Consider the following 41,324-nt stretch of genomic DNA (forward strand, 5'->3'; position numbering starts at 1 on the left):
TCGTCTGGCCGCAGCTCCTCGCCCTGGCCGGCATCGGCTCGGCCCTCTTCTGGGCGTCACTCGCGCGGTTCCGCAGGTCGCTCCGTTAGAATTCCTCCTCGGCGCCGCTCCGCCCTCATTGCCGCCCGACGGAATCGACGCGGGCAGATCCTGCCCCAGGTGCGCCACCCGCACGGCCGAACTCGACCCATTCGGCCAGCTCGGGCGGGAACTTCTCCCGGACCTTGGCATCGTAGAGCGCCAGCTCCTCGGCGCCCAGCACGTCGCGCCAGCGGCCGTTGGTGCCCTTGTTGAAGAAGCGAAGGGCGCCACCGTCCGCGAACATCGTCCGGGTCTGGGGCATCAGCGTCTCGCCTGCGGCCTGCATCTGCGCGAAGCTCGCACCGTCCACCAGCGACGGCCAGACGGCCGGGTCGACGGCGACGTCCAGGAAGGCAGCGACCCGCCGCATCTCGCCGTCGAGGTCGGCGAGGAGGTCGTTGAAGTGGACCAGCAGCACATTCTCGCGGCCGCGCTCCGCCCAGTGGATCGCCACCATGTCGAAGAAGGACAGCTGGTTGAATCCGTCCGACTGGCCGGGAACGGCCGGGATCGTCAGCCACGACCGGAAGCACGCCCGAACATCTTCCGGGGTGCGGGGATAGGCACGGCCGATCATGGGATCTTCCAGGCCGATCCGATCGAGCTCGGCCAGCATCGCCGGCGAGAAGCCGACGGAGTGATTGTGCCATGACAACAGCACATCCCGACCGTCGCGCACGACGACGACGTAGCGCACCTCGTCGTGGAGCGGCAGGCCGTCGGCTGGCAGGTGGGACTTGAGGAAGCGGCGGTGCGTCTGCTCCGCGATCGCGCGGTGCATCGCCTCCACCGGGCCGCGGAAGCGGGCGTCGATCCAGGGTGAGATCGTCGGGATCGCGCGCGGTGTCGTGTCCTGGAAGATCAACGAGCCGACGATTCGCTGCATCCAGGTCGTGCCGCATTTGGGCGGCGTGACGATCACGACGTCACCGGGTCGGGGCCGATAGCCCTCCCACCGGCGGCTGTCGATCACCCAGGTGCGGTACTCGCGCTGCGCAGGGCGAACGAGCATCGATCCTCCATCGGGTTTCGTGCCGGCCCGCGCCCCCCTGGGCGGGGGCCGTCCACCGGCAATCAGGGCTGGGGCGGTCTGGCCCCGTAGGCTCGCGCGATCGCCGCCCACTTCGCCCGCTGCTCGTCGATGGTCGCCGCGAACTCTGCGGGCGAACCGCCGCGCGCCAAGAGGCCGAGGCTTTCCAACCGCCGGCGCACGTTCCCCTCCTGCAGGCTGGCCCGGACATCCGTCGCGATCTGCTCGCGCAGCGATGCTGCCATCTCCCTGGGGCCGAACAGGCCGAGCACCCCGGCGAAGGTCAGCACCGGAAAGCCGGCCTCGGCCACCGTGGGAACATCCGGCGCCGCCGCCGCCCGCGTCTCATTGGTCACCGCCATCAGGCGCACCTTGCCCGAGCGTGCGTGATCCACGACAAGGGCGAGCGGCATGACGGCAACCTGGATGCGCCCGCTCGTCAGATCGGGGATCGCCGCCACCATGCTGCGATACCCGACGTGGGTCAACTCGATGCCGACACCCCTCTGGAACGCGACGAACGCCAGATAGGGGGATCCCGGCGCCGCGGCGAAGTTCAACGCCTGCGGCCGCGCGCGGGCCAGGCCCACAAGGTCGGCCAGCGACCGGGCCGGCGAGGCCGGCTCGGTGACGATCGCCAGGAAATCGTCGACGACATGCGAGATCGGGACGAGATCCGATCCGGGGTCATAGGGCACCTTGTCGTGCAGCAGGGGCGTGACGGTGATCGCGCTGTGCGTGGTGAACAGCAGCGCGTGGCCGTCCTTCGCCTCCAGGAAGCTGCCGATCGCGAGGAAGCCGTCGGCGCCCGGCCGGTTCTCGACGACGATCGGCTGCTTCCACCGCTTCTCCAGTTGCTCCGCCAGCAACCGTGCGGTCGCATCCATCCCGCTTCCGGGAGCCCCGGGCGTGACGACCCGAACGGCGCGCGTCGGCCAAGCGGCCGCCGGCGCGGCACCGGCCGCGCTCAGCGTCGAGATCACGAGGCTAGCGCAGGCGATGCGCAGTAGGGCCCTGGCCACGCGACTGGTCATGCTTCCCTCACTCCTTGGTAGCGGTCGCGCTGGATCGCTTGCGCGGACGGCGGCGACCGATGCCGGGCCGCGCATAGGAGGCGTTGGTCTCGACGACGCGGAGCAGAAGCTCGATCAGCTTGGCCCGCTCGTCGCCGGACAGGGCCGAGAGGATGCGATCCTGGGCGGCGAGCATCAGCGGCCGCACGCGCCGTCGCAGATCCTCTCCGGTCGGGGTGATCTGGAGAATGCGCGCCCGCCGGTCCGCGGGATCGACGCGGCGGTCGAGCAGTCCCTTGGCCTCCAGCCCCTCGATCACCTGGCGGACGCTGGTGGTATCGATCCCGATATGCTCGGCGAGGCGCTTCTGGTCGAGATCACGCCGCTCGTCGAGCGAAGCCAGCGCGGCGTACTCGAGCGGAAGCAGGCCGGCGCTGGCCGTCACTTCGGACAGCACGCCGACGAACACCTGATAAAACCGCCGGGCCAAGTGCCCCGGCACCCGGTGCGGTGCTGCCACCGTGCCGTTCTCGGGCGGGGAACCCGACGGTGAGGAGGACGACGTCAAACTGGCACCGCCGCATTTTAATGAGAATTCTTTTGATGAGAATACTTTCTTCTTGGCGACGGTCAAGCGCGTCGAACACCGGCTCTCATCCCAGCAGGGGGCGGCGATGGTGGCGCGGATCGCCGCCGCGGCGTCGCGCGCCAGCGCGTCGCCCGCATCCGGCCGGGCGAGGAAGTCTGCCCACGAATAGAGGTCGGCGATGGCCGCAAGGCGGCGCCAGTCGGGAGGCAGCAGGCCGCCCGCTCCCGCGTATCCCTCCGCCAGGCCGGCGACGAAGGCCGGGCACAGCCCCGCCGGCGGCCGCAGCAGATTGCCGAAATCGAAGGCGGGCGAGCCGGCGAACGCGAACTCCCAGTCGAGGAGCGCGGTGACGCGGCCGTCGGCGACCAGGATGTTCGACCCGTTGAAGTCGCCATGGACCAGCCCCGCCCTCCCCACCCCTGCGGCGAGACGGTCGCCCTCGGCAGCGGCGAAAGCGAGGGCGGCCCGGGTGTCGGCCGCCCCCAGCCGCGCCCCGCCCGGTCCCTCGAGCAGGCAGCGGCGCAGGAACCCGACGAGCCCTTCGGCGCCGCCCGGCAGCGACGAGCCGATGCCGAGATCGGCACCGAAGAACCCTGAGCGATCGAAGGCGATGGCGTGGACGCTCGCCAGCACGGTGCCGACGGCCCGGCCGAGTGCGGCCCGGGCCGGAGCGTCGAGGCGTGGCAGCAGCTGCTCCAGCCGCTCGCCCGGCATCCATTCCAGGACCGCAAAGGTCTCCCCGGTCGCCGGGTCCAGCCGCGGCCCATCGAGGAAGCGGGGAACCGGCGCGCGGCCGCCCATGAGGGCATGCAGGCGCGCCTCCTTCCCGGCCTGCGCCGGGTCCCGACGATAGATTCGCAGCAGGATCGGCTGGTCGGCGTCCGCCCGTTCGATGCGCAGGTTCGTGTTGGCGAGCCCGCCCGACACGGGCTCCGCCCGCACGATCGGAGCCCCGACCATGCGCCGGATGGCCGCCGGATCCGGCGCGGCCGCGGCATCGTTTCGTCCCCAACCGTCGCGCATCTGCGATCCCATGGCGATTGTCGACAAACCCCCGGCTCGCGTTGACCGGCCCGGAGGCGGGGCTTAGGCTGCCGGTCCCGCCGTCCCCCGCCTTCCCGAGCCCTGCCCCGCATGACCCGCAAGAAACCCGAAGAACTGCGCAGCCATCGCTGGTTCGGGGTCGACGACCTCCGCTCGTTCGGCCACCGCTCCCGCGCCGCCCAGATGGGCTTCGGCCGCGAAGACTATCGCGGCAAGCCGGTCATCGCGATCATCAACACCTGGAGCGAGATCAACCCCTGCCACTTCCATTTCCGCGAGCGCGCGGAGGCGGTGAAGCGGGGGGTACTGCAGGCCGGCGGCTTCCCGGTCGAGATGCCGGCGATCAGCCTGTCGGAGCCGTTCCAGAAGCCGACGACGATGATGTACCGCAACCTCCTCGCCATGGAGACGGAGGAGCTGCTGCGCTCCTATCCCTGCGACGGGGCGGTGCTGCTCGGCGGCTGCGACAAGACCACGCCCGCCCTGCTGATGGGCGCCACCAGCATGAACATCCCGACCGTGTTCGTGCCCGCGGGCCCGATGCTGAAGGGCAACTGGCGCAACACGCCGCTCGGCAGCGGCAGCGACACCTGGAAATACTGGGCCGAGTTGCGCGCCGGCCGGATCGACGAGAAGGCGTGGCAGGAGATCGAGGAGGGCATCGCCCGTTCGCCCGGCCACTGCATGACGATGGGCACCGCCTCGACCTTGACCAGCGTCGCCGAGGTCCTGGGCTTCACCCTGCCGGGGGCCGCCTCGATCCCGGCGACCGACAGCATGCACCCGCGGATGGCGGCCGAGAGCGGCCGGCGCATCGTCGAGATGGTGTGGGAGGACCTCAAGCCGTCCGACTTCCTGACCGCCGGCAGCTTCGACAATGCGGTGACGACGGCGATGGCGGTCGGCGGCTCGACCAACGTCATCATCCACGTCATCGCCATGGCCGGCCGCGCCGGCGTGCCGCTCGACCTCGCCCGCTTCGACGCCATCTCGCGGACGACGCCGATGATCGCCAACCTGCGGCCGTCGGGCGCCTACCTGATGGAGGACTTCTACCTCGCGGGCGGGCTCCGGGCGCTCCTCAAGCAGTTGGGCGACCGGCTCGACCTCGGCTGCCGCACCATCAACGGCCGGACGCTGGGCGAGAACATCGCCGACGCCGAGATCTTCGATGCCGATGTCATCCGGACGCCGGAAACGGCGCTCTCGCGGGAGGGAGGGCTGGCCGTCCTGTCGGGCACCCTGGCGCCCGACGGCGCGGTCATCAAACCGACCGCGGCCGACCCGAAGCTCATGATGCATCGCGGCCCCGCCATGGTCTTCGACGACTACAACGACATGGCGGCGCGCATCGACGATCCCGACCTGCCGGTGACCGCCGATTCGGTGCTGGTGCTGCGCAACTCCGGCCCGCTCGGCGGGCCCGGCATGCCGGAATGGGGCATGCTGCCGATCCCGCGCAAGCTGCTGCAGCAGGGGGTGCGCGACATGGTCCGCATCTCCGACGCGCGCATGAGCGGCACCAGCTACGGCACCTGCATCCTCCATGTCGCGCCGGAATCCTTCGTCGGCGGGCCGCTCGCCCTGGTGCGCACCGGCGACATGATTGCGCTCGACGTCCCGAACCGCCGCATCGACCTCGAGGTCGATGCCGAGGAACTCGAACGCCGCCGCGCCGAATGGAAGCAGCCACCGCAGAAATTCGGCCGCGGCTACGGCGTCCTCCTGTCCCGGCACATCACCCAGGCCGACAAGGGCTGCGACTTCGACTTCCTCGCCGGCACGGCGCCGACGCCGGAACCGGAAATCCACTGAACCACAAGAACCTTCCAGGAATCGCCATGAAGCCCGACATCGTGCTGATCGCCCAATATCCGCCGCAGATCATGGCGGTGCTGGAAGAGAACTTCACCTGCCACAAGATGTACGAGGCACCGGACCGTGCGGCCTTCCTCGCCGCGGTCGCCGGCAAGGCGCGCGGCCTCGCCTCGACCGGCGTGCATGGGGCGCCGCGCGACCTCATCCTCGCCCTGCCCAAGCTCGAGATCATCTCGGGCTTCGGCGTCGGCTACGACGCGGTCGACCTGCCGACGGTGAAGGAGAAGGGCATCGTCCTCACCAACACGCCGAACGTCCTGACGGACTGCGTCGCCGATCTCGGCATGACGCTGATGCTGGACGCCGCGCGGCGGGTGCCCCAGGCCGAGCGCTTCCTGCGCGACGGGCAGTGGCTGAAAGGCAACTATCCGGCGGGCGTCAAGGTCACCGGCAAGCGCGCCGGCATCTGCGGCCTCGGCCGCATCGGCACCGCGCTCGCCAAGCGGCTCGCCGGCTTCGACATGGAGATCATGTACTACGACATCGAGCCGAAGACGAACCTGCCCTACCGGCTGATGCCGTCACTGCTCGACCTCGCCCGCAACTCCGACTTCTTCTTCGTCGCCTGCTACGGCGGGCCGACGACGCGCAAGCTCATCGACGAGGAGGTGCTGCGCGCCATCGGCGCCAAGGGCATCCTCGTCAACATCGCCCGCGGCAGCATCGTCGACGAGGCGGCGCTGGTGCGGGTGCTGGAGGACAAGGCGCTGGGCGCGGCCGGCCTCGACGTCTTCGAGGACGAGCCCAACGTGCCGGCGAAGCTGCTGACCTTCGACAATGTCGTGGTGACGCCGCACATCGCCAGCAACACCCACGAGACGCGCGCCGCCATGGGCAAGCTCATGTGCGACAACCTGATCGCCTACTTCTCCGGCAAGCCGGTCCTCACGCGGGTCGAGGTCTGATGGCCGCGCCCACGACCCGCGTCCCGGCCGAGCGGCTGCGCCGCCAGATCGGGCTCGTCCTCGACGCCTGGGGCATGCCGGACGACCAGGCCCGCGCCGTCGTCGACGTCATGGTCGAGACCGACCTGCGCGGCGTCGATTCCCACGGCATCTCGATGCTGCCGCTCTACGACCGGCTGCGGCGCGAGGGCAAGGTCGTCGCCAGCCCCGACGTCAAGGTGGTGCGCGAGGCGCCGGTGACGGCGCTGGTCGATGCGGGTCACGGCCTCGGCCACTATCCGGCCGTCAAGGCGATGTCGATCGCGATCGAGAAGGCGAAGGCGAGCGGCATGGCCGCGGTCGGCGTCTACAACTCGAACCATTACGGGCCCGCCGGGTACTATGCGCTGATGGCGGCCGCCGCCGGCCTCATCGGCATGTCCTTCACCAACGTCTGGAACTCGGCCGTCGTGCCGACGCGCAGCCGGGTGCCGATGTTCGGCACCAACCCGATCGCCTTCGCCGCCCCCGCCGGCCGCAACCCGCCCTTCTGCCTCGACATGGCGACCAGCACCGTCGCCATCGGCAAGATCCGGGTCCACCACCTCAACGACAAGCCGATCCCGGCCGGCTGGGCGATGGATGCGGACGGCGCGCCGCTGACCGACCCGGGCGCGGCCTTCGAGGCCCGCCTGCTGACGCCCGTCGGCGGCCTGCCCGAGATGTCGAGCCACAAGGGCTACGGCCTCGGCGCCATGGTCGAAATCCTCTGCGCCATGCTGACCGGCGCCTGGTATGCGCCGATCAAGGCGGCGAAGGCGCCGGACGACCCGATGTTCAACATCGGCCATTTCTTCATGGCGATCGACCCGACCGCCTTCCGCGACCCGGGCGATTTCGAGCGCGACCTCGACGGCATGGTCGACGCGCTGCGGACAGCCGACCCGGTCGACGCGGAGAAGCCGGTCCTGGTGCATGGCGATCCCGAGCGGGCGAACCATGCCGACCGCTCGAAGCACGGCGTGCCGATGCCCCCCGCCCTCGTCGCCGAGCTCGCCGAGGTGGCGCGCCTCAACAACGTTCCCTTCGTCCTCGACGGCGCTGCCTGAGAGACATCGTTAGGCCCAGGAGGAAAGTCCCCGATGAAACAGAACAACGTGCTCAAGATCTGGAAGGAAGGCGGCTGCGTCGTCAACGGCTGGCTCGCCATCCCGAGCGGCTTCTCGGCCGAGGTGATGGCCCAGGGCGTGGCCGGCCTCGCCTGGGATTCGATCACCGTCGACATGCAGCACGGCGTCCAGGACTATTCGAGCGCGGTCCCCTGCATCACCGCGATCAACACGACCTCGGTCACCCCGTTCGTGCGCGTCCCCTGGCTCGACGAGGGGATCATCATGAAGTCCCTCGACGCCGGCGCGCTCGGCGTCATCTGCCCGATGATCAACACCGCCGACCAGGCCAAGCGCCTCGTCGAAGCCTGCCGCTATCCCCCGCTCGGCCAGCGCTCGTTCGGGCCGATCCGCGCCGGCTTCTACGGCAACGACTACCAGCCGGAGGCGAACGCCTCGATCGCCGTCATGGCGATGATCGAGACGCAGACCGCGCTCGACAATCTCGACGCCATCCTCTCGACCCCCGGCCTCGACGGCGTCTATGTCGGCCCGGCCGACCTGTCGCTGTCGCTCACCGGCAAGGTCGGCTTCGACCATGCCGAGGGCACCGTCCAGTACGAGGCGATCATGGGCATCCTGGCGGCGTGCAAGAAGCACGGCGTCCATGCCGGCATCCACACCGGCTCCGGCGACTATGCCGCGAAGATGGCCCAGAAGGGCTTCCAGTTCACCACCATCGGCTCCGACAGCCGCCTGCTCCAGGTCGGCATGCAGGTCGAACTGACCAAGGTGCGCAGCGCCACCGGCGGGCTGAAGGCCGGGCCGTACTGAACCGGGGATCGTCGCCCCCGACATGTCGAGCCCCCGGGAGGACCGCTTCCCGGGGGCTCTTCGTTGCGACCAGGGCCGATTTCCCTCAGGACTGGCCGGCCATCGCCGCCTTGGCCGCTGCCAGGTCCATCCAGAACACCTCCCAGATGTGGCCGTCCGGGTCCTCGAAGCTGCGGCCGTACATGAAGCCGTGGTCCTGCTGCGGGCCGGGATCGGCCCTGCCGCCCGCGGCGGCGGCCTTGGCGACCATGCCGTCGACCTCGGCCCTGGTGTCGGCGGAGAGGGCGAGCAGCACCTCGGTGGCGGCGCGGGCATCGGCGATCGGCCGGGGCGTGAAGGTGCGGAACTTGGCGTGCGTCAGCAGCATGACGTGGATGGTGTCCGACAGCACCATGCAGGACGCCGTCTGGTCCGAGAATTGCGGGTTCTTCGTCGCGCCGATCGCCTGATAGAAGGCGTCGGAGCGGGCGAGGTCGGCGACGGGAAGGTTGACGAAGATCATCCTGGGCATGGGGCCTCCATCGAGTACGGCCGCAGCCATAGCATGATCCGCCCTAAACACTAAACCATCCTATTTAGTTATGTTCGCGCTGCCGTCTCCCGGTCGGAGACCAGCGGCAGGCGCACCGTGAGGCGCGCTCCGGCGAGCGGGCTCGAGCCGACCGTGATCGTGCCCCCGAGACTGCCGACGATCTGGGCGGCGATGGTGAGGCCGAGCCCGGCGCCGCCGAGGTCACGATTGCGCGACGGATCGAGGCGGCGGAAGGGCTCGAACACCAGGGCCCGGGCCGCATCGGGAATGCCGGGACCGGCATCGTCGACCCGCAGTTCCGCACGGCTGTCCGCGATCGTGAGGGCGAGATCGGCCCGTCCGCCATACTTGACGGCATTGTCGACGAGGTTGGCCACGACCCGGCGCAGGGCCGGCGCGCTGCCGGGCACCCATGCCGTGGCGGCCCCGGCATCGAGCCTCACCGGCTGGCCGAGCGCCTCGCGCTCCTCGACCTCGCGCCGCACCACCCGCGCCAGGTCGCAGGCCCCGCCCTCCTCGGCGAAGGTCGCGCGGGCGAAGGCCAGCGAATCCTCGAGCAGCGCCTCCATGTCCTCGACGTCGCGCAGCATCGCCGTCCGGGCGGCGCTCTCGGGAACCGCGTCGGCGCGCAGGCGCAGTCGCGTCAACGAGGTGCGCAGGTCGTGGGAGACGGCGCCGAGGACGAGGGCGCGGCCACGCATCAGGCCGACGATGCGGTCCTGCATGGCGTTGACGGCGCGGATCAGGATGCGGACGTCGGGCGCCCCCCGCTCCGGCAATGGGGGCGAGGCCTCCGGCTGGTGCCCGAACCGCTCCAGCCGCTCCGCCAACGCGGCCAGCGGCCGGGTCTCGCGGACGACGGCGAAGAGCGCCAGGGCGGCGACGGCGAGGCCGATCAGGCCGGCGAACACCCCGACCGGAATGCCGAGCAGCCGCACGGTCAGGTCGCCGCGCACCTCGACCCGGAGCGTCGCCCCGTCGGCGAGCGCGACCGCGATCCGGACCTCGCCGCCGATCAGCCGCCGGAGCCGCGGCAGGTGCGCCGCCTCGGCCACCCAGGCGGCGAGCGGCCGCCCCCCGGCGGGTCCGAGCTGGCGGCGAATCGCCTCCTCGAGCCGCGGCAGGCTCGCCCCGTCCGGCTCCGCAGCGGCCGGGCCCGCCACGATTCCGGCGCCGACGCCGGGCGCGCGGAAGGCTTGGAGCGCGAGGTCCCGCCCGGCCCCGTCGAGCCCGTCCAGGAGCCGTGCCAGGGCGGACACCTGGCCGGCGAGCGGCATCCCGGGCGCGAGGTCGGTCCGCGGGCTGCGCTGCAGGGTATAGACGCCGAGGGCCAGGAACTGCACGGCCAGCAGGGCCGCGATCACGATCAGCGCCAGGCGCCAGGCGAAGCGCAGCCGCCGCACCTAGCCCTCGCCGATCTCGGCCGCCAGCAGGTAGCCGCCGTTGCGCACGGTCTCGACCAGCTCGGCGCCGCCCGGAACCGCCTGGTCGAGCTTGCGCCGCAGCCGGCTGACCGTGACGTCGATGGTGCGGTCGAACGGGTCGGCGGTGCGGCCGCGCGTCCAGTCGAGGAGCTGGTCGCGCGTGAGCACGCGCCGCGGCCGCTCCACCAGGCAGGCCAGCAGGTCGAACTCGGCCGAGGTCAGCGCCACCCGCTCGCCGCCGGCGACCGCGAGCCGCCGCGAGTCGAGGTCGATCTCCAGCCCGGCGAAGAGGAAGCGCCGCCGCCGCGGATCGGTCGGCAGCCCGGCGGCGCGCCGCAGCAGGGCACGGACGCGGGCCAGCAGCTCCCGCGGGTCGAAGGGCTTGACGAGGTAGTCGTCGGCGCCGAGCTCCAGCCCGACGACGCGGTCGACCGGATCGCCCTTGGCCGTCACCATCAGGATCGGCACGTTGCCCTGGGCGCGCAGCCGGCGACAGATCGACAGCCCGTCCTCGCCGGGCAGCATCAGGTCGAGCACCACGAGGTCGGGCGGCGACTGGGCGACGAACCGGTTCGCCTGGCGGCCGTCGCCCGCCGCCAGGACGCGATAGTCCTCGCGCTCCAGCAGGTCGCCGACGAGCTGCCGGATCTCCCGGTCGTCCTCGATCAGCAGGATCGTTGCCGCGGCCATGGCGGCAAGGTGCATTGGCCGGCCGACCCGGGCAACCACCGCCGTCCGGCCGTTACAAAACGTTACATGGCGGGCCCGATCCGCAAACCGCCGGCAAAGCGGTCAGGGCAGGTTCGGCGGCGAGGGGATGCCGTCCCGGCGTCCCGACTTCCGGAAGGGAGCCAACCATGCAGCGAATCCTGCTCGCCTCGGCCGCCGCCTGCATCGTCATGCTGGGCGTCGCCCACGACGCCGCCGCCTGGCAGCGCAGCAAGAGCGTCACCACCTGGCGCGGCACCTACTCGGCCCAGGGCTCGGGCAGCTGCGCCTACGGCGCCTGCCAGCGGTCCTACACCGCCACCGGCCCCTATGGCCGGTCGGTGAGCCGCCACGGCAGCATCAGTCGCGATGCCGACAGCGTCGACTATTCCCGCACCACGACCGGGCCGTACGGGCGCAGCGTGACCCGCAGCGGCTCGATCAGCCGCTACTGACGGGCGGACGGACCATGATGCGGATCGTTCCCGCCGTGCTGGCCGCCGCCCTTGCGCTCGCCGCGACCGCCCCGGTCCACGCGCAGCAGAAGATGCGGGAGGCGCGGACCGCCTGCGGCGCCGACGCCAAGCGCCTGTGCGACGGCGTCCGGCCGGGCGGTGGCCGCCTCCTCGCCTGCCTCGAGGCGAACGCGCCGGCGGTTTCGCCTCCGTGCAAGGCCTTCCTGCAGTCGCGGGCGGGGGGCAAGTGACCGGCGTCGAGCCGGGTCTCGCCGGCTTCGGCGAGACCCGCTCGGCCCTGCCGCTGGCAGCGGCGGGCCTGGCGCTCCTCGAATATCTCGTGTGCCGGGCGATCCGGCACGATGCCTACGACCTGGGGGAGACCGCCGCCTCCTTCGCCATCCAGATCGTCCAGCGTCTGCTGCAGATCGCGACCGCCGGTTTGGTCGTGGTGCCGCTCGCCTGGGCGTACGACCTGCGGATCTTCACCATAACGATGGACGGGGCGCTGCCCTGGGCGGCGCTGCTGCTCGGCGTCGAGGCGGCCTACTACCTGCATCATCGCGTGATGCACCGGGTCCGGCTCCTGTGGGCGGTACACAGCGTCCACCACTCCCCCACCCGGCTCAACCTCAGCGCCGCCATCCGGATCGGCTGGTTCGGCCCGGTGACCGGAGGGATCCTCTTCTACCTGCCCCTCGTGGTCCTCGGCTTCCCGCCGCTGGCGGTCCTGGGAATGCTCGGCCTCAATCTCTTCTACCAGCTCTTCCTGCACACCGCCTGGACCCCCGATCTCGGCCCGCTGGAGTGGGTGCTGAACACGCCGCGGCACCACCATGTCCACCATGCCGTCAACCGGTCGTGCCTCGACCGCAACTTCGGAGGAATGCTGATCCTCTTCGACCGGCTCTTCGGCACCTTCGCACCGACGCCGGCCGAGCCGCTGCGCTTCGGCACCGGCGACGACGGCCGGCCCAGCCGCAACCCGCTCGCCGTCAATTTCCGGGAATGGGGCCGGCTCGCCGGCGAACTCCGGCGATGCCGCGGCATCGGACAGGGGTTCACCGTCCTCTTCGGCCGCCCCTGACAGGCAAAGGGCCCCGGCCTTGCGGCCGGGGCCCTCGCCTCCGCCCCCGGGCGGACGGCGGTCAGTTCTTCGACTTGTCGACCAGCTTGTTGGCGGCGATCCAGGGCATCATGGCGCGCAGCTTGGCGCCCACTTCCTCGACGCCGTGCTCGGCGTTCATCCGGCGCATCGCCTTGAAGCCCGGTTGGCCGGCCTGGCACTCCAGCACCCACTCGCGGGCGAACTGGCCGGTCTGGATCTCCTTCAGGATGGTCTTCATCCGCTCCTTCACCTCGGGCCCGATGACGCGCGGACCGCGGGTGTAGTCGCCGTACTCGGCGGTGTTGGAGATCGAGTAGCGCATGTTGGCGATGCCGCCCTCGTACATGAGGTCGACGATCAGCTTCACCTCGTGCAGGCACTCGAAATAGGCCATCTCGGGCGCATAGCCGGCCTCGACCAGCGTCTCGTAGCCGGCCGTGATGAGGGCGGTCAGACCGCCGCAGAGCACGGTCTGCTCGCCGAACAGGTCGGTCTCGCACTCTTCCTTGAAGGTCGTCTCGATGATGCCGGCGCGGCCGCCGCCGATCGCCGAGGCATAGGACAGCGCGATCTCGAGCGCGTTGCCCGACGGGTTCTGGTGCACCGCCACGAGGCAGGGCACGCCGCCGCCCTTCTGGTACTCCGAGCGCACGGTGTGGCCGGGGCCCTTCGGCGCGATCATGAAGACGTCGATGTCGGGCCGCGGCTCGATCAGGTTGAAGTGGATGTTGAGGCCGTGGGCGAAGGCGATCGCCGCGCCCTCGCGCATGTTGGCGGCGAGGTCGTCACGCCACAGGGCCGCCTGCAGCTCGTCCGGCGTCAGCACCATGACGACGTCGGCCCACTTGGCGGCGTCGGCCGGGGTCATGACCTTGAAGCCGGCCGCCTCGGCCTTCTTCGCCGTCGCCGAGCCCTTGCGCAGCGCCACCACGACGTCCTTCACGCCGCTGTCGCGCAGGTTCATCGCATGGGCGTGGCCCTGGCTGCCGTAGCCGACGATGACGACCTTCTTGCCCTTGACGAGATTGACGTCGGAATCGCGATCGTAATAGACGCGCATGGTTCTGGTCCTCCGGGGTGGGGATACGGGAGACGGGGTCGCCCCGTCAGAGATTGCAGCCCAGTTGCCGGAGACGCTCCCGGGCGGCGGGGTGAAGCGTCTCGTTGATCGTCGTCCGTACGAAATCCTCGTCGGCCGGCGTCAGATAGCGGCTCGCGGCGCCGACCTTGCCCTCGCGCATGCGCCGGCCCTGCGGGTCGTCGGGGTCGGCCGGATTGCCGGGAAACCCCTGGTCCTCCTCCAGCGCCGCCATGCGGTCGAAGGCCGAGGCGGCGATGGCGCGCTCCATGCGTTCCGGGTCGCGGTCGATCCGGAACGTGTCGAGGACCACGCCCAGCGTAGCCATCGGCTCCTGCTTCAACTGCTCGTAGCTGACCCAGGTGGCGATGCCCGGCGGCCGCTCGGCGAGGAGTGCATTGTAGTAGACGATCCATCGCCGGACCCCGCGTTTGCTGCGCAGGTAGGCCGGGAGCTCGATATCGGTCTGGTGCCGCTGCCGGGTTTCCATGAAGTACGACGACACGAGCGTATCGACCGGCGAGCGGACGATCGCGACGGTCGGATTGACCGCCGGGTCGAATGGCCGCCACAGCAGGTGTTCGCACAGCACCCGCGGCACCTCGGGCCGGTCGGCGAAGGCATAGAGATGCCGGCCGCGCAACGCGTCGTCGTCGTTGTTCGGCAGGATCCGGAACATCGAATGGAGGTCCACCGCCCCCTGCAATCCGTAGAGATCGTCGAGATATACGGACAGCATGAACCGCAGCCACGTCCGGCCGGACTTCGGAAAGCTGGAGATGATGCCGGCGCCGGGCGGCGGCGGCAGCAGCGACTTGCCGGCCATGCTTCAGATCGCCTTCGGCCCGCGCGAGATCGCCACCACCCCGGTCCGGGAGACGTCGACGAGGCCGAGCGGCCGCATGAGGTCGACGAAGGCATCGAGCTTCTCGGTCGAGCCCGTCATCTCGAAGACGAAGGATTCCGTCGTGCTGTCGATGACGCGGGCGCGGAAGATGTCGGCGAGCCGCAGCGATTCGATGCGCTTCTCGCCGGTGCCCGCGACCTTGATGAGCGCCAGTTCGCGCTCCACCGACTTGCCCGAGAGGGTGAGGTCGCGCACGGCGTGGACCGGCACCAGCCGGTCGAGCTGGGCCTTGATCTGCTCGATGATCATCGGCGTGCCCGAGGTCACGACGGTGATGCGGGAGAGGTGCTGTGCCGGGTCGACCTCGGCCACCGTCAGGCTCTCGATGTTGTAGCCTCGGCCGGAGAACAGGCCGATCACGCGGGCGAGGACGCCGGGCTCGTTGTCGACGAGCACGGCGATGGTGTGGCGGCGGATGTCGCTCAAGGGACGGAACTCCGGAAGACGGGAGGAAGGAACGGGCGCTGGGGGCGAGCCGCCCCCTATACGAGCACCATCCCCTCGTCCGAGACCGTCGTCTGGCGGCGATCCTCCGGCCCCATCAGCATCTCGTTGTGCGCCGCCCCCGAGGGGATCATCGGGAAGCAGTTCTCCTTCTGGTCGACGCACATGTCGAGGATGAAGGGCCGCGGCGTCTCGATCATCTCGCGGATCGCCGCATCGACGTCGCCGACCTCGGTGACCCGGCGGCCGACGGCGCCGAACGCGTCCGCGAGCTTCACGAAGTCGGGCAGCGAGTCGGAATAGCTCTCCGAGTAGCGGGCGCCGTGCAGCAGTTCCTGCCACTGCCGCACCATCCCCATCCACTGGTTGTTGAGGATGAGGATCTTCACCGGCAGCCGGTACTGGGCCAGCGTCGACATCTCCTGGATGTTCATCAGGATCGAGGCCTCGCCCGCCACGTCGATGACCAGCGCGTCGGGATGGGCGATCTGCACCCCCATCGCCGCCGGCAGGCCGTAGCCCATGGTGCCGAGACCGCCCGAGGTCATCCACTGGTTCGGGCCCTCGAAGCGCAGGAATTGCGCCGCCCACATCTGGTGCTGGCCGACCTCGGTGGTGATGAAGGTCTGCCGGCCACGGGTCAGTTCGCGCAGCCGCTCCAGCGCGTATTGCGGCTTGATGACCTGGTCGGTCTTCTCGTAGGCGAAGCAGTTGCGGGCCCGCCACTCCTCGATCTGCTTCCACCAGGCCTTGAGCGCGCCGCGGTCGGCTTTGGCCTTGCGCCGCTTCCACTCCGCCAGGATCGCCGCCGCCGTCCGTCCGGCGTCGCCGACGATGGCGAGGTCGACGCGGACGTTCTTGTTGATCGAGGACGGGTCGATGTCGATGTGGATCTTGCGCGAGCCCGGCGAGAACTTGGTGAGGTTGCCGGTCACCCGGTCGTCGAAACGCGCGCCGACCGCCACCATCACGTCGCAGCCGTGCATGGCGAGGTTGGCCTCGTAGCTGCCGTGCATCCCCAGCATGCCGAGCGACTGCGGGTCCGATGCCGGGAAGGCGCCGAGGCCCATCAGCGTCATCGTGCAGGGGAAGCCCGTCGTCCGGACGAGGTCCGTCAACACCTGCGCCGCCTCGGGCCCGGCATTGATGACGCCGCCGCCGACATAGAAGATCGGCCGCTTCGCCTGCTCCAGCATGTCGACCGCCGCCGCCACCGCCTTGGCGTCGGGCTCGACCTGCGGCCGGTAGGTGCGGTGGGTGACGGCCTCGGGCGGCAGGTACTGGCCGGCGGCGAACTGGACGTCCTTGGGCAGGTCGATCACCACGGGGCCGGGCCGGCCGCTGCGGGCGACGTGGAACGCCTCGTGAATCGTCCGCGCCAGCTGGTCGACGTCCTTGACCAGGTAATTGTGCTTGGTGCAGGGCCGGGTGATCCCCGTCGTGTCCGCTTCCTGGAAGGCGTCGTTGCCGATCAGGTGCGTCGGCACCTGGCCGGTGAAGCAGACGATCGGGATCGAATCCATCAGCGCGTCGGTCAGGCCGGTGACGGCGTTGGTCGCGCCGGGGCCGGACGTGACGAGGACGACGCCGACCTTGCCGGTCGAGCGGGCATAGCCCTCGGCCGCATGCACCGCCGCCTGCTCGTGGCGCACGAGGATGTGGCGGACATGGTTCTGCTTGAAGAGCGCGTCGTAGATCGGAAGTACCGCGCCGCCCGGATATCCGAAGATTACGTCGACGCCCTGGTCCGCGAGCGCCTTCATGACGATTTCGGCTCCGTTCGGCTGCTGGTCCGTCATTTCTCCCATTCCTTCCGATCGGGGCGCACGCGCCCCGTCCGACGGGTCGGCCCCGTCGGCAAGGCGCGCAACCTAGAGCCGGCCGATCAGGCGGTCAACCGAAACGGACGAAGAAATGCAAAGATTTCCGGCAGCAGCCTTTCCGAATATTGCTCGCGCAGGGTCCGATGCGTCGGCATGTCGCGCGGCGCCTGATGCCGGAACCAGGTGAGCTGGCGCTTGGCATACTGCTCGGTCGCGCGGACCGCCGCCGCCGTCGCCGCCTCCAGGGTCCATTCGCCGGCGACGTGGCGGGCCAGTTCCGGCACCCCCACCGCCTTCATCACCGGCAGGTCGGGGGCGAGACCGAGCGCCAGGAGCCGCCGCACCTCGTCGACGGCGCCCTCCTCCAGCATGGCGCGGAAGCGCCGCGCGATCAGCGGCTGCAGCGTCAGGCGCGGCGGCATGACCAGGATCGCCGCCACCCGGGGCGCGTCCGCCGGGGCCGCCGTCGCCCGCTGCCAGTCCGCAAGCGTCCGGCCGGTCGCGGTCACCACCTCCCAGGCGCGCACCAGACGCTGGCTGTCGCCCGGCGCCAGCCGCGCCGCCCCGTCCGGGTCGAGGGCGGCGAGTTCGGCATGGAAGGCCTCGCCGCCGAGCCGGCGATGGCGCTCCCGCCCCTCGGCCCGGACGGCGTCCGGAATGTCGGGCACGGCGGCCAGTCCCCGCAGCAGCGCGCGCAGGTAGAGGCCGGTCCCGCCGACCAGGATCGGCAGGCGGCCGCCGGCGCGAGCGGCCGCGATCTCGGCGACCGCCATCTGCCGCCAGCGCTCGGCCGAACCGATTTCGGCCGCCGCCAGCACGCCATAGAGGCGGTGCGGCACCGCCGCCTCGTCCTGCGGCGACGGCCGCGCCGTCAGCACCCGCAGGTCGGCATAGAGCTGCTGGCTGTCGGCATTGACGATGGTGCCGCCGAAGCGGCGTGCCAGCGCCAGTGCCAGCGCCGACTTGCCGCCGGCGGTCGGCCCGGCCACCACCAGGGCCTCGATGTCGCCTCCCGTGTGCGCTTCGGTCATGTTGCAGTGCGGCAGGGCCGGCTCCTATACAGCGGCATGACTCATGTCCTCACCCTTGTCGCCGGCGCCGCGGAAGGCCGGCTCGGGCCGTCGGTTCCGGCCGCGGCCCAGGCGGCGCTCGCCGGCGCCGGCGCCCGGGTCGGCATGCCCGACTGGCTGGCGCCGGGGATCGCCTGCGACCTCGCCTACGCCGCCGACGACCCGGCGGCCGCCCACGCCGCCGCCGCCCTGGCCCTGGCGCCGGCAGCCATCGACGTGCTCGCGACCCCGGTCGCCGGCCGGCGGCGGCGCCTGCTGGTCTGCGACATGGAGGCGACGGTCGTCGAGAACGAGTTGCTCGACGACATGGCGGCGCTGGCCGGGCTCGGCGACGCGGTCGCCGCCGTGACCCGCCGCGCCATGGCGGGAGAGATCGACTTCGCCGCCTCGCTGCGCCACCGCACGCGCCTGTTCGCGGGCTACGGCGAGGCCCTGCTCGCCGCCGCCGCCCGCGGCATCCGCCCGGTCGCCGGCGCGCGCACCCTGGTCGCGACCATGCGCCGCTCCGGCGCGCTCACCGCGCTCGTGTCCGGGGGCTTCTCGATCTTCGTCGACCGCGTGCGCGCCGAGCTCGGTTTCGACCTCGGCTTCGCCAACCGCCTCGCCTGGGACGGGGACCTCCTGACGGGCGAGGTGGCCGAACTCGCGATCACGGCGGAGGGCAAGCGGGCGACGCTGGAGCGGCTCGCCGCCGAACGTCACCTCTCCACCGCCGAGGCGGTTGCGATCGGCGACGGCGCCAACGACCTCGCCATGCTGGCCGCCGCCGGCCTCGCCGTCGGATTTCGCCCGAAGCCGCCGGTGGCGGCCGCGGTCGCCAACCGCATCGTCCATTCCGACCTGACCGCCGTCCTCTACCTCCAGGGCTACCGTCCGGCCGAGTTCGCGGCCGGCTGACGGCGCGCGGGTCAGCCGCGGTCGATGCGGAGCGCGACGAAGCGCAGGTCGCCCTGGCGGTCGATCAGCAGCAGCAGCGACTTGCGGTTGGCCCGACGGGCCTCCTCGACCTTGGCCGCAACCTCGGCCGGCGTCTTCACCTCTTCCTGACCGACCTCGAGGATGACGTCGCCGGCACGGACGCCCTTCTCCGCCGCCGGGCTGTTCGGCGACACCGCCGTCACCACGACGCCGTTGACCTCGTCGCCGATGCTGAACTTCTGCTTCAGGTCCGCCGACAGGCCCGACAGCGACAGGCCGAGGGCCTCGGCCGTCATCGGCTTCTGCTCGCCGCCCTTGGGAAGCGCCGCGACCTGCTCGGATTCCTCGCTCTCGTCGAGCTCGCCGACCTTGACCTCGAAGGACATCTCGCGGCCCTTGCGCCAGACCACGACCTTCGCGCGCTTGTTGATCGGCGTCTCGGCGACGACGCGGGGCAGGCGTCGCATCTCGGTGATGTCGCGGCCGTCGAAGGCGAGCACGACGTCGCCCGGCTGGATTCCCGCCTCGGCCGCCGGCCCCTTCTCGCTGGTGCTCGCCACCAGCGCCCCGCGCGCCTTGCCCAGCCCCAGCGTCTCGGCGATCTCGTCGCTGACGCCCTGGATGCGCACGCCGAGCCAGCCGCGCCGGGTCCGGCCGAACTCCTTGAGCTGCTGGACCACCGGGCGGGCGAGCGCGGACGGGATGGCGAAGCCGATCCCGATCGAGCCGCCGGACGGGGAGAAGATGGCCGTGTTCACGCCGATCACTTCGCCCGCCATGTTGAACAGCGGTCCGCCCGAATTGCCGCGGTTGATCGAGGCGTCGGTCTGGATGAAGTCGTCGTAGGGGCCGGCATTGATGTCGCGCTGGCGGGCGGAGAGGATGCCGGCCGTCACCGAGCCGCCGAGCCCGAACGGGTTGCCGATCGCCAGCACCCAGTCGCCGACCCGGGCCTGGTCCGAATCGCCGAACTTCACCGCCGTCAGCGGCTTGGTCGGCTTGACGCGCAGCAACGCCAGGTCCGTCTTGGTGTCGCGGCCGACCAGTTCGGCCTTGAGGCTGGTGTCGTCCTGGAGGATGACCGTGATCTCGTCGGCGTCGGCGACGACGTGATTGTTGGTGACGATGAGGCCGGCGGCGTCGATGACGAAGCCGGAGCCCAGCGACGTCGCCCGGCGCGGCGGGGCGTCCGGCCGGTTGTTGCGCTCGAAGAACTCGCGGAAGAAGTCCTCGAAGGGCGAGCCGGGCGGGAACTGCGGCATCTCCGGCAGGCGGCGCTGCTGCCCGGTCTGCGCGGCCCCGCCCCGGGACTGCTGCGACGTCGAGACGTTCACGACCGACGGCAGCAGCTTGGCGGCGAGGTCGGCGAAACTCTCCGGCGCCGACCGCGCCGCCGCGGGCTGGACCCAGGCGACGGTCGCGACCGCCATCGCCAGCCATGCGGCGACTCCAAAGCGGCGACGGCCGCGGGCGCGGCCGCAGTCTCGGGGGGTCGGGAGGCCGCACCCGGCGGCCATCGGGATCATGCGAGCCAAGCTCAGCTCCATCGGTGAGACGCCGGCACCTCGCGGCGGCCGGCGGGCGCGCCCGTCCGGGCGCGAATCCGTCCGGCATTATGCGAGAAACGCGCCGAAGGCGGAAATCGCGATTGCGTCATCGCCGTCAGCCGCGCGCGAGCCAGACCACCGCGACGCCGACGATGGCCGCCAGCAGCCCGGCCATCCGCAAGGTGCCCTCCGGCAGTTCGAGCGCCTGGCGCATCATCCGTCGCATCTGCTCGGGAAATGCGGCGTAGGCCAGTCCTTCGATCACGAGGACCAGCCCGCACGCCACCCAAAGCACCTCCATCCCGGTCCTTGGTCCGAGACGCCGCTCACTGCTGCGCCGGCGCCCGAGGCGGCACCGTCAGCCCCTTCCGGTCCGAGAAATACCGGAAGAACTCGCTGTCGGGCGCAAGCACCATGGTCGTGTCGCCGGGGTTGATCGCTTCCCGATAGGCCTGCATCGAGCGGTAGAAGGCGAAGAAGGACGGGTCCTTGCCGAAGGCGTCGGCATAGATCCGCACCGACTCCCCTTCGCCCTCGCCGCGCAGGATCTGCGCCTGCTTCTGCGCCTCGGCGATGATGACGGTGCGCTCGCGCTCGGCCCGCGAGCGGATGCGCTGCGCCAGTTCCGCACCCTGCGCCCGGAACTCGCGCGCCTCGCGTTCGCGTTCGGACTGCATGCGGGCGAAGATCGCCTGGCTGTTCTCTTCGGGGAGGTCGGCCCGCCGGAGCCGGACGTCGATGACGTCGAGGCCGAAGTTGGTGGCCGCCTTGTTCACGTCGACCCGGATCTCCTCCATGATCCGGGACCGCTCGTCGGAGAGGACCTGGGCCAGGGTGACGTTGCCGATGACGCGGCGCAGGCTGCCGCTGATGGTGGCGCCGAGACGCGTCTGGGCGAGCGCTTCGGCGCCGATCGTCTGGTAGAAGCGCAAGGGATCGACGATCCGGTAGCGCGCATAGGCGTCGATCACGAGCCGCTTCTGGTCGGAGGCGATGACCTCCTCCGACGGCGGCGCGAAGTCGAGCAGGCGCTTGTCGTAGAAGACGGCGTTCTGGATGAACGGCACCTTCACCTTGAGCCCCGGCTCCTGGATGACCCGCTTGGGCTCGCCGAACTGCAGGACGATCGCCTGCTCCGCCTGGTTGACGATGAAGAGCGACGAGGTGGCGAGGATGACCGCGGCGACCAGCGCGACGCCGAGGCCGATCAGGAACTTGCGGTTCATTGCTGGGTGCCCCCGGTGGGCGTGCGGGACGAGGTGGAGGGCGGTGCGGCCTGCCCGGGCCGCCGCGCGACCTCCGGCAGCGGCAGGTACGGAACGACGCCCGACCCGGCGGCACTCTTGTCGATGACCACCTTGTTCACGTTCCGCAGCACCTCCTCCATCGTCTCCAGATAGATGCGCTGGGTGGTGACGTCGGGGGCGGCGCGATAGGCCTGATAGACCGAGGTGAAGCGCTGGGCGTCACCCTCGGAGCGGGCGACCACCTCCTGCTTGTAGGCTTCGGCCTCCTGGACGAGGCGCTCGGCCTCGCCGCGGGCGCGCGGGATGATGTCGTTGCGGTAGGCTTCCGCCTCGTTGCGCAGGCGCTCCTGGTCGGCGCGGGCGCGCTGGACGTCGCGGAAGGCGTCGATCACGGGGCCCGGCGGGTCGACCTTCTGGAGCTGGACCTGGGTGACCAGGATGCCGGCCGTGTAGTTGTCGAGCACCTCCTGCAGCAGGCGCAGCGTATTCTGCTCGATCTCGCGACGGCCCTCGGCGAGCGCCAGCGCGATCGGAATCTGGCCGATCGATTCACGGATCGCGCTCTCGGCCGCCGCCTTCACGGTCTGCTCGGGGGAGCGGATATTGAAGAGGAACTCGCCGGCGTTGCGGATGACCCAGAACACCGTGAAGTTGATGTCGACGATGTTCTCGTCGCCGGTCAGCATCAGGCTCTCTTCCGGCACCTGCCGGACCGCCCCGCTGCGCACCGTCTCGGCGGCGCGGAAGCCGATCTCGACCCGGTTGACACGGGTGACCTTCGGGGTCAGCACCGCCTCGATCGGCGTCGGCAGGTGGTAGTTGAGGCCCGGCTGCGTCGTCTTGACGAACTCGCCGAAGCGCAGCACCACGCCCTGCTCGTCGGGCAGTACGCGATAGAAGCCGCTCGCCAGCCAGATCAGCCCCAGCACCACGACGATCACCGCGACGCCACGACCGCCGCCGAAACCGCGCGGCATCAGGCGTCGAAAGCGATCCTGTCCCTGGCGGATCAGGTCCTCGAGGTTCGGAGGCTGCGAACCGCCGCCGGAGGGCCCGCGCCCCCACGGCCCCTGGCCGCCGCCACCGCCGCCCCAAGGGCCGCCGCCCCCCTGATTGTTCCACGGCATTCGCCGTTCTCCTTGTCCCCGAACGCTCGCGGGCCGCCGCTTGGCAAACGCCGCGCGACGGCCCCATATGACATGACTGGCCGCGGACGCGCGGCAGGTCAACGCGATATTTGCCAGCGAGCAGGAGTTTTCAAGGATGAGCGCCATCACCGAGGACGCGATCCTCGCCGCCCTTCGCACTATCCGGGATGGCGAGCGGGGCGACCTCGTCGGTCTCGGGATGGTCTCGGGGCTGCAGATCAAGGACGGCCATGTCGCCTTCGCGATCGAGGTCGATCCGGCGCGCGGGCCGGCGCTCGAGCCGCTGCGGCGGGCGGCGGAGAAGGCCGTCGACGCGCTGCCGGGCGTGCTGTCGGTGACCGCGGTCCTGACCGCGCACCGGAATGCGGCGGCGGCCGCGACCGCGCCGCACGGGCACGGCGCGGCGCCGCGCGGCGCCTCGCCCGGCGCCGGACGCGGCGCCATCGCCGGCGTGCGCACCATCGTCGCCGTCGCCTCGGGCAAGGGCGGGGTCGGCAAGTCGACCGTCGCCGTCAACCTGGCGCTCGGCCTCGCCGCCAACGGGCTCGCGGTCGGCATCCTCGACGCCGACATCTACGGGCCGTCGATGCCCCGGATGACCGGAATCTCCGGCCGGCCGACCTCGCACGACGGCCGCGTGCTCGAACCGATGCAGCGTCACGGCATCAAGGTCATGTCCATGGGCTTCCTCGTCGCCGAGGACACGCCGATGATCTGGCGCGGCCCGATGGTGATGAGCGCGCTGCAGCAGATGCTGCGCGACGTGAACTGGGCGCCGCTCGACATCCTGGTCGTCGACATGCCGCCCGGCACCGGCGACGCACAGCTGACGATGGCCCAGCAGGTGCCGCTGTCGGGTGCCGTCATCGTCTCGACGCCGCAGGACATCGCGCTGCTCGACGCCCGCAAGGGCCTCAACATGTTCCGCAAGGTCGACGTGCCGGTCCTCGGCATCGTCGAGAACATGAGCTACTTCTGCTGCCCCAATTGCGGCCACCGGTCCGAGATCTTCGGCCATGGCGGCGCCCGGCGCGAGGCCGAGCGGCTCGGCACCGAGTTCCTCGGCGAGATCCCGCTCGACATCGCGATCCGCGAAACCTCCGACGGCGGCACCCCGATCACCGTCGCCGAGCCGAACGGCCCGCACGCCGCGGCCTTCCGCGCGCTCGCCGCCCGCGTCTGGCAGCTGGTCGGCACCGACGACGCCCGCCGCGCCCCGCCACGGATCGTCGTGCGGTAGGCGGACGGGGGCGGCAGCGGCCGCCCCCTCCCCGCCGCTCAGAGGCGCGTCTCGTCCATCCAGCGGGCGATGGCGCAGGTCGCCTCGTCGCCGTCGGGGTAGCCCATGATCTGGACCCCGAGCGGCATGCCTTCCTGCGCCAGCAGCGGCACCGTGAAGACGGGGGCGCCGAGCGTCGAGGACGGGACGTTCATGATCGGGTTGCCGGTCGATGCCAGCCCGCGCGGCGCCACGCCGGGGGCCGGCAGGCCGACGAAGCCCTCGATCGCCGGGCGCAGGACGGCGTGGCGGCGGCGCATCTCGTTGCGGATTTCGACGGCGCGGCGGTACTGCTCGATGGTGATCGTCTCCCACTGCGCCAGCCGGTCGGCGATCGAGCGGCTGAGCAGCCCTTCGCCCTTCTCGCGATAGGCGGCGAGCGGCCATTTCAGTTCCCAGCCGATGATCGTCATCGAGTTGTCGGCGCAGGGAGCGACCGCCTCCTCGAGCGCCGCCACGCCCGGATGGTCGCGCCGCGACAGCACCGTCACGCCGGCCGCGCGCAGCCGCTCGACATAGGCCCCGAGCGCGTCCCTGGCCGCCCCGTCGGCGATCTCCCAGCCGGGGCCGTCCAGGCGGGCCAGCACGCGCGGCGGCCGAGCCGGCGGCAGTTCGGCCCCCGAACCGAAGATGCCGGGATAGCCCGGGTCGCCGCCGGCCAGGCGCGACGTCTCGAAGGCGACCGCCCAGGCATCGGCGAGCGAGCCGGCATGGAGGCCGAGATGGCTCTGGCTCAGGCTGGAATGGCCGCCGCCGCGATTGAGGGCGCCGTAGGAAGGTTTGTAGCCGTAGTTGCCGCAATAGCTGGCGGGCCGGATGATCGACCCCATCAACTGGCTGCCGAAGGCGACCGGCACCATGCGCGCCCCGACGGCGGCCGCCGATCCCGACGACGAGCCGCCCGGCGTCCGGGCGGGGTCGAACGGGTTGGTGGTGGGGCCGGGATGGCTGAACCCGAACTCGGTCGTCACCGTCTTGCCGAGCACGACGACGCCGGCCTGCCGGCGGAGCGCATAGACCGATGCCGCGTCGCGATGCGATTCCCAGCCGGCATAGATCGGGCTGCCCATGCCGGTCGGCATGTCCTCGGTCTCGTAGAGGTCCTTGACCCCGAGCGGCATCCCGTCGAGCGGACCGAGGGGCCGGCCGGCCTTCCAGCGCGCCGCCGCCGCGTCGGCGGCACGCCGCGCCCCCTCGGGATTGGTGGCGACGAAGGCCCGCACCTCGCCGTCGCGCAGGGCGATGATCTCCAGGCACCGCTCCAGATAGGCCCGCGGCGAATCCGACCCGTCGGCGAAGCGCGGCCGCACGTCCTGGAAGGACAGGAGGCGGGTGGTTCCGGGCTCGTAGGCAGTGCCGCTCGCGTCCATGACCGATCTCTCCGTCGCGTGTGCAGCGGGGACGGTATCGCGAACCTCCCGTGCGCGGCGAGGCCCAAGGGTGCGCTTGCCGTGGCGAGGCCGGGTTCGCTACCATCGACGCGCTTGGTGCGCCACCGATGACCCGACCGGCGAGCATGGGGGTTTCGCCTCCGCTGGGAGACGACGCCCGCGACGCACCGACTGGTGCCGCCGGCGTGTCGCACCTCCGCATCCTCGGCACCCACGGGTTCGCCGGTCCGAACCACATCCGGCTGGCGCCGATCGTGATGATGGCGGTCGATTTCGGTCCCTGGGCGGCGGCCGTCACGAGCGCCCGGTCGGCCGCGTTCCGGGGCCGGCTGCAGGCGGCGATGCCGGCCGCCTGGGCAGCGCTCGACCCCGCCGCGACGACCGCGCCCCTTCCCGACCTGGCGGCGGCCATGGCCGTCGCCGCCCAGCGGGCGGAGCACGCGGCCGTCGACTGGTGGGCGAGCCGCCCGGCCACGGGCGCGGGCCGCGTCGAACTGATGACCGGCTACGAGGAACCGATGATCGCCGTCGCCGCCCTGCGCTGGGCGGTCGTCGCGGTCGATGCCGCGATCGCGGCCGAGACCGGCGTCGCCTCGTCCGCCGATCCCGAGGCCGCCCGCCGGCAGTTCCTCGAGGCGCTCGACACCTACCAGCTCGTCCATACCACCCGCATGCAGATCCGCGAGGCGGAACGGCGCGGCATCCCGCACCACCGCCTGTTCCCGCTGGCGCCGGTGATCCAGTTCGGCCACGGCGCCCGCCAGCAGCGCGTCGTCGCCGCCAGCACCAGCCGCACCTCGCACATCGGCCAGTCGATCGCCAGCGACAAGGTCTACACCAGCCGACTGCTGGCCGAGGCGGGGCTGCCGGTGCCGAAGCAGCAACCGGTGTGGAGCCTCCGGGAAGCGACGGAGGCGGCCGCGGCGATCGGCTATCCCGTCGTCGTCAAGGCCGGGCGGGTCGACAAGGGCGAGGCGGTGGCGGCCGGCCTCGCCGGCCCGGAGGAGGTCGAGGCCGCCTACCGGCGTCTGCATCGGCACGGGCGCCTGCTCGTCGAGAAGCACGTTCCCGGGGCCGACCACCGCTGCCTCGTGGTCGGCGGCCGGGTCGTGGCCGCGGCCCGGCGGATCCCGGCCCATGTCGTCGGCGACGGCCGCCACAGCGTCGCCGAACTGATCGACGCCGCCAACCGCAGCCCGCGGCGGGCCACGGGCGACCGGTCCCCCGATCTCGTCACCATCGCCGTCGACGACGTCGTCCGCGGCGAGCTGCGGCGCCAGCGGCTCGACCTCGACTCCGTGCCGGCCGACGGCCGGATCGTCGCGCTGCGCGCCACCGCCAACATCTCGACCGGCGGCACCAGCATCGACGTGACCGACCGCCTCCATCCCGACACGCGCCGCGCCGTCGAGACCGCCGCGCGCGTCCTCGATCTCGACATCGCCGGCGTCGACGTCATCACCACCGACATCGGGCGGCCGCTCGCGGAGACGGGCGGCGCTATCTGCGAGGTGAACCAGACGCCGGGCCTGCGGCCGCACGTCGCCGACCCGGCCTCGCCGGATGCCGCAGCCGCGCTCGTCGATCACCTCTTCCCCGATGGCGGCGACGGCCGCATCCCGCTCGCCGCCGTGACCGGGACCAACGGCAAGACCACGACCGTGCGCATGGCGGCCCGCATCCTGCGCGCCATGGGCCGCAACGTCGGCCAGGCGACGACCGAAACGGTCCAGATCGACGAGCATGTGTTGGCCCGGGGCGACCTCGCCGGGCCACCCGGCGCCCGGATGCTGCTGCAGGATCCGCTGGTCGAGACCGCGGTCGTGGAAGTCGCCCGCGGCGGCCTGCGCCGGCTCGGGCTCGGCTTCGACCGCTGCCATGTCGGCGCGGTCCTCAACGTCGGCGACGATCATGTCGGCACCGACGGCATCGCCAGCCGCGAGGAACTGGCGGACATCAAGTCGCTGATCGTCCGGGTGGCGACGGACCTCGCGGTGCTCAATGCCCGCGATCCGCTGTCGGCTGCCATGCGCGACCGGACGCCGGCGCGACAGACCTGCTTCGTCTCGACCGATCCGACCGCACCCCTGGTCGCGGGCGGGCTGCCGCCCGGCGACATCGCCGCCACGCTGCGGGGAAGTGGCGGCGACGCCACCCTCGTCCTGCGCATCGACGGCAGCGAGGTACCGCTGGCGCGGGTCGATGCGCTGCCGGCGGCGGACGGCGGGCGGGCGATGCACAATGTCGAGAACGCGCTCTTCGCCGCCGCCATCGCCTGGGGCCTGGGCGCGACCACGACAGCCATCGCCGAGGGCCTCGCCGGCTTCGACCTCGGATGGGACAGCACGCTCGGCCGCATGTCGGTGATCGGCGGCCTGCCGTTCCGCCTCGTCGTCGACTACGGCCACAATGCCGACGCGATCGCCGCGATGCGGGCGTGGTCCGCGACCCAGGAGGTGTCCGGCCGCCGCATCTGCCTCTTGAACGCGCCCGGCAACCGCCGGAATCAGCACTATCCCGGCCTCGCCGCGGCCGCAGCCGGCGGCTTCGACCACTATGTCTGCAGCGACCCCGACAAGCTCCGCGGCCGCCGGCCGGGCGAGGTCGCGTCCCGGCTCGCGCAGGGACTGGTCGGCGCCGGGGTTCCCCGCGAACGGGTCGCGGTCGTGCCGGCCGAGGCGGAGGCCGTGGGCCGCATCCTCGACCGCGCCGGCCCGGGCGATCTCGTGGTTCTCTTCTGCCACGATCCCGCCCGCGCCCATCGCCTCGCCGAGGCGCGCCGGAGCGCCCGGGCGTGACTGCCGGAGACGCCGCCCTCGCGGCAGCCCCGGCGAAGCGTCCGGCGACGACGATTCCGCGCATCCTGCACTTCACCTGGCGGACGCCCGACATTCCCGCCCGCTACCGTCCCTTCTTCGACGGCTGGGCGCGACACCACCCCGGCTGGGCGGTCCGGCTCTGGACCGACGCCGACCTGCGCGATTTCGTCGCCCGGCACGATCCCGGGTTCCTGCCGATCTTCGACGCCTATCCGGACCCGATCGAGCGGGTCGACACGGGCCGCTACCTCGTCCTGGCCCATCTCGGCGGCGTCTTCGTCGATCTCGACCTCGAGTGCTTCCAGCCGATCGATGCGCTGCTCGACGGCGAGAGCCTGGTGCTCGGGCTGGAGCCGGACAGCCATGGCGAGGCGCTCAAGGCGACGCGCCGCGGCATCACGCGGATCCCGTGCCCGACCTTCATGGCGTCGACCCCCGGGCACGCCTTCTGGTCCGACGTCCGGGCGGCGCTGCCGATCGCGCGGCGGGCGGCCGATCCGCTGGACGTCTCCGGCCCGTTCCTCCTCAGCCGCGTCCTCGCGCGCTACCGCGGCTCCGACCCCGTGCGGGTGCTGCCGTCCGAGACCCTCTATCCGGTCGACCGCGATTCGGCCTGGGAGGGGGCGCTGTTCGACATCGAGCGCTGGAACGCCGTCGCCCTCCGGGCCTACACCCACCACCACTGGGACGGCTCCTGGTTCCGCACGGTCGGCGACGCCCATTTCGGGGCGCCGGCCCGCGCCGCGGCGCTCGTCCGCCGGCCCGATCGCCCCGGCGCCGGCCGCACGCTCCTCTTCCGGGGCAGCCCGCCGCCGATCGACCCGGCCGAGGGCTTCGTCTCGTGCCTCATGGTGACCGGCGGCCGGGCGCCCCTGGCCGCCGTGGCGATCCGCTGCTTCCAGGCGCAGACCTGGGCGGCGCGCGAACTCGTCATCGTCGACGACGATCCCGACCCCGCCCTCGCCGAAACCGTCCGCCGCCTCGGCGATCCCGCGATCCGGCACATCCGGCTGCCGCCCGAGGGACGGACGCTGGGCGAACTGCGCAACCTCGCGATCGATGCCGCCCGGGGGCCGTTCGTCTGCCAGTGGGACGACGACGACCTCTACGACCCGTTGCGCATCGAGTACCAGATGCGGGCGCTCGCCATGACCGGGACCGACGCCTGCTTCCTCCTGCGCTGGCTGCAGTGGATGCCGGCCGAACCGGCGGTCTCGGTCTCGACGCGGCGGCTGTGGGAAGGATCGCTGCTCGGCCGCAAGACCGCCGTCGGCCGCTATCCCGGCCTGCGGCGCGGAGAGGACACCCCGGTCGCGCAGGCGATCGTGGCCAGCGTGCCGACGGTGCATCTCGATCTGCCCCGCCTCTACCTCTATGTCGGCCATCAGCGGAACACCCACGATCCGTCCCACCATCGCCACCTGCTCGAGGTGGCGACGGCACGCTTCCCGCCGCAGCGGACCGCCGCGATCCTGCACGAACTGGCCCGGCGGCTGCCCATCCCGGCCTACGAGCAGGCGCTCGACGCCCTCGCCGCCCTCCCGCCGCCCTCCAAGCCGCCCCCCGTCCGCCCGCTCGCCGACATCGCCGCCGAGGCCCATCAGGCGATGCGCGATCGGCGCCACGAGGACGCGCTGCACGGCTGGGAGGAGATCCTGCGGCACGGCGACGACTTCACCGCCGCCATCGGCCGCGGCGAGGCGCTGTCGCGCCTGCGCCGGATCAATGCGGCGATCGCGCAGTTCCGCGACGTCGCCCGCCGCTACCGGCGCTCGGCCGAAGGGCCGGCACGGCTCGGGCAGGTGCTGCTCGCGATCGACCGGCCGGAGGACGCCCGCAAGGCCTTCGAGGAGGCCCTGCGGCGAAACCCCGGGCACGCCATGAGCCTGATCGAACTCGGGATCATCGACCTCAAGGCCGGTCGGCTGGACGCGGCCGAGCCGCGCTTCCTGCGGGCGATCGAACGGGCACCGGCCGAGCGGCGCGGCTGGATGGGCGCGGCCGCGGTCGCCGTCCGCCGCCACGACTGGCCGCTTGCCCTGGAACGCTGGCGCGCCGTCTGGGAGCGCTTCCGCGACCCGACCGCGCCGCAGGAGATCGCCGGCGCCCTGCTCGCCATGGGCCACCTGCGGGAGGCCTGGGACTTCCTGGAAGCGCTCCCGGCCGACGCCCTGCCGGCCCGGGAACGGCTGTTCGGGTTCGCCTGGCTGGCCAAGCTCGCCCATGACGGTCGGCGCCTGCTCGCCGAACTCGAAGCCGCGCGCCCGCAGGCGATCGCCGACGACGTCCTGCGACGCATGCTGATCGAGGCCCTGACGCTGAACGGCCGCGCCGCCGAGGCGGCGGCGATCGTGGCCGAGGCCGGCATCGGGAGCACGCCGACGAGCCAGATGTTCTCGATCCACGCCCTCGTCGCCGGCGGTCGCGAGGATCTGGCGACGCACCATCTGCGGCGCCTCGGGCAGCCCCCCGCCCTCCTGCGCACCGCCGCCCGCCTGCTGCCCGACATCCTGGCCCAGGCCCGGCGGGACGACGGACCGGCCGGCGTCCGGCGGGTGCTGGAGGCGCTGGCGGGGTCGGCCGGCTCACCGCGCGAGTTGCGGCTCGCCGGCCTCTTCGAGCGCGAATGCGCCGACAGCCTCGACGCCCTGTTCGGCGGGGCGCCCCTGCCGGCGCCGGTCGAGCGGCGCCCCCTGGCGGTGCCGGCGGCGGCCGAGGACATCCCGCCCGGCTGGGCTTCCGACCCCATGGATCGCGCCTGGACGGCGATCGAGCGGGTCCGGGAGCGCCATGGCACCGTCCGGCTCGACCTCCGCGTCAACCTGTCCGAGGCGCTGGCGGTCGCGGACCGGATCGCGGCGGCGATCGCCGACCGGACGCCGCTGTCGGTTCTCCGCCTCGGCGACGGCGAGGGCAATTTCCTCCCCTACGCCGCCGATCTCGCCGCACACCAGGGCCAGGACCAGCGTTCCATCCAGCGCCTGTGGTGGAGCGACCGCATGCTCGACCGCGACGCCACGGCCCATCTCATGGGCCTCCTCGCCGACGCCGTGCGCGCCGCCGATATCGTCGGCATCCCGGACCAGTACCGCCTCGCCAACTCCCTCGGCCGCGCCATGCGGCCCGGCCAGACGAGCCGCGGACTGATGGCCGTGGTCGAGCAGTTCGCGGGCTTGGCGCCGGCACCGCCGGCGGGGGCCGTCGCCGGCCCCGGCGCCACGATCACATCCTGCCATCTGCACAGCGCGCTGGCCTGGTGGGGGCTGTGGGACGTCGTTCTCGGCCGCGCCGGAACCGGAGCGGTGGTGACCGGCCGGTCCGATCTCGGCCCCGCCCTGGAACGCCGGTTCGGCTTCCACGTCGCGCGCACCCACCGCGTCCCGGCCGAACGCAAGTATGTCCGCGACGGCGCCGGCCGGGCCGAGGGCGATCACTATCCGGACGGGTTGGAGCGCGTCTGCCGCGAACTCGCCGCCGAGGTCCGGCCGGGACAGGTGGTGCTGGTCGCGGCCGGGATCCTCGGCAAGGTCTATTGCGCCCATGTCCGCGCCGCCGGCGGCATCGCCCTCGACGTCGGCAGCGCCGCCGACCACTGGTGCGGACACGTCACCCGGACCCGCGACGAGGCGGCCTGCTACCAGCCGCCGCCCGGGCTGGCCGCGGCCTATGCCGGGCGGCCCGACCTCGATCGCCTCTACCCGGCGCTGGCTCCGTCGGCCTTCTTCCACGGCAAGGGCTGACCCGGCACCGGCCAAAGCCGGCCGCCGGTCATCGGCGCAGGCACCCCGGTCGTCCGCGGCAGGCTGAGCGGCAGGCCGCGCACGGACCGGACGGCCAGGAACGCAAAGGCTTCCGCCTCCAGCGCGTCGCCGTCCCACCCGACCGCCTCGACCGGGTCGACGGGCACGCCGAGGCGCCGCCGCAGCCCCTCGAGGAGCGCGGCATTGCGCCGGCCGCCGCCGCCGACCAGCCAGCGCCGGGGCGGCGCCGGGCAGCGGCGGCCCCCTGCGGCCACCGCCTCCACGGTGAAGGCCGCCAGCGTCGCCGCCCCGTCCTCGGTCGACAGGTGGCCCCCGACCAGGCGCCCAACGGCATCGCGTCCGAGTTCGTCCCGGTCGAGGGACTTCGGCGCCGGCCGCGAGAAATACGGGTGGGACAGCAGGCGCGCGAGGGTGGCGGCATCGACCCGGCCGGATCGGGCCAGCATCCCGTCGGCGTCGAACGGTTGCCCGGTGCGCGCCCTGACCCAGTCGTCGACGAGCGCGTTGCCGGGCCCGGTGTCGAACGCCACGAGGTCGTCGTCGGCACCGATCCAGGTCAGGTTGGCGACCCCGCCGATGTTGAGCACGGCCATGGGCCGTTCCAGTCCCGCGGCCAGGGCCCGGTGATAGACCGGCACCAGCGGCGCCCCCTCGCCGCCGGCCGCGACGTCGGCCGAGCGGAAATCGTCGACGACCGGAATGCCGGTCAGCCGCGCCAGCAGGCCGCCGTCGCCGATCTGGCGCGTGAGGCGTGCCACCGGCCGATGGAGGACGGTCTGGCCGTGGAACCCGACGAGGCCGACGGCGGCGGCCGGCAGGTCGGCGGCGCCCAGGAGCGCTGCCACCGCGTCCACGTGCCGCTCGGTCAGTTCGCGGGCCGCGCCGGCAACGTCGCCACGGTCGCCGAGCACGGCGCGCAGGCGGTCGCGGAACGCTTCGGGATAGGGCAAGGTCACCGACCGGCCGAGACGGCGCACGCTCTCGCCGTCCGTTTCGATCATGGCGGCATCGACGCCGTCCAGGGAGGTCCCGCTCATCAGTCCGATGGCGAGAACGGGGGCGAATCGCGGCTCGGGCGTCGTTTGCGGCACGGCGCGAGTGTGCTAAAGGGCGGCGCCCCCGGCAAGCACGCCCCGCAGGCGCATCGCTCGGCCGGGCCCATTCCCGGAAAGCCCCCGATGACCCGACCCGCCTCCGACTTCATCGCCACCCTGCAGGACCGCGGCTTCATCCACCAGATGACCGACGGCCAGGCGCTCGACGAGCGTTGCAGCAAGGGCGTGGTCGTCGCCTATATCGGGTTCGACTGCACCGCCGACAGCCTCCATGTCGGCCACCTGCTGCAGATCATGAGCCTGCGCTGGTTCCAGCGCACCGGCCACAAGCCGATCGTGCTGATGGGCGGCGGCACCACCAAGGTCGGCGACCCCTCGGGCCGCGACGAGACGCGCCGCCTCCTGTCCGAGGAGGACATCGAGCGCAACAAGGCCAGCATCCGCAAGACCTTCGCCAACTACCTGACCTTCGGCGACGGGCCGACCGACGCGGTCATGGCCGACAATGCCGAGTGGCTCGACCGGCTCGGCTACATCCAGGTGCTGCGCGACATCGGCCGGCACTTCTCGGTCAACCGGATGCTGACGATGGACAGCGTCCGGCTGCGGCTGGAGCGCGACCAGCCGCTGACCTTCCTCGAGTTCAACTACATGATCCTCCAGGCCTACGACTTCCTGGAGCTGTCGCGCCGCTACGACTGCACGCTGCAGATGGGCGGCTCGGACCAGTGGGGCAACATCGTCAACGGCATCGACCTGACGCGCCGCATCGACGAGCGCCAGCTCTTCGGGCTGACGACGCCGCTGATCGCCACCGCCTCGGGCGCCAAGATGGGCAAGACCGCGTCGGGCGCCGTCTGGCTCAACCCCGACCGCCTGTCGCCCTACGACTTCTGGCAGTTCTGGCGGAACACCGAGGACGCCGACGTCGGCCGCTTCCTCCGCCTCTTCACCGACATGCCGCTCGACGAGGTGGCCCGGCTGGAGGCGCTGGGCGGCGCCGAGATCAACGAGGCCAAGAAGATCCTGGCGACGGCGGCGACGGCGCTCTGCCACGGCCGCGAGGCCGCCGATACCGCCGCGGAAACCGCCCGCCGGACGTTCGAGGACGGCGCCGCCGGCGGCGACCTGCCGACGATCGCCGTCGAGCGCGCCCGGCTCGAAGCCGGCGTGCCGGCCTACGAGCTCTTCCGGCAGGCGGGCCTCGCCGCCTCGAACGGCGAGGCGCGCCGGCTGGTGAAGGGCGGCGGCGCGCGCCTCAACGACGCCGCGATCGAGGACGAGCAGCGGGTCGTCACGCTGGCCGACCTCGGCGCCGACGGCCGCCTCAAGCTGTCCGCCGGCCGCAAGCGCCACGCGCTGGTCGAGGTTGCCTGACCTCCCGGCCGCGGCCGGGCTTGCGCCCGCCGCGGCCGCATCCTACCTCTGTCGCATGCGACCGCCACGGGCCTGACCGGCCCCTCCCCTGACCCACGACGCACCCGGCACTTGAGGTGCGTCCTGGAGGAGGAGCAGGCATGGATCCGCAGGTCCCGAAGAAATCCCTTGAACGCGCACGCGTGGATGCCGCCGTCGACCGGTGGCGCGACGCCAAGGCCGGTCCGGTCCGGCTCTGGTCGGAACTGAGCGACGGCGACAAGGAGCGGCTGGCGATGCGGCGGCTGCGCAGCGTCGCCGCATCGCTCGGCTGGGACGAGGTCCTGCACCGCATCGGCATCCGCCGGCGGGTGCAGGACTGACGGGTCAGGCCGTCCGGCCGATCGTCTGGTAGAGTTCGGGGCGGCGCTGGTCCATCAGGGGATAGCGCCGCTTCACCTCGGCGATGTAGTCGAGGTCGATCACCGCCGTCAGGCAGCATTCGGTGTCCGGCGCCTGGGCGACGACGACGCCCCAGGGGTCGACGATCATGCTGCGGCCGACGAAGGCGAGACCGGAGGTCGGCTCCTGCCCGACCTGGCCGGACGCCACCACCCAGCACTGGTTCTCGGTTGCGCGCGCCCGGAGGAAGAACTCCCAGTGGTCGAAGCGCGGCGACAGGAACGCCGAGGCGCAGACGATGACCTCGGCGCCCTTGAGCGCCATCTCGCGATAGACCTCCGGGAAGCGCAGATCCGAGCAGACCGAGACGCCGACCGGTCCGAAGGCGGTCGGGAACACCGGCAGTTCGGTGCCGGCCGCCACCTTCTTCGATTCGACGTAGCCGGGCGGAATGTCCGGCCGATTCGGCGCATCGAAGAGATGCGTCTTCCAGTACTTGCCGACGACCTCGCCGTCCGGCCCGATCACCGGCGCCGAGTTGTAGTGGAGGTTGCCGTGCCGCTCGTACATCGAGCCGACGATGGTCATCCCCCAGGCCTGCGCCTTCTCGGACAGGCGGCGCGTGGTCGGGCCCGGGATCTCCTCGGCGATGCGGACGTGGCCGTCCTCGCCGGCGAAGCCGATCCCGGTCCACAGTTCCGGCAGCACCACCAGGGTCGAGCCCCGCCGCCCGGCCTCGTCGATGAGGTCGAGGGCGCGGGCGACCGTACCTTCCTTGTCGGCGTCGTTCGCGGTCACCTGGATTGCCGAAACGGTGCGCTGCCGTGCCATCTTCGTTCTCCCGGCTTCGTCAGTGGACGGCCGACTTCAAGGACCGCATCGCCGCCTCGACCCCGCCCTTGCCGTGCGGGATGCCGGCGAGATCGAGCCCCATCTCGACCGCGGTCAGGGCGCCCAGCAGCATCGGCTCGTTGAGATCGCCCATGTGGCCGATGCGGAAGACGCGGCCGTTGAGGCGCGACAGGCCGCCGCCGAGCGACACGTTGAAGCGCTCGCCGCAGACCTCGCGCAGGCGGTTGGCGTCGGCCCCTTCGGGCACCTGGACCGCCGTCACCGAGTTCGAGACGAGGTCGGGATTGGTGCAGAAGAGTTCCGGGCCGCCGCCCTCGCTCCACGCGGCGACGCAGGCGCGGGTGGCGGCGCCGAGCCGCGCGTGGCGGGCGAAGACGCCATCCAGCGTCTCCTCCTCGATCATCTTCAGCGATTCCTGGAGGCCGAAGATCAGGTGGACGGGCGCGGTGCCGGCGAAGCGCGCCTGGCGCTCGCCGTCCAGCATCCGCCGCCAGTCCCAGTATTCGCGCGGCAGCGTCGCCGACTGGCTGGCCGCCAGCGCCTTGCGGCTGACGCCCGTGAAGCACATGCCGGGCGGCAGCATCAGACCCTTCTGCGAGCCGCCGACCGCGACGTCGACGCCCCACTCGTCCATGCGGAAGTCGAACGAGCCGAGCGAGGAGATGGTGTCGACCAGGTAGAGCGCCGGATGCCCGGCGGCGTCGATCGCCTTGCGGATCCGGGCGACCGGATGGGCGACGCCGGTCGAGGTCTCGTTGTGGACCTGGAGGACGGCGCGGATGCGATGGTCGGCGTCGGCGCGAAGGCGCTCCTCGACCGCGGCCGGGTCGACGCCCGAGCGCCAGTCGAAGGGCACGGTCTCGATGACGAGCCCGTAGTGGGTCGCCATCTGCGTCCAGGAGGCCGAGAAGTGGCCGGTCTCCGGAACCAGGACGACATCACCCGGCGAACACAGGTTGACGACCGCGGATTCCCACGCGCCATGCCCGGATGCCGCGTAGGTCAGGACGATCTGCTCGGTCTTGAAGACCTTCTTCAGGCCGACCGCGCACTCCTCGTAGATCGCCTTGAACTCCTTCTGCGCGAAGTCGAGCGCCGGACGGTGCATCGCCCGCAGCACGCGGTCGGGAATGTTCGTCGGGCCAGGGTTCATGAAGAACATGCGGCCGCGCTGCACGGGCATGGTGGGTCGTCCTCTCGGAATCCGTGGTGGGGTCTAGACGGAGAGGCGCGGAAACTACCACGCCCGCCGCGGTCAGGCGAGCCAGCGGTCGAGGCGGTCGCGGAAGCGGTACCATTCGCCGATGATCGGCAGGAACCAGGGATTGCCGGAATAGAACGGCCGGGTCGGGAAGGCGACGCCGTCGAAGGCCGATGGCCGGTTCTGGGTGCGGGCGATCTTGCGGCCGAGCTGGGTCCCGAGCCACGTCATCGTCACGACGCCCGAGCCGTTGCAGCCCATGGCGTAGTGGATGCCGTCATGCTGGCCGAAATGCGGCAGCGCATCGAAGGTGAAGGCGACGTAGCCGGTCCAGCCGTGGGTAATCTTGACCGGCTTCAGCTCGGGGAAGACCTCCGTCATCATGCCGTGCAGCGTTCGCGCCGTGTTCTCGGGCGTGTCGCCGGCGAAGCTGGCACGACCGCCATAGAGGATCCGCCGACGGTCCTGCGACTGCCCGAAATAGGACAGCACCCGCTTGGTGTCGGCGATCGTCCGACCGTTCGGGATGAGGGCGCGGACCTGGTCCTCGGGCAGTTCCTCGGTCGCGATGATGTAGCTGCGCACCGGCACCAGCCGGCGGCGGAACCAGCCGAGTTCGGGGCCGGTATAGCCGTTGGTGGTCGCCACCACCTCCTTGGCGCGCACGTCGCCGGCCGCCGTCCGCAGCACGAAACCGGCGCCCTGGCGCTCGACCGCGGTCACCTTGGCATTCACCGACATGGTGGCGCCCGCGCGCCGGGCGGCGTCGCGGATGCCCTTGTGCAGCAGCGCCGGATGAAGGCGCCCCGATCGCTCGACCAGCATGCCGCCATGGAACGCGTCGGTCTTGATCTGCTCGTGCTGACGCTCGCGCGGCAGCATCGAGACGCCGGCGTTGGTCCCCGTCTGCAGCTTGCCGACCGACCTGGCGAGACGGTCGTAGTGGCGCGGCACGGCGGCGCCGACGAACCGTCCGGTCGGCCAGTAGTGGCAGTCGATGCCTTCGCGCCGGATCAGCTCCTCGAGATGGCCGAACGATTCCGCCGCCTCGGCGAGCATGGCCTTGGCGTGCTCCGGCCCGAGGCGCGCCTCGAGCGTGCTCTTGCCGTAGCCGGCGCGCCCTTTCCCGAGATTGGTGCCGGGCGAGACGCCGCCGCCGTTGCGCGTGCTGGCGCCGATCCCGAACACGGAATCGGCCTCCAGCACGTGCGCCTGGACGCCCGCCCGGGCGAGTTCCAGCGCGCAGGAGAGGCCGCCATAACCGGACCCGATGATCGCCACCTCGGTCTCCCTGGGCGTCGGCACCGCGCCCTCGGCCGTGGGCGGCGCCCATTCCCACCACCAGGGCGTGGTCTTGAACCCCTCGGCGAAGATCGAGGCGCTGGTCATCGCTGGCACTCCGTGCTGGACGGCGGCGGCCGGGGGCCGCCGCGGATTCGCTGGTCGATCGATCATAGTCACGGTGCCCGGCTGCGGGCGAGCGAATCGGCGCAGCGCGCCCGGCGCTGTTCCAGGTACGCCTCCCGCGTGGCGTCGTAGTCCCGGGTGCCGAGCGCCTTCGCCTTGGGATCGATCTGCCGGGTGGCGACGATATCGGCGGCGATCTCGACCGCCTCGGCGACGAAGATCGTCTGGAAGCTGGCGCCCGACCCCGCGAGAATGCCGACGGTGCTCCACAGGACGGCATTGACGAGGGCGACGTCGGCGACCGCGTCGCGGATCGTCCGCGGACCGATGAAGGGCAGCACCATGTAGCCGCCCTCGCCCACCCCGTAGCGGCAGAGCGCCAGCCCGACGTCGGCGTGGCGCGGCAAGAGGCCGCGGGCAGTCGCGCGGTCGTACCAGCCGAGGAACCCCTCGGTCGAGTTGATCGCCAGCCGCCGGGCGGCGGTCCGGGCGATCTCGAGGTCGCCGACCGCCAGGCTGGCGAGGACGGTGATCGGCTCGTTGACGAGGTTCGAGAGCATGTTGCCGAACCCGCCGCGGCGACGACCGCCGGGCGGCGACGGCTCGGGGACGGTCTCCGCCCCCCCGAACTGCCGCCCGAGCCACGCCATGCCGTCGCCGAAGGCGCCGTTGAAGGCGAACACCGCGCGGTTGTAGCGATCGAACCAGCCACGCTCCTCGGCCGCCGCCTCGGCCCGCGCGCCGGTCGCGCCGAGGACGCCGAGCAGCACGAGCGCCAGGATTGCGGCCCGCGACAAGCGGGCGGTCATTTCTCGTTCCATCGATTGCCAAGCCGGAAAGGCCGGCGATAGCCTGCGTCGATGGATGCACTGCTCCCTGTCGCTCCGACACCGGCCGAAGGATCGCGGGACCCCGCCCGATGACCCTGGTGCATCCTCGCGTCGGGCATGCCGGCATCGGTTCCCGATCCGGACCGGCGGACCCGCGCGTCGAGTCCTGGAACCTGCCGATCGCGCAGGTCGCCGCCGCGGCATGGATCATCGCCAGCCTCGCGCTCGGCGCGCTCGTGGCGACGCTGCAGCTCCGCGACCGCCATGCGACGCTGGAGACCTTCGCCGACCTCCGCACCTACAGCGCCAACGCCGCGGCGGACGCCATCGCCCGGATCATGCGGACGATGGACATCCTCTTCACCCATGCGCTGGACGACTGGCGCAAGGACGACGCGTCGCTGGGCACCCTGTATCGCTCCCTGGTCGATCTCGAGCAGCATGTCGGACACGATACGCTGGCCCTGGACGGCATCGCCATCGTCAGCCCCGACGGCCGGATCGCGCACCATTCCGACCCGGCCGCCCGCGGCATCGACGTCCGCGATCGCGAGTACTTCACGGTGCATCGCGACCTCGGCCGGGAATCGATGTGGATCGGCGAGCCGATCGCGACGCGCATGCCGTCCCGCAGCATCCTGCTTCCGGTGAGCTGGGCCATCCGGGGGGCGGACGGCGACTTCCGCGGCGTCCTCCTCGCATCCCTGTCTCCCGAAGTGCTGTCGCGCGTGCTCTTCAACTATCGCGACACCGAGGACAGTTTCGTGGCCCTGGCGTCCGCGGCCGGCGCCACCATGGCGACCGACCGCCGCGGCCGCTCGCTCGACGTTCCGGGGTCGATCATCTCCTCGATCGCCACCGAAGAGCGGTCGCCGATCGTCGTTGCGACCAGCATCGACGGCGTCGGCGGCACCTGGCACGTCGCCGCCCGCGGCGTCGCCGACACCGGCATGCGCGTCGTCCTGGGCGCGACCGAGGAGCAGATGCTGGCGGACTGGCATGTCCGCACCGTCACCATCGCGGCGCTGATCCTCTTCGTCATCCTCTTTCTCGGCGCCTTCGGCATCGCGATCGTGCGCCTCGCCCGCGAGGAGCACGTGACCCGCCGGCGCGCCGAGGCGGCGGCGCACCGCGCCACCCTGGCGGACCTCAGCAAGACCGAGTTCCTGGCGGTGATGTCGCACGAGATCCGGACGCCGCTGACCGCCATCATCGGGATGTCCGAGCTCATGTCCGCCAGCGACCTGCCGCCGGCCGAGCGACAGCAGCTCCACGCCATCCGGACCGGGGGTCGGCAGATGCTGGCCGTCGTCAACGATGTCCTCGATTTCACGCGGCTCGGCGCCGGAGGGGTCGAACTGGAGCGCATCCCCTTCTCGCTTCCCGGCCTCGTCGAGGAAGTGCGCTCGACCATGGGGCCCGTCGCCCGCGACCGGGGCCTCTCCTTCGATCTCGACATCCGGCAGGCGCCCGGCCCCTGGCTGCGCGGCGACCCCAACCGGCTCCGCCAGATCCTGCTGAACCTGGTCGGCAATGCCGCCAAGTTCACCGAACGGGGCGGCGTCACGCTCACGGTCGCGCCGTGCCCCGACGGCGAGAGACCCGGCGATCTGCGGACGGATGGTTCGCGGACCATGGTCCGCTTCGCCATCGCCGACACCGGCATCGGCATCCCCCGCGACCGGATGGACCGCCTGTTCCAGCCCTTCTCGCAGGCCGACAGCTCGATGGCGCGCCGCTACGGCGGCTCCGGCCTCGGCCTCGCCATCTGCAAGCGCCTCGTCGACGCCATGGGCGGGCGGATCACCGTCGAGAGCAGGGTCGGCGCCGGCAGCCGCTTCGTCGCCGACATCCCGCTCGCCATCGCCGACGCCCCGGCCCCGGAGCCCCCGGCGGAGCCGGCCGCGGCGGGCAACGGCCTTTCGCTGCTGGTGGCCGAGGACGTCGCGATCAACCGGGAACTGGTGCGCGCCGTGCTGACCGCCAAGGGGCACCGGGTGACCCTCGTCGCCGACGGTGCCGCCGCCGTGGCGGCGGTCGCCGCCGAGCGCTTCGACGCCGTCCTCATGGACATCCAGATGCCGGTCATGGACGGCATCG

At 71.8% G+C, this 41,324-nt stretch carries 35 protein-coding genes; 14 read left to right on the forward strand and 21 right to left on the reverse strand.

Going from position 1 to position 41,324, the window contains the following annotated elements:
• Positions 1–115 precede the first annotated feature (115 nt).
• From ACE3Q3_RS07365 to ACE3Q3_RS07375, 3 genes are read right to left on the reverse strand one after another with little or no spacing between them, the layout of a single operon-like run.
• Entirely contained in the window at positions 116–1,204 is a 1,089-nt protein-coding gene (locus ACE3Q3_RS07365) for a sulfotransferase domain-containing protein (RefSeq protein ID WP_374444061.1), read from the reverse strand.
• The gene (locus ACE3Q3_RS07370) at positions 1,156–2,145 is read right to left on the reverse strand and encodes a Bug family tripartite tricarboxylate transporter substrate binding protein (RefSeq protein WP_374444063.1); all 990 of its coding nucleotides are present in this window, start codon (positions 2,143–2,145) and stop codon (positions 1,156–1,158) included. The genes ACE3Q3_RS07365 and ACE3Q3_RS07370 overlap by 49 nt, the downstream gene beginning before the upstream one ends.
• A 7-nt stretch (positions 2,146–2,152) precedes the next feature.
• Complete coding sequence (locus ACE3Q3_RS07375; protein WP_374444064.1) at positions 2,153–3,673, reverse strand: phosphotransferase; 1,521 nt, start codon at positions 3,671–3,673, stop codon at positions 2,153–2,155.
• Positions 3,674–3,847: 174 nt separating this feature from the next.
• Here ACE3Q3_RS07375 and araD point away from each other — a divergent pair, with 174 nt between their 5' ends.
• The 4 genes from araD to ACE3Q3_RS07395 are packed head-to-tail and all read left to right on the forward strand — an operon-like array spanning position 3,848 to position 8,462.
• Positions 3,848–5,572 carry an L-arabinonate dehydratase gene (araD, locus tag ACE3Q3_RS07380; RefSeq protein WP_374444066.1) on the forward strand — a complete coding sequence of 575 codons (1,725 nt, stop codon included), beginning with the start codon at positions 3,848–3,850 and terminating at the stop codon, positions 5,570–5,572.
• Between the two features lie 26 nt (positions 5,573–5,598).
• On the forward strand, positions 5,599–6,540 hold the full coding sequence (locus tag ACE3Q3_RS07385) for a 2-hydroxyacid dehydrogenase (protein WP_374444068.1): 942 nt from the start codon (positions 5,599–5,601) through the stop codon (positions 6,538–6,540).
• Complete coding sequence (locus ACE3Q3_RS07390; protein ID WP_374444069.1) at positions 6,540–7,628, forward strand: Ldh family oxidoreductase; 1,089 nt, start codon at positions 6,540–6,542, stop codon at positions 7,626–7,628. The genes ACE3Q3_RS07385 and ACE3Q3_RS07390 overlap by 1 nt, the downstream gene beginning before the upstream one ends.
• Positions 7,629–7,661: 33 nt before the next feature.
• A complete protein-coding gene (locus tag ACE3Q3_RS07395; protein ID WP_374444070.1) occupies positions 7,662–8,462 on the forward strand; it encodes an HpcH/HpaI aldolase/citrate lyase family protein in 801 nt (266 codons plus the stop codon).
• An 85-nt stretch (positions 8,463–8,547) separates the two neighbouring features.
• On the opposite strand, the gene ACE3Q3_RS07400 is transcribed toward ACE3Q3_RS07395, so the two are convergent.
• From ACE3Q3_RS07400 to ACE3Q3_RS07410, 3 genes are all read right to left on the reverse strand, one after another.
• Complete coding sequence (locus ACE3Q3_RS07400) at positions 8,548–8,973, reverse strand: VOC family protein (protein WP_374444072.1); 426 nt, start codon at positions 8,971–8,973, stop codon at positions 8,548–8,550.
• 68 nt (positions 8,974–9,041) lie between these two features.
• On the reverse strand, positions 9,042–10,397 hold the full coding sequence (locus tag ACE3Q3_RS07405) for a sensor histidine kinase (RefSeq protein ID WP_374444073.1): 1,356 nt from the start codon (positions 10,395–10,397) through the stop codon (positions 9,042–9,044).
• Complete coding sequence (locus tag ACE3Q3_RS07410; RefSeq protein WP_374444075.1) at positions 10,398–11,108, reverse strand: response regulator; 711 nt, start codon at positions 11,106–11,108, stop codon at positions 10,398–10,400. It lies immediately after the preceding gene.
• Between the two features lie 167 nt (positions 11,109–11,275).
• Between ACE3Q3_RS07410 and ACE3Q3_RS07415 the strand changes: the two genes are divergently transcribed.
• Genes ACE3Q3_RS07415 through ACE3Q3_RS07425 form a run of 3 tightly spaced genes read left to right on the forward strand, consistent with a single transcriptional unit; the run spans position 11,276 to position 12,668 of the window.
• Entirely contained in the window at positions 11,276–11,581 is a 306-nt protein-coding gene (locus ACE3Q3_RS07415) for a hypothetical protein (RefSeq protein ID WP_374444076.1), read from the forward strand.
• A gap of 14 nt (positions 11,582–11,595) precedes the next feature.
• Entirely contained in the window at positions 11,596–11,832 is a 237-nt protein-coding gene (locus tag ACE3Q3_RS07420; RefSeq protein WP_374444078.1) for a cysteine rich repeat-containing protein, read from the forward strand.
• Positions 11,829–12,668, forward strand: coding sequence for a sterol desaturase family protein (locus ACE3Q3_RS07425; protein WP_374444079.1), 840 nt, complete (start codon positions 11,829–11,831; stop codon positions 12,666–12,668). Before ACE3Q3_RS07420 ends, ACE3Q3_RS07425 begins: the two co-directional genes overlap by 4 nt.
• 61 nt (positions 12,669–12,729) lie before the next feature.
• Here the strand turns inward: ACE3Q3_RS07425 and ilvC are convergent, their stop codons facing one another.
• From ilvC to miaA, 5 genes are all read right to left on the reverse strand, one after another.
• Positions 12,730–13,749 carry a ketol-acid reductoisomerase gene (gene ilvC, locus ACE3Q3_RS07430; protein WP_374444080.1) on the reverse strand — a complete coding sequence of 340 codons (1,020 nt, stop codon included), beginning with the start codon at positions 13,747–13,749 and terminating at the stop codon, positions 12,730–12,732.
• A gap of 46 nt (positions 13,750–13,795) precedes the next feature.
• A complete protein-coding gene (locus ACE3Q3_RS07435; RefSeq protein ID WP_374444081.1) occupies positions 13,796–14,593 on the reverse strand; it encodes a sulfotransferase domain-containing protein in 798 nt (265 codons plus the stop codon).
• A 3-nt stretch (positions 14,594–14,596) separates the two neighbouring features.
• Complete coding sequence (gene ilvN, locus ACE3Q3_RS07440; RefSeq protein ID WP_374444082.1) at positions 14,597–15,100, reverse strand: acetolactate synthase small subunit; 504 nt, start codon at positions 15,098–15,100, stop codon at positions 14,597–14,599.
• A 56-nt stretch (positions 15,101–15,156) separates the two neighbouring features.
• Positions 15,157–16,917 carry an acetolactate synthase 3 large subunit gene (locus ACE3Q3_RS07445; protein ID WP_374444084.1) on the reverse strand — a complete coding sequence of 587 codons (1,761 nt, stop codon included), beginning with the start codon at positions 16,915–16,917 and terminating at the stop codon, positions 15,157–15,159.
• An 86-nt stretch (positions 16,918–17,003) separates the two neighbouring features.
• Positions 17,004–17,972, reverse strand: coding sequence for a tRNA (adenosine(37)-N6)-dimethylallyltransferase MiaA (gene miaA, locus ACE3Q3_RS07450; protein WP_374444085.1), 969 nt, complete (start codon positions 17,970–17,972; stop codon positions 17,004–17,006).
• Positions 17,973–18,008: 36 nt separating this feature from the next.
• Here miaA and serB point away from each other — a divergent pair, with 36 nt between their 5' ends.
• Complete coding sequence (gene serB / locus ACE3Q3_RS07455) at positions 18,009–18,908, forward strand: phosphoserine phosphatase SerB (RefSeq protein ID WP_374444086.1); 900 nt, start codon at positions 18,009–18,011, stop codon at positions 18,906–18,908.
• Positions 18,909–18,919: 11 nt separating this feature from the next.
• Here serB and ACE3Q3_RS07460 read toward each other — a convergent pair whose 3' ends face one another.
• The 4 genes from ACE3Q3_RS07460 to hflK form a co-directional block, all read right to left on the reverse strand.
• Entirely contained in the window at positions 18,920–20,359 is a 1,440-nt protein-coding gene (locus ACE3Q3_RS07460; protein ID WP_374444087.1) for a DegQ family serine endoprotease, read from the reverse strand.
• A 232-nt stretch (positions 20,360–20,591) separates the two neighbouring features.
• Positions 20,592–20,777 carry a DUF2065 domain-containing protein gene (locus tag ACE3Q3_RS07465; RefSeq protein WP_374444089.1) on the reverse strand — a complete coding sequence of 62 codons (186 nt, stop codon included), beginning with the start codon at positions 20,775–20,777 and terminating at the stop codon, positions 20,592–20,594.
• A gap of 25 nt (positions 20,778–20,802) precedes the next feature.
• Positions 20,803–21,702 (reverse strand): protease modulator HflC, encoded by a 900-nt coding sequence (gene hflC / locus ACE3Q3_RS07470; RefSeq protein WP_374444090.1) that lies wholly within the window; start codon positions 21,700–21,702, stop codon positions 20,803–20,805.
• Positions 21,699–22,850, reverse strand: coding sequence for an FtsH protease activity modulator HflK (hflK, locus tag ACE3Q3_RS07475; RefSeq protein WP_374444091.1), 1,152 nt, complete (start codon positions 22,848–22,850; stop codon positions 21,699–21,701). The genes hflC and hflK overlap by 4 nt, the downstream gene beginning before the upstream one ends.
• Before the next feature lie 136 nt (positions 22,851–22,986).
• Here hflK and apbC point away from each other — a divergent pair, with 136 nt between their 5' ends.
• Complete coding sequence (apbC, locus tag ACE3Q3_RS07480; RefSeq protein WP_374444093.1) at positions 22,987–24,111, forward strand: iron-sulfur cluster carrier protein ApbC; 1,125 nt, start codon at positions 22,987–22,989, stop codon at positions 24,109–24,111.
• 38 nt (positions 24,112–24,149) lie between these two features.
• Here apbC and ACE3Q3_RS07485 read toward each other — a convergent pair whose 3' ends face one another.
• Entirely contained in the window at positions 24,150–25,520 is a 1,371-nt protein-coding gene (locus ACE3Q3_RS07485) for an amidase (protein ID WP_374444094.1), read from the reverse strand.
• A gap of 206 nt (positions 25,521–25,726) precedes the next feature.
• Between ACE3Q3_RS07485 and ACE3Q3_RS07490 the strand changes: the two genes are divergently transcribed.
• Positions 25,727–28,339 (forward strand): Mur ligase family protein, encoded by a 2,613-nt coding sequence (locus ACE3Q3_RS07490; protein WP_374444096.1) that lies wholly within the window; start codon positions 25,727–25,729, stop codon positions 28,337–28,339.
• On the forward strand, positions 28,336–32,100 hold the full coding sequence (locus ACE3Q3_RS07495; RefSeq protein WP_374444098.1) for a glycosyltransferase: 3,765 nt from the start codon (positions 28,336–28,338) through the stop codon (positions 32,098–32,100). The genes ACE3Q3_RS07490 and ACE3Q3_RS07495 overlap by 4 nt, the downstream gene beginning before the upstream one ends.
• On the opposite strand, the gene ACE3Q3_RS07500 is transcribed toward ACE3Q3_RS07495, so the two are convergent.
• A complete protein-coding gene (locus ACE3Q3_RS07500) occupies positions 32,055–33,212 on the reverse strand; it encodes an anhydro-N-acetylmuramic acid kinase (RefSeq protein ID WP_374444100.1) in 1,158 nt (385 codons plus the stop codon). The two genes, ACE3Q3_RS07495 and ACE3Q3_RS07500, sit on opposite strands and share 46 nt — an antisense overlap.
• Before the next feature lie 87 nt (positions 33,213–33,299).
• Between ACE3Q3_RS07500 and tyrS the strand changes: the two genes are divergently transcribed.
• Both tyrS and ACE3Q3_RS07510 read left to right on the forward strand, forming a co-directional pair.
• Positions 33,300–34,553, forward strand: coding sequence for a tyrosine--tRNA ligase (gene tyrS, locus ACE3Q3_RS07505; RefSeq protein ID WP_374444102.1), 1,254 nt, complete (start codon positions 33,300–33,302; stop codon positions 34,551–34,553).
• A gap of 182 nt (positions 34,554–34,735) precedes the next feature.
• Positions 34,736–34,915 carry a hypothetical protein gene (locus ACE3Q3_RS07510; protein WP_374444104.1) on the forward strand — a complete coding sequence of 60 codons (180 nt, stop codon included), beginning with the start codon at positions 34,736–34,738 and terminating at the stop codon, positions 34,913–34,915.
• Between the two features lie 4 nt (positions 34,916–34,919).
• Here the strand turns inward: ACE3Q3_RS07510 and ACE3Q3_RS07515 are convergent, their stop codons facing one another.
• The 4 genes from ACE3Q3_RS07515 to ACE3Q3_RS07530 form a co-directional block, all read right to left on the reverse strand.
• A complete protein-coding gene (locus ACE3Q3_RS07515) occupies positions 34,920–35,765 on the reverse strand; it encodes a carbon-nitrogen hydrolase family protein (RefSeq protein WP_374444106.1) in 846 nt (281 codons plus the stop codon).
• Positions 35,766–35,784: 19 nt separating this feature from the next.
• Positions 35,785–36,969: an alanine--glyoxylate aminotransferase family protein gene (locus ACE3Q3_RS07520; protein WP_374444108.1), complete on the reverse strand. Its 1,185-nt coding sequence runs from the start codon at positions 36,967–36,969 to the stop codon at positions 35,785–35,787.
• Positions 36,970–37,041: 72 nt separating this feature from the next.
• On the reverse strand, positions 37,042–38,376 hold the full coding sequence (locus ACE3Q3_RS07525; RefSeq protein ID WP_374444111.1) for an NAD(P)/FAD-dependent oxidoreductase: 1,335 nt from the start codon (positions 38,374–38,376) through the stop codon (positions 37,042–37,044).
• A 68-nt stretch (positions 38,377–38,444) separates the two neighbouring features.
• The gene (locus ACE3Q3_RS07530; RefSeq protein ID WP_374444113.1) at positions 38,445–39,203 is read right to left on the reverse strand and encodes an MlaA family lipoprotein; all 759 of its coding nucleotides are present in this window, start codon (positions 39,201–39,203) and stop codon (positions 38,445–38,447) included.
• A 119-nt stretch (positions 39,204–39,322) separates the two neighbouring features.
• Here ACE3Q3_RS07530 and ACE3Q3_RS07535 point away from each other — a divergent pair.
• On the forward strand, positions 39,323–41,324 hold a 2,002-nt coding region (locus ACE3Q3_RS07535), incomplete at its 3' end, for an ATP-binding protein (protein ID WP_374444115.1).

The sequence above is a fragment of the Allostella sp. genome (genome assembly GCF_041913585.1).
Classification (GTDB): Bacteria; Pseudomonadota; Alphaproteobacteria; order ATCC43930; family Allostellaceae; genus Allostella.

What these genes read in the sequence shown, in the direction of transcription:
- ACE3Q3_RS07370 (WP_374444063.1), bottom strand. Translation starts at nt 2,145, where the DNA reads ATGACCAGTCGCGTGGCCAGGGCCCTACTGCGCATCGCCTGCGCTAGC.
- ACE3Q3_RS07410 (WP_374444075.1), bottom strand. Translation starts at nt 11,108, where the DNA reads ATGGCCGCGGCAACGATCCTGCTGATCGAGGACGACCGGGAGATCCGG.
- araD (WP_374444066.1), top strand. Translation starts at nt 3,848, where the DNA reads ATGACCCGCAAGAAACCCGAAGAACTGCGCAGCCATCGCTGGTTCGGG.
- ACE3Q3_RS07525 (WP_374444111.1), bottom strand. Translation starts at nt 38,376, where the DNA reads ATGACCAGCGCCTCGATCTTCGCCGAGGGGTTCAAGACCACGCCCTGG.
- ACE3Q3_RS07520 (WP_374444108.1), bottom strand. Translation starts at nt 36,969, where the DNA reads ATGCCCGTGCAGCGCGGCCGCATGTTCTTCATGAACCCTGGCCCGACG.
- ilvC (WP_374444080.1), bottom strand. Translation starts at nt 13,749, where the DNA reads ATGCGCGTCTATTACGATCGCGATTCCGACGTCAATCTCGTCAAGGGC.
- ACE3Q3_RS07460 (WP_374444087.1), bottom strand. Translation starts at nt 20,359, where the DNA reads ATGGCGGTCGCGACCGTCGCCTGGGTCCAGCCCGCGGCGGCGCGGTCG.
- tyrS (WP_374444102.1), top strand. Translation starts at nt 33,300, where the DNA reads ATGACCCGACCCGCCTCCGACTTCATCGCCACCCTGCAGGACCGCGGC.
- ACE3Q3_RS07445 (WP_374444084.1), bottom strand. Translation starts at nt 16,917, where the DNA reads ATGACGGACCAGCAGCCGAACGGAGCCGAAATCGTCATGAAGGCGCTC.
- hflC (WP_374444090.1), bottom strand. Translation starts at nt 21,702, where the DNA reads ATGAACCGCAAGTTCCTGATCGGCCTCGGCGTCGCGCTGGTCGCCGCG.
- hflK (WP_374444091.1), bottom strand. Translation starts at nt 22,850, where the DNA reads ATGCCGTGGAACAATCAGGGGGGCGGCGGCCCTTGGGGCGGCGGTGGC.
- ACE3Q3_RS07485 (WP_374444094.1), bottom strand. Translation starts at nt 25,520, where the DNA reads ATGGACGCGAGCGGCACTGCCTACGAGCCCGGAACCACCCGCCTCCTG.
- apbC (WP_374444093.1), top strand. Translation starts at nt 22,987, where the DNA reads ATGAGCGCCATCACCGAGGACGCGATCCTCGCCGCCCTTCGCACTATC.
- ACE3Q3_RS07390 (WP_374444069.1), top strand. Translation starts at nt 6,540, where the DNA reads ATGGCCGCGCCCACGACCCGCGTCCCGGCCGAGCGGCTGCGCCGCCAG.
- ACE3Q3_RS07515 (WP_374444106.1), bottom strand. Translation starts at nt 35,765, where the DNA reads ATGGCACGGCAGCGCACCGTTTCGGCAATCCAGGTGACCGCGAACGAC.
- ACE3Q3_RS07415 (WP_374444076.1), top strand. Translation starts at nt 11,276, where the DNA reads ATGCAGCGAATCCTGCTCGCCTCGGCCGCCGCCTGCATCGTCATGCTG.
- ACE3Q3_RS07420 (WP_374444078.1), top strand. Translation starts at nt 11,596, where the DNA reads ATGATGCGGATCGTTCCCGCCGTGCTGGCCGCCGCCCTTGCGCTCGCC.
- ACE3Q3_RS07435 (WP_374444081.1), bottom strand. Translation starts at nt 14,593, where the DNA reads ATGGCCGGCAAGTCGCTGCTGCCGCCGCCGCCCGGCGCCGGCATCATC.
- ACE3Q3_RS07400 (WP_374444072.1), bottom strand. Translation starts at nt 8,973, where the DNA reads ATGCCCAGGATGATCTTCGTCAACCTTCCCGTCGCCGACCTCGCCCGC.
- ACE3Q3_RS07530 (WP_374444113.1), bottom strand. Translation starts at nt 39,203, where the DNA reads ATGACCGCCCGCTTGTCGCGGGCCGCAATCCTGGCGCTCGTGCTGCTC.
- ACE3Q3_RS07375 (WP_374444064.1), bottom strand. Translation starts at nt 3,673, where the DNA reads ATGGTCGGGGCTCCGATCGTGCGGGCGGAGCCCGTGTCGGGCGGGCTC.
- serB (WP_374444086.1), top strand. Translation starts at nt 18,009, where the DNA reads ATGACTCATGTCCTCACCCTTGTCGCCGGCGCCGCGGAAGGCCGGCTC.
- ACE3Q3_RS07465 (WP_374444089.1), bottom strand. Translation starts at nt 20,777, where the DNA reads ATGGAGGTGCTTTGGGTGGCGTGCGGGCTGGTCCTCGTGATCGAAGGA.
- ACE3Q3_RS07395 (WP_374444070.1), top strand. Translation starts at nt 7,662, where the DNA reads ATGAAACAGAACAACGTGCTCAAGATCTGGAAGGAAGGCGGCTGCGTC.
- miaA (WP_374444085.1), bottom strand. Translation starts at nt 17,972, where the DNA reads ATGACCGAAGCGCACACGGGAGGCGACATCGAGGCCCTGGTGGTGGCC.
- ACE3Q3_RS07385 (WP_374444068.1), top strand. Translation starts at nt 5,599, where the DNA reads ATGAAGCCCGACATCGTGCTGATCGCCCAATATCCGCCGCAGATCATG.